Source organism: Stakelama sediminis (assembly GCF_014199335.1).
Lineage (GTDB): Bacteria > Pseudomonadota > Alphaproteobacteria > Sphingomonadales > Sphingomonadaceae > Sphingomonas > Sphingomonas sediminis.
Genome location: NZ_JACIJI010000004.1, coordinates 225,258 through 281,172, shown reverse-complemented (window position 1 = coordinate 281,172; position 55,915 = coordinate 225,258). Strand labels below are relative to the sequence as shown.

Below are 55,915 nucleotides of genomic sequence, written 5' to 3'. Positions count from 1 at the left end.
GACGCTGCCCCGGCTGATCCTCAGTTCCCGCGCCTGTCGCGCCAACGGCAAGCTATGCGAACGATCAATCATCGCTTTGCGCTCGGCAACAGACCGGCCTTCCCGAGCGCGCCGGCTAAAAAATCATTCGCCAGCGTCAATTCACCGATCTTGGCATGCAACGTCTTCACATCGACCGCAGGTTCGGCTGATTCTGAAGGGCTCTCAGAACCGAATACGCCCGCAGCGCCCTCCAGCAACTGGGTGCGCCAGGTCGTGATCTGGTTGGGATGCACGTCGAACTGCTGCGCCAGTTCGGCCAGCGTCTTCTCTCCCTTCACGGCGGCCAGTGCCACCTTCGCCTTGAATGCCGGACTGTGATTCCGGCGTGGTCGTCTGCTCATCTCTACTCCTGTCAGGCCGCCTTCATGGCCGCCGCAAGGCAGAAAATCCACTTATCCCCCTGTCCAAATTTCCCAGGCCACCTCTCAGACCATCACAACCGCGGCGCTAATGTTATTGGTCGAATCCCCGCAGGGCGGGATGGACGTCCAGCGCTTCGTCACCTTGTCAGCGCCGGATCACAGCGAGCGGCAAGTGCTCGAAGGGGTATTGCAGGTGCTCGCCGATGCACCGAGCGATGCTGAAATCGTGACCTGGATGGGTATGGCCCACGACTTGCCTATCTTGATCAGCGGCTGCGAACGCTATGGCCTGACCTTGCCGCGTGGATGGGCGTGGCTCGCGTTCGGCGGCACCGATCGGCAGCGACATCTCGACCTCGCCCGGATCAAGACCGCAAATATGAAGATGAAGCCGATCCATCTCGCCGAGGTGCTGGCTGCGATGGACATTCCGGGCAAGATCACATGCCCGCCATTCGCCGTGACGGGCTTGATCTATGCCGGCCGCTGGGAAGACGTGCAAAGCGCGTGTGAGATGGACACGGTGTCGACCTCACTCCTCTTGGCACGTTGGCGCAGGCTGACCGATGGCAGAGCGCAGGCGGACGCCGTCGAAGATCGCATACTGCGCCGTGTGATCGAGTTGCGCGCCGGGCGCGGCTACATCGCCGCGCTTGAAGCGCATCGTCAACGGCGGTTTGCGGGCAAACTAACAGAGGCCGCCAATGATGCCGCCGTGCTCGCGCCTTGGCTCGACAGCGACGTCGCTTAAGCTTCTGACGGGCACTACCATAGCTGGTGCCCGTCAACCGGATCAGATTTGCCGCCGCTTCCTCAGCTGTCGTTCGCCAATCGCCCCCCGAAAAAGTGGCAGTTTCCCGGCGGGCTTCTGCTCCCTGATAGCTGCCGCTCTTTCACGCAGTGACTCAGGGCTTCTTCTGGGCCGTGTGTGGACAGCCCTCCGTTGGCAAGGGGTAAATTGAAGTTCCGCATTCCGCTGGTCGACGCGGCCATGTGTCCAGCCTTTGATTTCCTCTGTGTCATTCGCCGCTGGTTAATCTAACACCTTCGGACGAAATGCGCCGTGGTTTCCCTACCGATTTGCCGATGGTAGGACCCGCCATCAACGCTTTCGGCCTGACCGGTGGCCGTGGTTTCCCTACCGATTTGCCGATGGTAGGACCTGTCCTGACTGCGGTGAGGTGACGGGTAGGCCGTGGTTTCCCTACCGATTTGCCGATGGTAGGACCTTCGCGATCGCGGCCACCTGCTGCTTGTAGCCGTGGTTTCCCTACCGATTTGCCGATGGTAGGACTGGGGCAATGGTGCCTTCCCGCCCTGCTCGGCCGTGGTTTCCCTACCGATTTGCCGATGGTAGGACTAGTGTGTCGAAGGCACCATATGCGGCCGAGCCGTGGTTTCCCTACCGATTTGCCGATGGTAGGACATTGAAGGCAACCCTTACGTGTTCCCCGGCGCCGTGGTTTCCCTACCGATTTGCCGATGGTAGGACGATGGCAACAGAACCCGACCGACGGTTTTCGCCGTGGTTTCCCTACCGATTTGCCGATGGTAGGACTGAACGGATATATGCCCCAAGGCTTAGTGCGCCGTGGTTTCCCTACCGATTTGCCGATGGTAGGACCTACGTCACCTGCTACCGCTGTATCTGTTGGCCGTGGTTTCCCTACCGATTTGCCGATGGTAGGACCGTTGTGGTGATTGACCCTGCTACATATCCGCCGTGGTTTCCCTACCGATTTGCCGATGGTAGGACAGGCGCTGGGCGATCCGGATGCGACCGGGAGCCGTGGTTTCCCTACCGATTTGCCGATGGTAGGACCATCAGAGGGCGAGTAAGCAGGTGCGTCATGCCGTGGTTTCCCTACCGATTTGCCGATGGTAGGACACGACCGATAATGTTATCTTCGATTTCGTTGCCGTGGTTTCCCTACCGATTTGCCGATGGTAGGACCACCGCGATGTGCAACGCATGAGAATATGGGCCGTGGTTTCCCTACCGATTTGCCGATGGTAGGACGGGGCGCGTTGGAGAGGCGACGTGCCTCTAGCCGTGGTTTCCCTACCGATTTGCCGATGGTAGGACCAGTGCATCATGCATCTGTGTGACAAGCGCGCCGTGGTTTCCCTACCGATTTGCCGATGGTAGGACAAGCACGCCCTGAATGGCCGCCGCAGTGTCGCCGTGGTTTCCCTACCGATTTGCCGATGGTAGGACTCCGGTAGTGACTGGTCCATGGCGATACCGGCCGTGGTTTCCCTACCGATTTGCCGATGGTAGGACGGCGGCGGGGAGGGCGCGCCAGTCGAACGTGCCGTGGTTTCCCTACCGATTTGCCGATGGTAGGACAACACCGGCTACCGGAGCGCGGCGACCGTTGCCGTGGTTTCCCTACCGATTTGCCGATGGTAGGACATAGTTCATGAGCGTTTCAATGTCATTAGGGCCGTGGTTTCCCTACCGATTTGCCGATGGTAGGACAGCTGCGATGTAACGGATTGGAACTGTTGTGATTTTCGCGGGCAACTCGCCGCCGAAATCACAGCAGGACCATCTGAGAGGCGCCGACCGACTCGGTTTTTGGTGCGTTTCCGAGCATCAATTCCATCCTGCCATACTGCTTGTCCGTCACCTGAAGTGTTCTGACGCTTCCCTCCTTGGGCAAGCTCGAACGCACCCTGCGAACATGCTTATCCACAGCATCTTGCCCCCTACAGACGCGCGCGTAAACTGAAAGTTGCAGCATCATGAAGCCGTCCTTTTTGAGGGATTCGCGAAAGCGATTGGCTCGACGCCGCTGCGGCTTGGTCTTTGTCGGCAAATCGAAGAACACCATCAGCCACATGAAGCGGACCTCCTCTGCTTCCATGACTAGGCCCGCCGGGCCAGCGGCAAGGCTGGCGTGCTGAGCAGGCCAGCATCACGACCTTCAATGGCCCGCACAAGACCCGCCGCTACCGCTTCTGTGGCGGCAAGAATGGTCAGTCGCTCTTCCCCAATTGAGACAGATTCGCCGAGGATGCCCGCCATGTGGCGGCGGTCATCCACATCTAGTTGTGTCCCTGCCGTTTCATTCGCACGCTTTTGCGCCAGGCGATCGACGGAAGGTCGAAAAGGCTCGATCAGATCATCGACGAGATTGAACGGGTTGGTGCGGGATTTGTGATGAATGCCGAATGCCGGAAGCAAGCCTGATGCAGCACAGGCTCGGGCGATAGCTGCCCGAACAACGGCGTAGCCATAGTTGAGGAGGCCATTCTCTCGTGTCTCGTCGTGTCGGCGAAAATCTTCGAACAGCCGAGGCCAGTAAGCACGAGCCGCCTGCGCTTCCAGATTACCGGGATCGCCCGAGCCAACACGAGACGCCATTGCTGATAGAGCCTGCGCGTGGTCATTGCCGATAGCGCGGAGGACTGCCGCCTGGTTTTCGATCTTCGCCTTTACGATCCGCTGCCAAAGTCGTTTCTGGAGCGGGGCGGTCATTCCGATCTGGGCGTGGGCGATTGCCGATTGAGCATGATGCTGATGGAATGAGATCAGCACACCGGCTGGGTGATGCTTGGCGTCGGGCACAATCATCGCGACGCCGTTTTCCGCCAATGCGCTAAGCAGAGAACCGGAAAGCGACACTTGGGGTGTGTCGAGGATGATCCAGGCTACGTCCTCGACCGGAAAGGTCAGTTCTTCGTCCCCATCATCCGGCGCGACGACGATCTGTCGCCTGCGATGTGTCAGTCGGGCGGGGTTGGAGATGTGCAGACCGCGCCACGCCATGTGCGAACCTCCGACTTCACTTCGGAACGATTGCCGAAGCGGTCCACACTGTACTTCTTTATAGTTAACAGTCTCTTTACCCCGATACTCTCTGTCTTCGATCCATTGTCAGTGAGCATTAAACGAGAATTACGGTGGTTTGTGAGGTTGATCGCGCCCGTAGAACGATTCATTCCTTGGAAATACCCTGAAAGTATCTCCCCATCTGGCTTGGTGACTTCCAGAAAGCTTCGTGGATAGATGCTGGTCCTGAACCGGAATGAACTCTCAATTTCAATCCAGTCGGCCTCATCCTTGTAAGCAACCACGGCCCTGGAAGGCGGACGGGACCACTGCTTCTTGTCCATGACCTGGTGCGGATACACAGGCACGACGTAGAACTCGTCTTTGCCGCGCGTGTTGGGTTTACTGAAGATGTCGACTCGAACAATGTCCCCTCGATCGGCAGTGCCTCCGCGAACAGGCACAGAAGGCTTGCCTTTAGTGCTGAGGCGAACCTTTCGGATTTCGGCTCCTGCGGGGGAACGCGGCAAAGCACCAACCGGGCGTCCATCGGCAATCCATTGCCGGATTGCCTCAATCACCGCCTTGTTGCGTTCGGGATCCTTTATTCGCTCAAGGTCCTTTTCTTTGAGATCAGCAACGGCCTTGCGCTCGAACACTACGGGCACGCCATCGCGCTCCTTCACCTGCCGAATGGTCGCAGCATGGCCTTCTCCCCGTGCGCGGCGACGCTCTGGGCGTGCGACGAAAATCGTATCATAGGCTTCCTGCACTTCCCGCCGGAAACTGTGGAAATCTCCCCAAGGCGGTTCGACACGCCGTAACGGTCGGGCAAGGCCGCGCTGTTCCCATTCCTGAAAGCTCTTCGTCAATCGCTGGACTTCCCATTCGCCAACGGCTGCCACGACCAGCGCATCTAGCGCATGATGGCGCGCGTCCTCGACCCTCTTGCCATCGACCTTTTTGAGCGATTCAATGCCCCAAGCGTGACGCAAGGCTGAGGTAAGTGAGCCAGGACGAGTGAACACCCGGCGCGTGCCTCCGCGATCCTGCCTTTGCCCTTCCGGGAAAAACAACTTCACGGCCTCAGCGAGAAGGCGGGCGGCATAGCGTGTGTCGTTAAGGTTGCGGCTGCGGAAGCGTTCTTCGGCCTCCTTGGCGTTCTTCAAGGTGTAATTGCGCTTCTTGAAACCACGGTACTGCTTGTTCGTCTCGATCCTGGTGGCGAATAATTCCCAGCCATCCTCGCCCTCGGTGCGCATGATCCATTCAAAAGGCGTATCCCGCCGCTTGTCTTGGTTGGCGCGTGCAACGCACAGGACCTTGTTGTTGAAACTGTCGTCGCCGAAGCGGGACCAGGGAAGGATGTGATCGACCTGAAAGCTGTTGTCGGTCGCAGCAATCGCACTGGGCGGAATGTGCTCACCTGTATAGGGACATTCGCCAGCTTGTTCTTTCCAGAGCCGATAGCGCAGCAACGTATCTCCGCCGACATCGCCGGGATCAATGCCAAGTTGCTCTGCAGCTTCCTTTCGCTCCCGCTCGCGCTGCGCTGTCGTATCATCGAGACGCTTCTTGATTTTGTTGCGTTCTTCAAGGCTGTTGCCGACATCGCGGGCCAACTCGATATGTACGGCATCGGGCAGACCCCAGCGATTGCGCATTGCCCAAAGTTGCTTCAACCCTTCGGCCAGGGATTTCCGCGCGATGGGGTTGGCGATCTCCGCCCCCATGTCTTTCACGAGCTGGTTAAAGGATTTCTTGTCAACCACCTGTTCTCGCCTCGACCAGCGCGAGGCGGCGTGATCGTAGCCCACTGCCTCACACGCCTGATCGTAACGTAGACCCGCTTCAAGACGCGGAATCAGCGCGCGGGCAGCCTTGGCGGAGATGTGGCCGGCACCTTTGAAGCGCGCGAATGATGGCAAGGCTTCCAGCAGTCGGTCGGACGCCGCTGCTGGCAGGTTGATCCTCTTCAATTCGTCACCGATTGCCTCGGCTGTTTCAAAGAAACTGAGAACATGCGCGATTTTGTCCAGCGTTTCGGGTTGTTCCAGCAAGCTGGCCCATATCTCCTCACCCAGCGCATCGCGCAGCTTCTTCGTGCCGTGCATAGCCTCGCCAGTTCGGGCAGCGATGTCATGGCCTTCATCGTCGGGCTTGATGGCCGTAAAGTGTTGGCCGTCGGGCAAACCGATGCGCTTGCGGATTGTCTTCACCGACAGCTTGGCAGTTGATCCCAGATCGCTGGTAGCAGCCACGAGTTCTTCCGGTGTCAGCGAGCGCTCGCCGTCATCGGTGGCGATACGCAGATTGACAAGGCGGGTTAGTAGCCGGAACTTTTCAAAGGACGGTGAGTGTTTCGCAGCTCGTTTCTCCGTCGGTTCGAACAGGCATAAACCGACAAGCCGTTCGCTATCCTGAAGCGGTCGCTGAAAGAAGGCGGTGTTAACAAATGCTGCTTCCAAGGCGTCGCTTGCCAGTTCATTGCCAAGCTGTCGCTGTGCTTCGAAAAGTTTGCGAACCTCATGGAGAAGGTCATCGCGGCTTTGGGTCCGGTTAAATTGGCCATCCGTATTGCGCTTGCGATCTTTAAACTCCGGATCGCGTGCGAACATCTCGCCCATGGTCCGGTATCGCCCAAGCTTTTCCTTTGTGACTTCCAACGCCTTAAGCATCTTCTGGTCGTCGCCCGAGGTGTTCGCTTCCTTCCGTTTAGCGGCGGATTTGAACCCGCGCCGTTTGGCGATGTGGCCCAGCGCAACGGCCAGCTCAGCAGGTTTCAGGGGCTGATCCAGGCCCCTTGCCCGCAGCTCCCATGGATCGGTATCGGCTCGCTTCAGCGAGTCACGATCATCGCTAGGCAGCAGACCATGTTTCTTGAACAGTCGCCGGATTGTCGCCATGCGCTGCGCCCTGCGCCTAACCACGCGGCGCAGCAGGCGATTACCACGCCTTATTTGGTTGGTCGGTGTCCGTTCCTTATCGGTTTCGGGCACATCGAACATCCAACTGCCCATGGCTTCGATTTCGCCAGTTGAATCAGCTTGGGTCGGGTGACGCAAGACGGCCCAACCACAAGACGCAATTCCGAGATCAATTCCGAAGACTAAACCATTGGATATACGGCTGTTCATTACCTTACCCCCTTCCTCCCAGACAAGCCGCTTGACCCGGAAGCGTCAATAGGCGATTGACGTATCTGGCAAATCGGTAGGGAAGCCACGGTAACAGAGCTTCACTGTGAAGAATGATCAATCGCTTCGGCGGGCCCCGGAAATTTCTTAATTGAAGCGCTGATATTGAGGTTTCTCATATCAAGAATCCCCCGCCAGCCTGCTGGCGGGGGATTTCTTTTTCGAGCACATATGTGACCGAATTTCCTCTGCCTGCGGGATCAATTGAAACGACTGCTTTCGGAATTCGGCGAGAGCGGTCGAATGGCAGAATGTGGGGCGCATTTACGTCTAACGACGCCCCACATACAGAAAGTCTGCTTCCAAAACCTCCGCGCCGAAAAGCAGACGTTCGCCGCCCCCCAATAGCCCGGCATTCGATGTCGAAAGGCCATTATTCACACGTTCATGGCCTAAACGCCCTGGCCGCGTTGATATACGGCAGCGACGTTCCGCATGACGCTCCGCGCTTCACGCGCGACCAATTCCTGTGCCGGGTTCATAATCGGATCGGCCTTCTTCAGCACGGCGTGACGTTTTTCGGCCATTTCCAATTCCCGCTCAAGCGCTACGAACGCCCAATCGGGGACTTTGGCGTCGGCGGAAGCCATAGACGCGATGGTGTCGAGAAACTCGTCGCCAAGTTGCTCTGCGATGGCTGGGACGAATGCCGCCTTCCCCTCTGCATCGACGGTAATCACGCTCGGGCGTTCGGCGATTTGCTCCAGCGCGCGGTTCCATCGAGCACTATTGGCCACATCTTCAATGACTGCCTCGCCCAAAGCTTCTGCTTGATCGAACAGCGTTCTGGCCTCGTCAGCCAGGCGCTCTGCATCGGCACGACGAGCATCAACCAACGCTTCACGTTCATCGAGCACTGCCAGCGCGGCCTCATGCTCCTTCATCTGCGTTTCGCGCTCGCTCGCTATCGCTCGAGCGGCTGCCGCCTTAGCTTCTGCCAGCTCTGCCTCTTGCCTTTCAACCGCAAGCTCGCGATCCAACAGCCTGGCTGCGGCACCGCGGGCCTTTTCAAGAAAGCGAGCGAAGCGCCGCGCAATGTTGGCGATCATCGACTGCCATGGCTGACCATACACAAGCCGTTCGCGCGAAGTCATCTTCCGCTCGTTCATCACGAAGCCCACATCGCCGGCGGGGTGTTGTGCAAGACGAAGATCAGGCCCTGAATCTTCATCGAGCGCGCGTTGAAGGAGAGCAAGCTGGTCAATATGCAACTGACGGTCGCGGTCGATCTGCAGCCGCTCTTCGCGCGCCTGTTCATTTGCGCGGTCGGCTAAGGCGCGGATGGCCCGTGCCTCTTCCATTTTCTGTGAAGCAGCCTGCTCGCGGGCTATTGCAGCCGCGATCGCCTCCTCATGTTCAGCCTCGAACCGATCGAACGTCGCCTCCATAGCCGCGCGGGCAGCAATTGCCTTCGCTCGTTCGCGTTTCGCATCAGCGCGCGCCCGCTCGGTTTCGGCCTTGAGGTGAGCCAATTCTTCTTCCCGCAGCTGCTCGGGCAGCTTCCAATCCGGCCCAGGGATCATTTTGGGCTCACCACGCTTCACGCCATTTAGGCCCATCTGGCTGCGAAGATAATCGAACAATGCGTCCTGAAGTGCCCGTCCCGTGCCGACTGGCGTCGGCGGACAATTGTATTGCCGAGCCAATTCTTTCTGATGACGGCTCATCGTAACCGCCACTTTCTCCTGGTGCTTCGTCGTCTTGACGTACTTCGGCGCGATGAAGAGATCGACGACGTGGCGGCTTTTCTCGTCGCGGTCGACCCGATCCGCGAAGATCGAGTCCGGCCCGAAAACACCTTCGACGAAGGCTCGCGCATGCCGGAGCATCAACGCAGCGTCTTCGCCATCCACCAAGTCCTTGGGGAATTGGACTATCACCTGCATCTCTCTCGCCCGGCACTTAGGTATGAAGGCACCAGCGACGTGCGCGTGGTATAGCATGTTGAGGTCCAGGCCGGTCGTGGTAACCGGTGGGTCCTTACTGATCGCGCGTGACTTGCTGGTCTTATCGAGGCGCTTGCCGTGACGTTCGGCGTGGGTCAGCTCGCCCATCGATAGCTGGTCGACTCGCGCCGCGCCAGCGACGCCGGTTACATCCTTTTTCATATGTTCCTCGAAGACCGCGCGCAAGCGCGACAGAAAAAGCAGAACACGCTCTGCTTTTTTCCCTGCGGAAAAAAAGGCGTGCCAGGGGAGTACCCCTGAACCCCCGGAACGGCACTACGCGAAAGCGCTGCGTGCCGTGGCTTCTCCGCCATGGGGAAGCCGAAGAAGGAAGGGCGCAAAGGGAAAAGAGAGCCACCGCCATAGCGGCGGCGGCTCTCGACAGTCATATCATATCCCATCGACACCGCCCGCCTCCGAAGGGTGCTCGCCCAGCGGCATCTCGTTTTGTTCGCTTTTGCCACCGCCCCCCGGTTTGGCCGGCTCGTCTATCGAGCCATTGGCTTTGGCGACTGGCGGCTTACCCACCATGGCACCTGCCGTGGCCGTCGGACTGCCCCTGCTGATTCCGGGCTCACCCCTGCAACGAGCCGCATTCATCTCGTGCGCGGCGGGCAGAACCGGGATGTCGGTCGTGCCGCCCGTGCTAGCTTCGTCGATTTCGCGCTGTTCCAGCCGACCAAGCAGTCGCTCCTCTCGACGCTCTGCTGCCGCAAGCGCCTTGCTCAGCTCGGCAACCTGCGCGCGCGCCGTATCGCGCTCGGCTTCCACTTCTCGGCATAACGTCAGCAGGTCAGCACGCGCGGATGTCGCGCGGTTGGCCCTGAGTTCCGCGTCGGCAACGCGGAGCCCGGCGGCATGATCGATCACCCCGCCTGCCAACCTAACTGCACGAGTGAAGTCGGCGATGTCTTCGTCAACAAAGCGCTCGAGGGCTGCGCGGCGCGCGGCTAAGACCTCTGCGGGAACCTCGATTTCGAAGACCGCGCCTTCGGCCTCCGCGCGACGTTGCCAGTCATAAACTTTGTCATAGATCTCGCCGCCGGCATGCACCCCAAGCTTCTTGGCGACCCAATTCGGCTTTACCTCACCGATGGTGCAATCGCGATCTTCCCTGACTTCATTTGCTGCTTTGTCCACCATCTCTTGGCGAACCCATTCACTGCTGTCCTTCATGATCAGTCTCGCATTTCGCGAACCGAATGATCCTGCGACACCCGCGATATCGCGGGTGTCGCGGCTTTCGGGGGATCATCCGCGCACGCATTGTAGCTGGCGCGCAAACCGCTGATGAGCGGACGCGCGTATTCTGGCCAACGATGCGATTGTTACGGGGCTACCCAAGCCTCAGGCGGATTAGTGATATATCTGCGCACTAGCATCAAGAGGCGCGCGCAAGACCGCTGCGCCGATTGTTGCCGGTTCCGTACTGCCGCTATCAGCGAGAATAGCAAAAAGCTGATCAGGATCGACGCAAGTCGCTGCGCCGTTCGCGGGCCAGGAGTTAGCCGCTCGAACTCCGAAGCCAGCAGCCGCTTCAGGTAAAGCGCTATCTCGCGCAGCGCCATCCACGCACGCGCTTCATCCGCCGGGCCCGCGGCAGGATCAGCGTGAGCGCTAGAGACGGCGTCTTCATTCACGCCATCATTATAGCGGCGAGCGGAAACATTCCCAAGCAGTTCGCACCGATTCCGATCCGGGATTTCGGTATCGGCTTATTTCGCGAAATTTCTGGGGCGGGTTAACGCGACACCATTGCGTTTTCGCAGCCGCCGAATCATACCTGATTGAGGTGGCCAAGCCGTAATGCCAAGGCATAGGGCCACTGATTTTGAATCGTAGAAATTTTTGTTATCGATCAGTTACTTAGAAGACCTGTTAGGTCTGGCTGGGGCGGCAGGATTCGAACCTGCGCATGGCGGCACCAAAAGCCGCTGCCTTACCACTTGGCGACGCCCCAGCATGGGCTGCGGGCCTTAGCATCGCTTGTGCGAAAATGAAAAGGCCCTTTGCAGGAAAATTACCCGATCAGAAGAGACGCTTTACCCAGCCATGCGGATCTTCCGCTTCGCCGCGCTGGATCGCGACCAGCCGCTGGCGCATCCGCTGGGTCATCTGCCCCGGCCCGCCCCCGCCGATGGTGAAATCGCCGTTGGTCGATTTAACGGTACCGACTGCCGTTACTACTGCGGCCGTACCGCACGCGAAGGTTTCGCGCAGGCGGCCGCTTTCGGCATCGCTGCGCCACTGATCGATGGCATAGGCTTCCTCTCGCACCGCAATCCCTTCGTCCTGCGCTAGTTTCAGGATCGAATCGCGAGTGATGCCGGGCAGGATCGTACCCTTGAGCGGCGGCGTCACCATGGAGCCGTCATCCATCACGAAGAACAGGTTCATGCCGCCCAGTTCCTCCACCCAGCGATGTTCGGCAGCGTCGAGGAACACGACCTGATCGCATCCCTGACGGATCGCCTCCGCCTGCGCGACCAGACTGGCCGCATAGTTGCCGCCGCACTTGGCAGCGCCCGTGCCGCCGGGCGCGGCGCGGCTGTAATCATCCGACACCCAGATGGTGATCGCGGGCGTTCCGCCCTTGAAATAGGCACCGACTGAAGAGGCGATGACCATGTAGAGATATTCCCTGGCCGGGCGCACGCCCAGAAAGGTCTCGCTGGCGAACATGAAGGGGCGCAGATAGAGCGAGCCGCCTTCCATCGTCGGAATCCAGTCCTTGTCGATCTCGACCAGCTTCGCAATCGATTCGAGGAACAGCTCTTCGGGCAGTTCGGGCATCGCCATGCGCTGCGCCGAACGTTTGAAGCGCGCGGCATTGGCATCCGGGCGGAACAGTGCGGTGGCACCGTCGGTCAGGCGATAGGCCTTCATGCCTTCAAAAATTTCCTGCGCGTAATGGAGCACCGCGGCAGCCGGATCGAGCTCGACCGGCGCGCGCGCCTGAATCCGCGCATCGTGCCAGCCCCTGTCCTCGCTATAGCGGATCACCGCCATGTGATCGGTGAACACCTTGCCGAACCCCGGATCGGCGATTCGTGCCTCCCGCTCGCTTCCTGGAACCGGGGCGGCGTTGGGCTGAATATCGAAAACCGGGGTATCCGAACTGCTCATTTCGTACCTTTTCGCATCGAAACTGCCGTGCGGAAACATAATGCGCGGCAATGGTTGCCGTGGGGTAGAGCCGATGGCAAAACCCGTCAACATGCCTGCTTCCACTCCTTCCGAACCGTCGCGCGGCGCTTCTCCGCTGTTCCTGCGTGAACCCGAAATCCGGCGCGGGATTGAACTGCTGTTTTTCGGCTACAGCCATCTCGGCCGCACGCTGGATGAACGACTGGCAGAGGAAGGTCTGGGCCGCGCCCATCACCGCGCGCTTTATTTCATCGCGCGCCAACCCGACCTGACCGTGGGCGAGCTGCTGCGTCTGCTGGCGATTACCAAACAGTCGCTGGGCCGCGTTCTGAACGACCTTGCCGATCGCGACCTTATGGAGACGCGGGCGGGAACACGCGACCGGCGGCAGAAGCTGCTGCGCCTGACCGATAGCGGTCGCGCGCTGGAGGCGCAGTTGTTCGAGGCGCTGCGCCGTAAGCTGTCGGCGGCCTATTCCAGCGCCGGGCAGGAAGCGGTCGGCGGATTCTGGGCAGTGCTAGAGGACCTGATCCCGGAAAGCGAGCGCGCGCTGCTTCCCGAAACCGATGCAAGCAACGCCCGATCCACCGGGCAACGCTAGGGCGGATCGCCATTCAGCCCTGATGGCCTGCAAATGGCGGCTTTCCGCGATTCCGGTGCTCACGTACCGAAAGTACGCTGCGCGCCGGGTCACGCAAATCCTCCATATTGTTCTACGAACGTCTACGACTCCGTCACATCGTCTTCTGAGTGGCGATCCGTCCTGAACGCGACGCCTCAGCCGCGCGCGGCGGCGGCCAGTTCGTGGTTACGGTCGCGCGCCGCGGTCAGCGTCTCGATCAGCAGGTTCTTCAGCGCTTCGTCGCGGTCGAGCACGTTCATGCCTTCGCGTGTCGAACCGCCCGGACTGGCGACGCGGTCGGCCAGCACACCCGGATTGTCATCGGCATCCGCCGCCATCGCCGAGGAGCCGTTGACGGTCGCGGTGGCAAGCCGCAGCGCCTGATCCGGCTCCAGCCCGACCGCAACGCCCGCATCGGCCAGCGCGTCGATAAAGCGGAACACGAAACCCGGCCCGCACCCCGAAAGCGCGGTGACGGAATCGAACAATTCTTCCTTGTCGATCCATTCGACCAGGCCCAGCGAGTCCATCAGCGCACTCGCGGCCTTGCCCTGCGCACTGCCCGGTGGAACGCCATGCAGCGCCACCACGCCCTTGCCCAGACCGACCGGCAGGTTGGGCATAACGCGTACCACCGCGCCCGCATCGAACCGCTTCGCCAGCGCCGCAACCTCAACCCCGGCAAGGATGGACAGCAGCAGCGGCACGCCCTGTACGCGCGGCGCCAGGCTTTCCGCCACACCATCGAGCATCTGTGGCTTCACCCCCAGCATCAGCGCATCGGGCAGACCGTCCTCCGGCGGCGACTGCAAATGACGCACACCTTCAGGAATTTTTGGCGTACCGGGGTCGATGACCGTCACCTGATCGGGCGACACATCGCCGCTTGCGACCCATTGGCGCAGCATCGCGCCCGCCATGTTGCCACAGCCGATCAGCCAGATTTTTTCGGGGATATCAGAAATTATGCTTCTCCCTGCGTGTCGATTAATGCGGATTCAATCGCTTCGGTCGGGCTTTTTCCGCCCCACAAAACGAACTGGAACACCGGGTAATAGCGTTCGCATTCATCAATGGCCGATTCGACCAGCAGTTCCGCCTCCTCCAGCGTCATGCCCGCACTGTCGCCCGCTCCCATCATCGCGGCATGGCGAAACAGCAGGATGCCGCTCGACGACCACAGCTCGAAATGGCCGATCCACAATTGTTCGTTGATCCGGCCCAGCGTCTCGTAAATCGCACTGCGCTGCCCCTGCGCCACGCGGACATCGGGGAAAGCCAGAAACTGCAGAACGCTGTCTTCCTCCCGCCAGATGGCGCGGAGTTCATATTCGGCCCAGCTACCCTTTACCTTCGCGACGATTTCTTCATCTTCGCGGCTATAGGTCCAGTCATGCGCCGCGAAATAGCTTTCCAGCATATCGATGGGCGCGGCACTCTCGTCCCGGTCAAACGCCGTTTCGTCGAGCATGAAGTCCTTTCCCTTTCGCCATCAAATACCGGGCGATGCTGCCAATTCGGGAAGGTCGGCACAAGCAAAGCCCGCCGATTCAATCCAAAAAGCTGTGGATAAGCCGGTCAGGACTTGGCAGTGTCCGGTTTCGATTTGGCTTTGACCGCCGGTTTCGCTGCCGCTTCCAGTGCTTCGATTCGTGCCTTCAGCGCATCAGCCTCGTCCCGTGCGGCAGCGGCCATGGCCTTGACGGCTTCAAATTCGTCTCGGCTGACGAAATCCATCCCGCCGATCCACTCGCGCGCACGCTCCCGCGCGGCGCTTTCGCCTTCACGCGCCATGCCGGCGATGGTGCCGGCGGCCCCGTTCATCATCTTGACGAAATCGTCGAAAAGGCGGTTTTCGGACTGCATGTACGTATCTCCGTTCACAAGGCGATTTGGGTACTCGCCGCATGCGGGACAAGGGTTGCCGCATCCGGGTTCATCGCATGCACCTGATACAGCAGAATTCCGGCAAAGACGATCCACGCCAGATAGGGCACCATCAGCCACGCCGCGACCGAGCGAATGCGCCCGAACCACAAGGTCGTGAGCAAAGCAAGCACGAACACCACCACAATCAGTATCAGCGCGGCGATAACGGCGTGATAGCCGAAAAATACCGGCGTCCAGGCGAGGTTGGCGATGAACTGCAACCCGAAGAGCAGAATCGCCGGACCGCGCCAGCGCGACCCGCGCGCATTCAGGATCATCGCGAGCGCCAGCCCCATCAGGATATAGAGCACCGTCCAGACCGCGCCGAACACCCATCCGGGCGGCGTAACCGACGGTTTGGCAAGCGCCATGTACCAGGCATTTTCACTGCCGCCGGGAAAAAGCCTTGCCGATGCGAATCCCAGCAACAGGATCAGCGGCACCGTCACCACGGCCCAGCGGAAATACGCCCCCCACAACTGCCCCTTCGACGCGATCTCGCTCAAGCCCAGCTCCCTTTCCGGCCCGATATGGCGGACGGGCATGTTGCCGATGCTGAACAAGGATGCAAGCGCCCAAACGAGGCAAAGGCAGGACGAGCGTCCCTCAACGGGGCGTATCGGGAAGGTCGGCGCAAATCAGGAATTCGACATTTCCTTCCGGCCCGGTGATCGGGCTTTGTGTGATTCCGCGCACTTGCCAGCCGATTCCGGTCAGCCAGTCGCGCACCTCTGCGCATACGCGTTCATGCACGGCCGGGTCGCGCACGACGCCGCCCTTCCCCACTTCGTCCCGCCCCGCCTCGAACTGCGGTTTGATAAGAGCGGCCAGCGTCGCGCCGGGCGCGGTAAAGCGCAGCGGCACCTCCAGCACCTTGGCCAGCCCGATAAAGCTGGCATCGCACACGATCAGGTCGGCCGGTTCGGGAATATGGTCGGGCGTCAGGATACGCGCGCTCGTCTTTTCATGCACGATCACGCGGTCGTCCTGCCGCAGCTTCCACGCAAGCTGGTTGGTGCCGCTGTCCACCGCATAGACCCGCGCCGCACCCTTGCTCAGCAGCACATCGGTAAAGCCGCCGGTCGAGGAGCCGACATCGATGGCAACCTTGCCGGTCGGGTCGATCCCGAATTCCTCCAGCGCGTGCGCCAGCTTGATGCCGCCGCGCGACACCCAGGGATGATCGCGCCCGCGCACATCGAGCAGGGTGTCCTCAGGCAGTTGCTGCCCCGCCTTTTCCACCTTGCGGTCGCCCGCGAACACCAGCCCCGCCATGATGAGCGCCTGCGCGCGCGTCCGGCTTTCCACCAGTCCGCGATCGACAAGCATCTGGTCCGCGCGCATCTTTGCCATGACAACTTCCCTGCCCGGTCATCAGCGCATCTGCAAGTCGCCACTTGGGATCGCGCGCATCCGGTGCTAGGCGCGCGCCATGCTCAACCTCAACGGCATTCAGGTGCGCCTTGGCGGACGCACGATCCTGGACGGTGCGACCGCCGCATTGCCGCCGCGTTCGCGGGTCGGCCTGATCGGGCGTAACGGCGCGGGCAAATCGACACTGGTGCGCGTCATCGCCGGGCATCTGGAGGCGGATGCCGGTTCGGTCGACATGCCGAAGGGCGCACGGCTGGGCTATATCGCGCAGGAAGCACCGGCGGGCAGCGCGACGCCGTTCGAAACCGTGCTCGCCGCCGATGCCGAGCGCGCGGCGCTGATGGAAGAAGCCGAACATTGCGTCGATCCCGACCGGCTGGGCGAGCTGCACGAACGGCTGAACACCATCGACGCCCATGCAGCACCTGCGCGCGCGGCCAAGATTCTGGTCGGACTGGGCTTTGACGAGGCAATGCAGCATCGCAGCCTCGACAGCTATTCGGGCGGCTGGCGGATGCGTGTCGCGCTTGCCTCCCTGCTCTTTTCGCAACCCGATGTGCTGCTGCTCGACGAACCGTCGAACCACCTCGACCTCGAAGCGGTGATGTGGCTGGAGGATTTCCTCAAAAGCTATCGGGCGACGATTCTGGTCGTCAGCCACGAGCGCGACTTCCTCAACAATGTCGTCGATCACATCCTGCATCTCGAACGCGGCAAGCTGACACTCTATCCCGGCGGCTATGACGCCTTCGAGCGGCAGCGCGCCGAACGCGTGGCGCAGATCGAGGCCGCGCGCGCCAATCAGGAGGCGCAGCGCAAGAAACTCGCCGACTATATCGCGCGCAATTCCGCCCGTGCCTCGACCGCCAAACAGGCGCAGTCGCGCGCCAAGGCGCTGGCACGGATGCAGCCGATCGCAGCGATGGCGGAAGATCCTTCGCTGTCGTTCGGCTTTCCCGATCCCGACGAACTGCGCCCGCCGCTGATTACGCTGGACATGGCAGCGGTCGGTTATGGCGCAACACCGGTGCTCAAACGGCTCAACCTGCGGCTCGATCCCGACGACCGGATTGCACTGCTGGGCCGCAACGGTAACGGCAAGACCACGCTTGCCCGCCTGCTCGCCGCACAGCTTGCGCCGATGGAAGGCGATATGAACGCGTCGGGCAAGATGCGGGTCGGCTATTTCACCCAGTATCAGGTCGAGGAACTGGACAGCCGCGACACGCCGCTCGACCATATGACGCGGCAGATGCGCGACGCAAAACCCGCCGCCGTGCGCGCGCAACTGGGCCGGTTCGGCTTTTCGGGCGACAAGGCGACGACGAAGGTCGAAAAGCTGTCGGGCGGCGAGCGCGCACGACTGGCGCTGGCGCTGATTACCCGCGATGCACCGCACCTCCTCATCCTCGACGAACCGACCAACCATCTTGATGTTGATGCGCGTGAGGCGCTGGTACAGGCTCTGAATGCCTATTCGGGCGCGGTTCTGCTGGTCAGCCACGACCGGCACATGCTGGAAATGACCGCCGACCGGCTGGTGCTGGTCGATGACGGCACGGCGCGCGAATTTGACGGCAGCCTGGACGACTATATCGCGCTGATCCTGTCGAGCGGCGCGCCGAAGGACGGCGACGCGGCCAACAAGATCAGCAAGAAGGAGCAGCGCAAGGCCAATGCCGAGGCGCGCGAACGCTTCCGTGAACTGTCGAAGCGGGTAAAGGTGCTGGAGACACAGACCGAAAAGCTGACAAAGGAACGTTCGGCGCTCGACCGCGCGATGTTCGATCCGGCCAGCGCGGAGCCGTCACTGGCAAAGCTGACGATGAGCGACCTGATGAAACGCCGCGCCGATGTCGAGGCAAAGCTGGAAGCGACCGAAGCCGAATGGATGGAAGCCGCCGAGGCGCTGGAAGCCGGGCAGGAAGCAGCCTGAACCGCCGGTTCGTCACATTCCCGACGGCTTCAGCGACTTCAGATATTCAATGCGATGCCGCAGCACATCGGCGCGGCAGGCATAGAAATGGATGACCTGCCCCTCGCGCCCGAAATAGCCGGTCTGCCAGGCGCTGCAGCTTTGGTCCTTGAACTTGATCCACAGCCGTTGCTCGTTCAGCAATGCAGCTTTCGTTTCCGCGTCGAGCGACGGATAAACCTGTTTCCAGACGCGGTTGAGTTCGCCGTCCAGCCGCGTCACCTCCGCCGCGCCGCAATGTTGAAAATCAAGGTTGGTCTGCGCTTTATCCATGCATGAGGCACGCGAAGCCGCCTGCGGTGCGGGTTGCACCGCATTTAGCAGCAGCGCCAGAGCGGAAATCATCATTTTCTGCCTTCTCCCATGCTTTCAGATAGCGCCCGTCGCATAGGATACAGCAGAGAGGTCAAAACGCTGATGGGTCATCCATCAGTCTGCGCAATCAGCTACAATCAGAGCATTTCCCACGCACCTCGATCACCGGGCGCTCTGGTGAAAAGCCCGCTTTTTCGGCAGCGACGCGCACTGTACGGGTAATGGTGTCATCATCGATATGCGTGGTCTGACCGCACGTATCGCACACCAGAAAAATACAATCGTGCAGACAGTCGGGGTGCGCGTTGGCGATATAGGCGTTTTCGCTTTCCACCCGCCGGGCGAGGTTCGATGTCACGAACAGGTCGAGGATGCGATACACGCTGTTGGCGGCGACGCGGCGCCCTTCCCGCTTCGACACTTCCTCGGCAATATCATAGGCCGATGCCGGGTTATCGAACGACGCCAGCGCCTCGAACACGCGTTCGCGCATGGCGGTCCATTGCTCGCCCGCCTTTTCCAGCGTCATCTGCGCCGCATGGGTCAGGGCGGCGCCGCTATGTTCATGATGATCGTGACCGTGCATCCCACCAAGGTAAGCACAGTTAGTGCGCGCAGCAAGCTCCCGACCCGGCACGCCGGTTCAGTTCATGTCCCGCGGCGAGAAAAGTGACGCCCAGCAGCGTGAAAATCGTCTCTTCCGGACCATGCGGAATGCTGAGCGCTCCGGCCATCACGCCAAGTCCGAACGCGCCGAACACGAGCGGCAGCATCTGCCCGTGCGTCAGGATGCCGCGCCCCAGGCCGATTACACCCAGCACGATCGCCAGCGCCAGCCCGGTTTCGTGAATATGCGGATCGAGCAGCGCTCCCGCCGATGCCAGCAGCGCGAGCAGGACCGCACTTGCGATGCAATGGACCAGACACAGCCCGCTGAGCGCGATCGCAATCCGGTCGATGCGCGCGTCGATACGGCTCCAGATGCCGACCGGGGATGCCAGGGTGGTCATGACGGCTTTCGGTATAGGCAGCTCCGCTTAAAGGTACAACATAACATTTCATGTTCGCGTCATCTCGATGCACTGGCATCTGCGCACAGGCTTGCGTAAAGCGGACAGCGTGCTGCAATCGACTCATATCCCCGTAACGGCGCGGCCAAAGGCCATTGCCAACTGGCTGTTCTTCGTCGCCGCGCTAATCGTCGCGATGGTGGTGGTGGGCGGCGTCACCCGGCTCACCGAATCCGGCCTGTCGATCACCCAATGGGATCCGATCAGCGGTATCATCCCGCCGTTAAGCCACGCCCAGTGGCAGGCGGAGTTCGCGCATTACCGCGAAATCGATCAATATGCCGCGATCCATGCGGGGATGACGCTCACCCAGTTCAAGGGCATTTTCTTCTGGGAATATTCGCACCGGTTGCTGGGCCGGTTCATCGGCATGGCATTCTTCATCCCGCTGGTCTGGTTCGCGATCCGGCGTCAGATCCCGCGCGGCTATGGCTGGCGTCTGGTCGCGCTGCTCGCGTTGGGCGGATTGCAGGGGGCGTTCGGCTGGCTGATGGTACGCTCAGGCTTGCAGCCGGGTATGATCGAGGTCAGCCATTACTGGCTGGCGATCCACCTGATCACCGCATTGTTCACCATGGCAGGTATTTTGTGGACCGCATTCGACCTGCGGCAACTGTCGACCAATCCGCTGGCGCGCCCTGCGGTGCTGCGTCCGGTCGCCATCACGGTCGGCCTGATCCTGCTGATCCAGCTCATCTATGGCGCGTTCATGGCGGGATTGCGCGCCGGGCTCGTCACAGATCAATGGCCGCTGATGAACGGGCATTTCTTTCCTTATGCGGAGTTTTCCAGCCATCCGCTGGCCGACGCACTGTTCAACGATCCGTATACGGTGCACTTCATTCATCGCTGGTGGGCCTGGGTAACGCTGGGCGCACTGGTCGTGCTGGCGCGCAAGGTACGCGGTATTCGTCGCTCGGCATCGGTCGCCGTGCATAGTCTGATCGGCATTCAGATCCTGCTCGGCATCGCGGTGGTGATGGCGGGCGTACCGATCTGGCTGGCGGCATCGCATCAACTGGTCGGCGCACTGCTGGTGGTGGCGACAACATGGTGCGCCCACCTGCTGGGCGAACGGGGACGCAGAACCGTATGAGCGACACGATGATGCTGGTGCATACGACCTTTCCCGACGCCGCCACCGCCAAGGCGGTCGCCCGCGAACTGGTCGAGGCACGCTTTGCCGCCTGCGCCAATGTCATGGCGCCGTGCCAGTCCATCTATCATTGGCAGGACGGTATCGCCGAAGACCCGGAAGTGCCGGTGCTGTTCAAAACCGCCATTCCGCTGACCGACAGGCTATGTGCGCGCCTTACCGCGCTGCACCCCTATGACGTGCCGGTCATCGAACACTGGATCGCCCACGCCGCTCCTCCCGCCATCGCCTGGGTCCATGCTTCTACCGGCGCCTGATCCGGTCCCTGCCCTGTCCCGCCCGGCCCCTGCGCCTGCCAGCGCAGAGGCAGGCGTTTTCGCGCCGCCGCTGGACCGCACCCTGATCTACCGCACCGAAACCCGCTTTCGGTTCGGCACAGAACATAACAGCGTTCATCTGGTCCGCCGGATCGTCTTTCATCGCGCACAAAACGGCTATGTCGCCGAAATGACACTGACCGATGCAGGCGGCACCGCGCATGACAAGCGCAGCGCACTGTTCGCAGCGGGCGTCAGGCCGCTGACCGGCAGCGTTATCCGCTATCACCTCGACGCCGGTGGAAAAATTCTCTCCGTAGAAGACCGCGCCGAACTGTGGCGCCGCTTTTGCGACGGTATCGTATCCCGCTTCGACGGTGTGGAATCCCCTCGCAAGGCAGACGCACCCGCGATCCGCGCGCGGATGCTGGCGCTGTCCCCGGCCCAGCAGCGCATGATGCTGGGGTCATTGCTCAGTTCCGCCTATGATGTCGCCGCCACTGCGCGCGGCGTCCACCCGACAGAGGATGTTTCCCGTCCCACCCTCTCTTATGAACGCCAGAAGGCGGCGCTGACGGGAACGCGACGAAGCTGGATGGACGGCAAGCTGCTGACCGTCGAAACCAGCGTGTCGGGAGACCTGCGCACACCCGACAAAACGGGGCATCCAGTCGACGCGCATCTGATCATTACCACCCAGCAGGAAATCGATCCCGCCACCGCGCTGATCGTACGGCGCACGAACACGAAAACCACTGCAATCGACGGGCTGGAACAGGTTGAAACAACGGTGGCGACGGTCTCCGAACAACCATAAGGTACTATAATACCCGTTCGCTATTGCCCGGTTTCGCTTGACTTAACAGCAATGTTCCGCCAAACGGCCGCCATCGACGCCGTCCCGTTGGGCGGCGTTTACTCGTTCAACCCTGATAGCAAGGTCGAAAAGCCCATGAAGGCGCTGATGAAGACCACCAAGTCGGCCAAGCCGCATGAGGTGGAAAAGAAATGGCATATCGTCGATGCCGAAGGCCTGGTGGTCGGTCGCGCAGCGACGATCATCGCCAATGTTCTGCGCGGCAAGCACAAGCCGAGCTTCACCCCGCATGTCGATTGCGGTGACAATGTCATCGTCATCAATGCCGACAAGGTGAAGTTCACCGGCAAGAAGCTGACGCAGAAGATGTATTACAAGCACACCGGTTATGCCGGCGGGCTGAAGGAAGTGCGCGCCGACAAGGTGCTCGAAGGTCGCTTCCCGGAGCGCGTGCTGGAAAAGGCCATCGAACGGATGATCCCGCGCGGCCCGCTTGGTCGTCAGCAGATGCGCAACCTGCGCATTTACGCCGGTTCGGAGCATCCGCATGAAGCTCAGAACCCCGAAGTCCTCGATATCGCGAGCATGAATCGCAAGAACAAGGTGGGCGCCTGATGTCCGATAATCGCCAGTCTCTTTCCGATCTGGGCAAGCTGACCGAGGGTCAGCCCGCTGCCCAGCCCGCCCCCGACGCGCAGGTCGCGCCGGATGCCGACACGCCCGTGCGCGAAACCGCGCCGCTGCGTGAACAGGAAGTCGATCAATATGGTCGCGCCTATGCCACCGGTCGCCGCAAGGATGCGGTCGCCCGCGTATGGCTGAAGCCCGGTTCGGGCAAGATCACGATCAACGGCCGCGATCAGGCCGTGTATTTCGCACGCCCGACGCTGCGTCTCGTCATCAACCAGCCGTTCGACATTACCGAGCGCCGCGGTCAGTATGACGTGGTCTGCACGGTCAAGGGCGGCGGCCTGTCCGGTCAGGCCGGTGCCGTCAAGCACGGCATCAGCCAGGCCCTGACGCGCTACGAACCCGCGCTGCGTACCCCGGTCAAGCAGGCAGGCTTCCTGACCCGCGACAGCCGCGCGGTCGAGCGTAAGAAATACGGCAAGGCAAAGGCCCGCCGCAGCTTCCAGTTCTCGAAGCGCTAAGTCGTTTCTTCATCGAAACGAAATTCAGGGCGGTCCGGCAACGGGCCGCCCTTTTTCGTACGGATTTCCGTGATAGTTCAGGGTATTGATGTCCTTAGCGTCACAAATTCGCAACAGGGCGACGCGACATTAACTCCAGATGAATTTTGGCGTTGCAAGCGAGTGGGGTGGTTATAAGGTTGCGGCCATCTGAAAGTTGGGGGAATTAAAATATGTCATCGTCGCTACGTGCTTATTCGCGCCGCTCGCTCTGGCTTGCTTCGGCGGCGGGTATTTGTTTTGCCGTCACCGGCACGGCCAATGCGCAATCCACCGACATTGCAGGTCCGTCGATCAACGATTCGATCACGAACAGCTATCTGGAAGCGCAGAGCGATACGTCCGGAACCGCCCCTACCAACATCTATCGGGTCGCCCAAAGTGCTCCGATTACACAGGTTGCACCCGATCCGCAGATCGTGATTGCGGACCCCGGCACGCCCTCCACGGACCTGGATCCGAACGACATCACCGGCGTCGGGCAGATGGTGATTGATCAGCAGAATGGCTATCTGGGTCTCTGCACCGCCACGTTGATTAATCCGCGCACCGTGATTTTTGCCGCGCACTGCGTCAATGAGAATGCGGCCACCGATTACGGTGCCGCCAATGGCGGTAAACCGATCGGATTCGGTTTTTCGAACAACAATAATCAGGCCGGTAACAGCGCTTTCGGCAACTGGCTGTTTGGCGGTTACCAGACCAATGTCGCCCAGGCGATGTATAACTCCAACTACGTTACCTATAATCCCGGCTCGCTCGAACCGGATGCAAACGGCTTTTACTACAGCGACGTTGCAATGGCGGCGCTTGATACGCCGGCTTCCGATGTACCTACCTGGTCGCTGCTGTTCTCACGCCTTCCCGCACCGGCAACGATCGACGCCAACGGCACCGGCTATCATGTAACGATCGAAGGATACGGAAATAACGGATCGGCTTCCACCGGTTCGACCGGCGGGATCGACTATCGCCGCCGCGTTGCGGAAAACATGCTGGGCGCGCTTGCGTCGCTCAACGACTTCGAAACCTTCCTGTTCGGATCGCCCAACGGGCTGTATCAAAACCTCTACTGGATCGACTTTGACGATCCGAAGCGTGGCACGGCGGAAGCCAGCCCATATGATTTCAACGCCTGGCGCGACAATGCCGTGCCGAACGAGGGCACGACTGCCAGCGGCGACTCCGGCGGCCCCCTGATCCTTGATGACACCTTTGATCAGCCGGTCGTGATCGGCGTGCTTTCGGGCGGCTATACCCGCTTCTTCAACGGCGCCCCGCCGAACGGCTATGGTACGGCCAGCTTCTATCAGCCGCTGTACCTCTATTGGGACTGGATCGCCGCCAACAATCCGTATCACTACGTCTCCGCCAAGGCGGGTGACGGTGCATGGAGCGACCCCACGCACTGGCAGACCGATCTCGATCCGGCCTATATGGTGATCGATGCGAACGGCAATCTGGTCAACGGTATCCCGACCGCTCCCGGCGAGGGCAAGACCGGCAGCGATGGCGCCTTCGGGCAGGCCTGTTATCAGACCACCGCCTTCAGCGACTGCTATGACGTGGGCTCAGGCACCGAGACGGTCACCGGCGATCCGATCGGCACCACGGCCAATGACAAGGGGTCTGCCTCGACCGCATCGCTGAGCAGCGGCACCGCCAGCGCGTCTGCCGGTACGACAGCCGATGCTTCCAGCCCGACGCTTCCCGATCCCACGCTGACCAACGGCCTGCCGGGAGCGACAGATTTCGTTCCCAATAACAGCGACGGTGATCCTGCTAACGGTATCGCACCGCGATATTTCGACGTGACACTGGCCAACAGCGGCATAACGACCCTTTCGACGGATGTTACGATCGACCGGTTGACGATTGCCAATATCGATGCAGGCCTCGATATCAACGCAGGCGCTTCGCTCACCAGCCTGATCGACATCACGCAATATTCGGGCATGATGCGCGTCAACGGCACGCTGTCGACCATGGGCGATTTCTTCCTCATGAGCGGCGGCCTGCAGGGTAGCGGCACGATCAATGCGCCCTATTTCACCAGCATGGCCGGCGTCATTGCGCCCGGCGGCGTCGGTACGATCGGCACGCTGACCTTTAACGGTAATGTGGGCCTTGCATCCGGCACAGTTTATTTGGTCGATCTGGGCAGCAACGGCGTTTCCGACCTGATCGCGGTCAATGCCACGACTGCGGATGCCGATGGCAATCCGCTGGATGGTATGGCGAATGTCGGCGGCACGCTGGTCTTATCGCAGACTGCCGACGGCATGGTCCGCTATGGCAATGAATACACCGTCGTAACCGCAGAGGGCGGGGTCACGGGAACGTTCGATGCGGTGTCACCGGCGATTAGTGCGATCCTGCGTCCCGATGTGCACTATACTGCCAACGCCGTGGTGGTGGACGTAACGGCGGGCAAATATATCGATGTCGTCAATCGCGCGTCACCGATCCAGACATCCTATGCACGCCTGCTCGATCAGAACCGTGCGGTATATGACAAGTTCGCCGACCTGTACGGTCCGCTCGACCTGATGAGCGTATCCGGCATTCGTGCGACGCTGGAAAGCTATGCGCCGCGCTTTTCCGCATCGGTGCGGTCGATGGGCGTCACCGCGCTGGACTCTTCGAACCAGATTTTCCGTAACCGTCTGACGACGACGTCGGAAAATGGCGATATGGGCGGAACGCTGGCCTATTATGGTCAGCCGATGCAGATCGCTTCGGTCGCGGCCACCAGCCCTCTGATGGCAACATCCGTGGCAGGCAATGGCGGCGGGCAGATGGATGTTCAGCATAACGTCCTGCCGGAAGACATGTCGGCATTCGTTTCCGGCGGCTATCTGAACGGTCATGCTGACGGGATGCCGACCGCCAGCCCCTATGCCCGCGACGATTTCGACGGATATTTCCTGGCAGGCGGTCTGGAAAAGGCGTTCCCGGACAGCGGCTTCTTCGGCATCGGCTTCTCCTACACCCATGTCGATGCGCAGCCGAATACCGCCGGACGGTCCGAAGGCGACAATCTCTATCAGCTTACCTTCTACGGCAAGACGGGCTTTGGCTACGGGATCACGCTGGACTCGCAGCTTAGCCTCGGCGCGCTGAACTATGACACCAGCCGCGCAGTGGCAGCGGGTACGACCATGTTCAACCTGAAGTCGAACGATACCGCCTATGCGCTGAGCGGCGAGACAGGGCTGAGCAAGGCATTCGGTTCCGCCGGTGTCACGATCACCCCGCGGATTGCCGTTCGCGCCGCGCATGTCGAATTCGGCCCCGCGGTCGAAACCGGTAACGGCCCGGCGCTGATGTATAATCTGGGCAATTACGACACTATTCAGGGTCGTGGTGGACTGAATCTGTCGAGCCGCCTGGGCAGCGTACAGCCCTTTGTCAGCGGCACCTATGTCCATGATTTCGCCAAGCACCCCAGCTATTTCGCTGCCAATTTCGTCGGCGGCATCGGCCCGGATGCGCTGTTTGCGCTGCCCGCGACCGATCGTGACTGGGGAGAAATCAGCGGCGGTTTCCGCATCGGCAGCGAGCGGCTGAATCTGGCGGTATCCACCGACTTCACGGTCGGTCGTGAGGATATCACCAATCAGACTTTCCGCGGAACTGCCACCATCCGCTTCTGATCGGAATCGTCATATTGAATAAAAAAGGCGGTTCGGAAGCGAGCCGCCTTTTTCCTTTATGGCGGTCAGGACAGGCGTTGGACCGTCACATCGATCCCGTTTTCATCGATCAGGATATCGTTGAACGAAGGCCGCGTCGCACGGGTCCGTTCCGAAAGCGTGCCCGCCCCGATCAATCGGACGCGCCGGTTCCCGACCGGATAGTCGATATCGAACGGATCATGCACATGCCCCGACAGCACCGCATCCACCCCGCTTGCCGCCAGTATCTTCAGGGCGCCTGGACCATGATGGGTACGTGCGGTACCGCTCGTCCCCGCCTCGACCAGCGGATGATGACACGTCACCAGCGTCACCTGTCCGGCTCGCGATGACGCACGCACCCGCTCTCTTGCCTTAATCAGGCTTTCCTCCCCCACTTTACCCTTCGACCAGTTGAGCCGCCATTGAAACCGCGCCGTGGTCTTCAGCGGGATCACCGCCACGTTCGGCAGGGTCAGCGGACGCTCAATCCGCTTCTCGACTGCGCGATACCGGGCATAGGGACGAAGGAATCGTGCCACCGGATTGAAATAAGGCAGGTCGTGATTGCCCACCTCCACCGTAACCGGGCGACCCAGTGCTTCCAGCCAGCGCGCCGCGGCGGCGAATTCCCGCCGCCGCGCCCGCATGGTCAGATCCCCGGTGACAAGAATCGCCGCAGGCTCATTTTGCGCAACCATGTCGGCAAACCAGGCAAGCGCCAGCGGGTCTTCCGCACCGAAATGGATGTCACTGACATGGAACAGGCGCGGCATGATGTTTCCCGATGTTGAATGACAACGCCCCTGACGAACCGAACAGGCCGCGTCGGGTTCCGACACTCCACCGGAAGAGGATATATATCGGGAAGTGAACGCTTATTCCCGGCCGGTTTCCGTCACATTGGGATTGGCAATGCGAAGCTGGGCGAACTCGAACACCTGACGCCCGACCAGATTGAGCTGATTGCACGCGACGTCATCACGACATTCGCCATCGACGAAGGTGCCGCTCTCTGCCTTGATCGCCACGCCCAGCGGCGTTGGCCACCCGCGCAGGGCGTGGACGATCGCACGCATGGTCGCTAGCGTGCTTCCCGTCGCCTGCCACCCATAAGCGGTAACGATCAGACCGACCGGCACCCCGTCCAGATACACGCGCTCGTCACGTGCGGTTTCTTCCAGATAGTCGATGGCGTTCTTCAACAGGCCGGAAATCGACCCGTGATAACCGGGGCTGGACAGGATCACGCCATCGGCACGGCGGATCGCCTCCACCAGCGCGCGGCCCTGTTCGCTGGTTTCCGATTCGGGGGTCAGATAATGCGGCAGGGCAAGCAGCGCCTCACTGCCGAACATCGCCACTTCGGCACCTGCCCGTTCGGCAGAGGAGAGCGCAATAGATAGCGCCTGCTCGGTGGACGACCCCTGCCGGGCGGTTCCGCCGATACCCACGACGAACGGCTTTTTAGGCATGTGATCCTCCTTGATGGCGCGCACGCTACCCAGCAATTCCGTCGCCGCATTGCAACCCCCGAAACGGGACAGACGCACTATGCCGTCAGGCTGGACAGGATAATCTGGCGTTCCCCATCCGGAATGCCATCGCTTATGCCTGTATCAGCATAATCGCTTTATCGATACGCAGGCCTCCATGTCGGGCCATGTCGGCATCGTCTTGACGCCCATACCGCGCCTGAGCGGGTCAATGGCATACGTTCGACGACGTATAGGGCGAAAGGAGCACTTCCCGCATTCTGCAACGCATCTGAAAAACTGCATCATTAGCCCTCACCGATCCGGCGAGAGCCAATGATAGCGGGGATATACGTCCAGCCTGAAATCAGGTCTAAAAATGACCCTCTTCCGGGCGTAAAACCGCGCCGCCTTTTGCAATGAAGCATTGACGAAGGCCAGTGCGAAAGGCAAATGGAACTCCGCTCAGGGGCGTTTTGCAAAACACTCTGCAAAACGATGGTGCAGCGTGCATCCAGACCCTTGAAATGCGGGCGTAGCTCAATGGCAGAGCAGAAGCTTCCCAAGCTTACGACGAGGGTTCGATTCCCTTCGCCCGCTCCAGAATCTCAAATACCGCCGTCAGCCGGATCGTAGCCAGCCTTGCGAAGCGCCTGAACGAGTTGTTCGGTGCACGCATCCACGTTGGACTGACGGGTCGCGCGGATGACGAAATTGGCGCCGACCCGGCCTTCGCGAAAGAAGGGATAGCTCCCGATCGCAACACCGTCCTGATCGCGTTCAATCTCTCGCAAAATGTCTGCCACTTCGCTTTCGGCGACCCAGCAACCGATGGTGCGGGCCACCATCGGGGCTCCGCCCTCCAGCGTCCCGGTCAGCGCATCCAGCATACCGGCGGTGATCGCCGGAACGCCGGCCAGAATGAAGATATTGCCGATGCGGATACCCGGCGCGCCCGACATGCGATTGGCGATCAGTTCGGCACCATCGGGCACGCGCGCCATGCGCAGCCGCGCCTCGGTCAGGCCGCCGCGCGTTGCATAATGCAACTCCAGCATCGCTCGCGCTTCGGGATGGACAATCACGCCGACACCCAGCGCTGCGGCAATCGCATCGACGGTGATGTCATCGTGCGTCGGCCCGATGCCACCGGTGGTGAACAGATAATCGTTTCGGCCGCGCAAAATGTTTACCGCCTCGACAATCGCATCGGTGCGGTCGGGCACGATACGCACCTCGGCAAGCCGTATCCCCTGAGCATTCAGCCAGACCGCAATCTGCTGAACATTTTTGTCCTGCGTCCTGCCCGACAGGATTTCATCGCCGATCACGGCAAGGGCGGCTGTCCAGATGCGTTCTGCCATGAAGGCGCCATAGCCCAGCCAGACGCCCTCGCAAAGCGCTGTCGAAAGCGCTATATGCCGCAACATGACCGATTATGTTGAAACCAATGCCGATACACCGCTTGCGCGGACGGGTTCGATCAAACTACATGGCCCGGAAGGGTTTGAGGGGATGCGCAAGGCGGGACGACTGGCCGCCGAAATCCTCGATGCGCTGGTGCCCCATGTCGTGCCGGGTGTCACCACCGGCGAACTGGACGATATCGTCCGGAAAATGACGCTGGACGGCGGCGGCGTGCCTGCGACGCTGGGCTATCGCGGCTATACGCATAGCTGCTGCATCTCGATCAACCACGTCGTGTGCCACGGCATTCCGTCAGACAAGAAGCTGAAAAACGGCGATATCGTCAATATCGACGTAACGCCGCTGCTCGACGGCTGGCACGGCGATACCAGCCGCATGTATCTGGTCGGTGACGTGCCGTTAAAGGCCCGGCGACTGGTCGAAGTCACCTATGAATGCCTGATGCTGGGCATCGAACAGGCGAAGCCCGGCAACCGGATGGGCGATGTCGCCAACGCCATTCAGCGGCACGCGGAACAGCACCGCTATGGCGTGGTTCGCGATTTCTGCGGGCATGGCGTCGGGCGGCTGTTTCATGATGCGCCGGAGGTGGTGCATGTCGGTCGCCCCGGAACCGGACCGGAGCTGAAGCCCGGCATGTTTTTCACCATCGAACCGATGATCAATATCGGTCGCGCCGATGTGAAGCTGCTCGACGACGGCTGGACCGCGGTGACGCGCGATCGTTCGCTGTCGGCACAGTTCGAACATTCGATCGGCATCACCGAAGACGGGTGTGAAATTTTCACTCTGAGTCCAAAGGGGCTGCATCATCCGCCCTATGACGCAGCCTGACCGCCTTTCGGGTGCCCCGCAATCGGGCAGTCGGGATAGCATTGCCTAATCATTAGGCATATTCGCATCCGGTACGGTCGCCCAACCCCGCAGCCCTTCGGGGTCCGAGCGACTGGCACGGAGTTTGTATTGTCCCAAGCGCGGCCCAAAAGTCGCGCCTGAACACAAGGGCCTGAGTACAAGGGGGAGCACGCGTGAAAAAGATCGAAGCCATCATCAAGCCGTTCAAGCTGGATGAGGTGAAGGAAGCGCTGCACGAAGTTGGTGTGTCCGGCATTACCGTGACCGAGGCCAAGGGCTTCGGGCGCCAGAAAGGCCATACCGAACTCTATCGCGGTGCCGAATATGTCGTTGATTTCCTGCCCAAGGTGAAGCTGGAGGTCGTGGTGGAGGATGCGCTGGCTGAGCGCGTCGTCGAAGCCATCGCCGCCGCCGCCCAGACCGGCCGGATCGGCGACGGCAAGATTTTCGTCGTGCCCATCGAAACCGCGTTGCGCATCCGTACCGGCGAAAGAAACGACGACGCCATTTGACGCGGCGCAACATTTATAGTGAAAACCCCGCGACGAATTGCAATATGATTGCGTGATTCGCGCAGCATCCGTTTCAAGAGAAAGGGTATCAATCATGGCTAACGCCAGCAGCATCCTGAAAATGATCAAGGAAAATGAAGCTGAATGGGTCGACCTTCGCTTCACCGATCCGAAGGGCAAATGGCAGCATCTGACGATGGTATCCGGCGTCATCGGCGAGGATGAACTGAACGAAGGCCTGATGTTCGACGGATCGTCGATTGCCGGCTGGAAGGCGATCAACGAATCGGACATGATCCTGAAGCCCGACCTCGACGCTGCTTACATGGACCCGTTTTCCGCCACGCCGATGCTGGTGCTGTTCTGCGACGTGGTCGAACCATCGACCGGTGATCTCTATGCCCGTGATCCGCGCTCGACCGCCAAGCGCGCCGAGGCTTATCTGAAGAACACCGGGCTGGGCGACACCGTCTATGTCGGCCCCGAAGCCGAGTTCTTCATGTTCGACGATGTCCGCTTCGAAACCGGTTATGCGACCAGCTATTTCGCGATCGACGATATCGAACTGCCGACCAATTCGGGCAAGGAATATGAGTCCGGCAATCTGGGCCATCGCCCGCGTGCAAAGGGCGGCTATTTCCCTGTCGCACCGGTTGACTCCGCTGTCGATATTCGTGCCGAAATGGTTTCGACCATGATGGAAATGGGGCTGCCCTGCGATAAACATCACCACGAAGTGGCCGCTGCACAGCACGAACTCGGCCTGACCTTCGGCACGCTGACGCAAACCGCCGACCGGATGCAGATCTATAAATATGTCGTGCATCAGGTGGCGCAGGCCTATGGCAAGACCGCGACCTTCATGCCCAAGCCGATCAAGGACGATAACGGGTCGGGTATGCACACGCATATGTCGATCTGGAACGGGAAGACGCCGCTATTCGCCGGCGACGGCTATGCCGGTCTGTCGGAAATGTGCCTTTATTATATCGGCGGCGTCATCAAGCATGCACGCGCGCTGAACGCCTTCACCAACCCGACGACCAACAGCTACAAGCGGCTGGTGCCGGGCTTTGAAGCACCGGTGCTGCTGGCATATTCCAGCCGCAACCGTTCGGCTTCGTGCCGCATTCCCTATGGCGCGGGATCGAAGGCGAAGCGCGTTGAATTCCGTTTCCCCGACGCGATGGCCAACCCCTATCTCGCTTATGCGGCGCTGCTGATGGCGGGTCTGGACGGCATTCAGAACAAGATCCATCCCGGCGAGGCGATGGACAAGAACCTCTATGACCTGCCGCCTGCCGAGCTGGTCAACGTACCGACCGTGTGCGGCTCGCTGCGTGAGGCTCTTGTTGCGTTGCAGGACGATCACGAATTCCTGCTGAAAGGCGATGTCTTCACCAAGGATCAGATCGACGCCTATGCCGACCTGAAATGGGAAGAAGTGATCGCATTCGAAACGACGCCCAGCCCGGTCGAATATGACATGTATTATTCGTCCTGACGGCAGGCGATTGTAACGCTTTCGTTTTTCGCACGAAACGTTACAGAATTGGTAACCGTCCTGCCGCTATCCGGCGGAACGGACAGCAGGCACCCGGAGAGGCGACTCTCCGGGTGTTTTCTTTTCAGACATAACCCGGTTCGCGCTGATTGGCTCTTGCGAATAGGCACGGCTGCCGAAAGGATGCGGCATGGCTGGACCTGAGACCGAACAAACCGCCGCTACGACCGCGCTGTCCGAATGGAACAGCACGCAACTGGCCGAAGACAGAACCATTCTGGCGCTGGAGCGTACTTTTGCCGGATGGCTGCGCACCGGAATGGCGTCGCTGGGGATCGGTATCGGCTTTCTCGCGCTATTTCAGGAATTGCATCCCAACTGGCTGCCCAGGGCGCTGGCCACGCTTTTCATCCTGCTCGGCATCTTCATTTTCTGGAGTGCTGAGCGTCGCGCCTCGGAAGCGATCGAGCGGCTGCATACCCATTCGATCCAGCGCGTCAGCCGCCGCTATTTACGGGCAATCGCGCTATCAGTCAGTATCGGCGCCGTGATCCTGATCGCCGGGTTGTGGAGTCTGACCGCGCAGCCCTGATCGAAGTGTCAGGGGATCAGGATGGTCGATCCGCTGGTCTTGCCCGCCTCGATCGCACGATGGGCCTCGACTGCCTTTTTCAGCGGAAAACGCTGACCGATCTCGGCCGTGATCGCACCTTTTTTCAGCATGGCAAACACGCGATCGACAGACCGCTGCCGTGCTTCGGCGCTCAGCACGTAATCGAACAGCGTCGGACGCGTGACGAACAGCGAACCGTGTTTCGCCAGCGTAGCAAGACTGACATCCGTCACAGCCCCACCGGCATTACCGAAACTGACGATCAGGCCGCGCCGAGCCGCGCTGTCGAGCGAAGCCTGCCAGGTCGCCTGCCCTACGCCATCGAAAATCACCGGCACGCCGTCCCCATTGGTCAGGTCGCGAACACGCGCGGCGATATCCTCCTCGTCGTGCCGGATGACATGATCCGCCCCATTGGCAAGCGTCTGCTCCGCCTTTGCAGCGCTACCCACTACGCCGATGACATGCGCTCCGATGGCCTTCAGCCAGCCGACGAGAATATGGCCGACACCCCCCGCCGCGGCATAGACAAGCACCGTCTGTCCCGGCACCACCCCGGCGCAATCCTCGATCAGAAATTGTGCGGTACAGCCCTTCAGCATCAACGCCGCCGCCTGCTCATCCGTAACGCCGTCCGGCAATTTCACCAGTTGATCGACAGGCACATTGCGTTCGGTGGCATAGGCTCCCGTCGCAGGACCGAATGTGCCGACCCGGTCGCCCGGTGCGAAACGGGTTACGCCTTCGCCCACCGCTTCGACGATTCCGGTGGCTTCACTGCCCGGAACGGCAGGCAGATCAAGCGGATACAGGCCGCTGCGGTGATAGGTATCGATATAGTTCAGACCGACCGCGGTCGTACGTATCCGGACTTCCCCTGCCGCAGGTTCAGGCACATTGGTCGCAACCCATTCCAGCGCCTCTGGTCCGCCAGTGCGTTTAATTTGTACGACATGGGCCATGGCCGTTTCCTTTCTTGCTGCGACAGGACGGCGAGATGGCGTCTGCCGGGCCGCGCTTCAACCCATCGAAATTTCGCGTCTCTTCCGACTGCTTTGCAAGGCAAGGTCGAAAATCTGCATGACGTTCAGCGCCTCTTCGGAAGTGACCGGTAAAGGAGCATCATCAGTCAATGCACCATGCAGCGCGCGGTAAAAGGCGCGATAGTCGCCCGGTTCCGCTTCTACCGTCCGACGGATATTGAGCGCATCGGCAGGCGTAAAAACGCCCGGACGCGAGTCGATACCCCAACCGGGCTGCCCCGGACGAAAGCCCATCCCCGACTGCTCCTCCTGCGGGTCCATGCCGTATTTAACGAACGTGCCGCCGCTGCCATGCACCGCCATTCGCAAATCGGATACCGGCGTCAGTTCGCTGATATGCAGCAGCACCCGCAATTTCTCATACCGCAGCAGGACGTGCGCGTAATCGGGGGCGGCACCGCCCTTTTGCGCTGCGATATCGGCAAACACCGCCTGTGGCATGCCAAAGAGCACCAGCGCCTGATCGATCAGATGCGGCCCCAAGCCCGGCCAGATGCCTGCCCCCGGCCCTTCTTTCCAGCGATGGCGCAATTCCGGCCGAAACCGATCGAAATGCGATTCGAAATGCGTGATCGTACCTAAATCGCCCTGCCCGATCAGCTTGCGAAGCGTGAGGAAATCGCTGTCCCAGCGGCGGTTCTGAAACACGCTCAGCTTCACCCCCGCCCGCTCTGCCCGTTCCACGACGTCGCGGGCATCGTCCATGGTTAGCGCAAAGGGCTTGTCGACCACGACATGCTTGCCCGCCGCAATTGCCAGTCGCGCATGATCGGCGTGCAAATGGTCGGGTGTCGCGACCACCGCCAGATCGATTGTGGGATCGTCCAGCGCCTCCTCGACCGTGGCCGCGACCCGGACGCTCGGCCAGTCCTGTGCGACTTCGTCCGCCCGGCTGGTTACCACACAGGCAAGGTCAAACCCCGGCACCGCACCGATCAGCGGTGCATGGAATACCTTGCCCGCCGTACCATAGCCGAACAATGCGACCCGTATCGTCCGATCCGTCACCAGCACCCCTTCGTCAATAATCCTTCGATATCCGTATGTTCGCGCTCTGCCGCCCGATGGTCGAAACCGTGGAGAGCAGCGACAGCCAGCGGGTAAGCTGAAACTCCAGCCGCGTCGCCGAATAACCCTGCCCGTCGGAGATGATCTCCACATAGGTTCGCCGGGTCACATATTTACCCGCGGCAATCGCCGTCTGCTGCCCGGTTTGCGGGTCCGGCGGCAGGATACGCAGCCGGTCCAGCCCCGCCGCGCGGCGTACCGCGTTGATCGGGTCCAGCCCCGTACCGCCATTTTGAAGCGCCGCCACGGCCGAGGCAAGTTGCAGCGCCTCGGGTGCCGACAAATTGGTGATCGAAGTGCCGAACAACAGACGGGAGAGCAGTTCGTCCTCCGGCAGGGCGGGCACGCTGCTGAAGCCGATTTCGGGTTTGGCGGAAGTGCCGCTGACCCGGATCGTCGCGTTCAGTCCCTGCGTATCGGCATTGGCGACGATGTCGAGCGCGGGATTAGCGGGTACAGACCCTTCGAAACGGATGACCCCGCGTTCCAGGTTGAACGAACGGCCGGCAAATTCATAATCGCCGCGGATCAGGGTAGCCTGCCCCGTGATCGACGGATTGCCGGGTTCCCCCGCGATCTTCAGCTTTGCAGACCATTCGCTGTTCAGCCCCAACCCCTTGACGATCATCCCGCCGGGCGCGCGCGCCGCGATATTCAGTTTCCAGGGTTTTGTCGGCACGTCATCCTCTTCGGCACCAAAGGGCAGATTGACCTCCTTCGTATCGATCTGCGGAATTTCGGTGGCGGCGGTTGCCTTGCCAAGCTGATAGCGGCTGCTGTCGAGGCGGACATCACCGGAAATCACCCCGCCGGATCCCGACGAATGAATGCGCAGCGGCCCGGTAACGACCGCGCCGATTTCATCGCGATTAATGAGTTGCGCATGATCCGCCTGAAGATTGAGATCGATGCCGACGCCACGGACACGCGAAAATTCGAAATCACCGCTGCCGGTGACCTTACCCTTGCGACCGTCGTCTGCGGCAAAGCGATCAATCACCAGTTGCGATCCGTTGAACCGCCCGTCCGCCTGTACCTGCGTCAGGTTGGTTCCGGTGGTGGCGCTTTGAATGCGTGCATCGCGGGTACGCAGCGACCCTTTGATCCGGGGGTCGAACGGGGTACCGCCGATATCCGCGCCGATTGCCACTGGTCCCGAAAGATCGAACAGTTCAATCCCGCTCATCCGCCACAAGGTATCGGCCGGGCCGTCATAGCGAAGTTGCGCGAACATCGGGGCATTGCCCAGCCGATCCGCCAGCGAGCCTTGATTAGCGGGCGTCAGACGCATCTGCGCCCGCCCGATCGTCTTCCCGCCGCTCGCCGCGATCATCCGCACCGCCGCCTTGCCGGGTTGCAGGATGGCCGCAACACCCAGATCGACGGGTGTGGAAGACAGCACCAGCCCCGACCGGGTAAGTCCGCGAATGGTGAGGTTCGCCTTGCCCGTCGGCGCACCGCCCGGACGGGCAGCATAGCTGAATGTGCCGGTCGCGCTGCCGCCCAGCCCAAGCCCCGGATAGCCGATATTGAGCACCGACAGCGGCATTTGCGTCAGGCTGGCCTCTATCGCATAGCCCGGTTCGGCAAACCGCCCCGAAAGCTTTGCCGTACCGCCCGCGAAACTCAGGCTGACGGGCGCAAGCTGCCATCCCTCGCCCGCCCGCGTGAACACCGCGGCATGATCGAGTTTCAACGGCTGACGGTCGAGCGTCCCCTGCCCTTCCACGGCGATACGATTCGGGGTCAGGTGCGTGATGGTATCGATGGTAAAGCTACGTCCACGAACCCCGGCAATCGAGGTTTTGATCGTGCCGCTTCCACCCGTCAGCTTCGCATCCGCGATCAGACGGCCGATGGATAAGGAACCGCGCCGGATGCTGCCCGCCTGCACCGACGCATCGACCTTCGTTCCCGCCGGGTCGAGCAGCAGCGTGAACGCGCCGTTGCCGCGCCCGACAGTCACGTCGCCGGGGAGCTGTGCCTGACGCGCGGACAGACTGCCGTCGATCCGCTGCACATTCCCCTGCGGCCGGAAGTCGAGCGCGCCGGAAAGGCCGCCGCCGTTGATGCCAATCTTCCCCTGAAATCCGCCGGATACGATGTCGAGCGTGCCTTTGCCCTCGATCTTCCCGACATTCAGGGCGGCGATGGCGATCTGCGCGGTGCCGCCGGACGGCAACAGGATTGCGCCCGCCCCCGTAAACGGCCCCATCCGCGAACCGCCCTGCGCGGTGAAGGAAAAGCCCTGCGGCGTGGGGTCGAGATGCGCGGTCACGTCCTTCAGGCCAAGCGCGGCATTGGGATGCGCGAATTTCAGGTCGAGCGTCGGATGGTCGATCTTGCCGTCCAGCACCAGCGTCAGCGGGCCATAGGTCGCCTGGGTGCCGCTGCCTTCGAAATGGAAGGTGCCGTCACGGCGGCGATAGCCATTGCCGCGCAGCGTCAGCGCGGGAGAGGTCAGCACCAGATTGTTGAAATGCAGCACCAGATCGGGACCGCGCTCCAGCCCGGTGGTGATGTGCGGCAATCCTTGCATCAGCGACTGGAAGAAGGCGTTGTCCAGCCGCACCATCTGCGCGGTACCGGTGCCCACCACGCGCGATCCGTGTCCGCCTGCCCCCGGCACCACGGTCAGCTTCGAACTGACATCGACAATGCCGAGGCCGGGGATCAGATAGCGCAGCATCCCGCCGGTCAGGCCGACCTGATAGCGGCCTGTGCGCAGATCGACGGACAGGCTGATCGTCGCATTCAGCTTGTCCGAATGCACTTTCAGCGCATTGCCGGTCAGCATCCTGCTGGTGACTTTCAGCGGCCCTTCAACGCGCAGATTGCGCAGGATACCTCCCGCGACATCGCCCACCCCGGTCACGCGCGCCGCGGTCAGGGTCAGCGGCACCGTCACCGGCGCTTTCGACAGATGGCCCTTGCCGCCGGCATAGACCTGTTCGAACCCGGTATCGTCAAAGGCAACGCGCGCGGCATTCAGACGATAGTCGAACGAGGCGGTCGCGAACGCCCCGTCGAGGATTGCCCGCAACTCGATATTCCGGCCAGTCATGTTGGGAAACAGTGCCGATGGTCGGAGCAGATCGGCGCGGATGCGGACGTTGCGATAGGCGCTGGCGGCAAGGTCAAGCGTACCGGTCGCGTTCAGTTTCAGTGCCGCCGAGCGGAGATCGACCTTTCCAGTCAATCGTCGGTTCTTCAACCGGGCAGAGGCGAGCACGCGCACCATCGGCGCGGTCAGCCGGTGCGCCTTACCCTCGCTAATCGTCGCAGGCGTGACCGTGCCGCCCAGCGCATACCCGCCAGCGCGATTGACGAGTTTGAGGTTGATGATGCGTTTCCCCCCTGCGGCGGCGATCGCGGTGCCGTCCCAGCGTTGCCAATGGCCGTCGCCCGCAATTCGAAGCTCCAGCGGTTTGGCGATGCCGGTAAGCTTTGCCAGTACGCCATCGGCACTGCCCCGCGCCAGCACGTCGAGATCGAAGCGATCACGGTCCGGCTCTGCATCCAGTGCCAGGTGCAGCTTGTCGCTGCCATCCACCTCTGCCGCGAGATTGACGAGCGCGCGTCCCGACCGGATATCGGCGCGCGCGGCCAGCCGCCCCGCCCGCTCCTTGCCGGTAACCGCTCTGGCAACCGTCAGCCGGTCGATCCGCAAAGCGCCGACATGGATATCGAATCCCGGCAGAATCGGTCCCTGCTTTCCGGTCGGGGTCAGTTGCGGCAGCTTTTCCAGTGTCGCGCGGGGTACGGTCAGACTGTGAATCTCCAGCCGGTTGGACAACCAGCCCAGCGGGTTCCAGTCGAGATCGGCCACCGGCGCGCGGAGGATAACGCCGTGAGAATCGGCGATCGTCAGGTCGCTGATCCGTGCCTTGCCGTAAATCGAGCCGTCAATCCGGCCGACCTGAAAGCGCAGACCATTGGCCGGTTGCAGCGCTGCAATCCGGTCTGCGATGAAGCGATGACCGATATCCGTATCGAGCGCCGCCAGTCCCGCCGCCAGCAATGCCGCAATCAGCAGCAGCGTGCCGACGATCCGGCGCACCCAACGCGCCCGGCCGCCCGTCGCTTCAACGGCTTCGGGCGTGCCCTCGGTCTCACCGTCAGGAATTTCGTTGGTCAAAACGCCTGTCCCAGCGACACATAGACGGCAATGCGCGGATCGCCCGGTTGCGGATTGATCGGCGTGCCGACATCGACACGGATCGGGCCGAAGCTACTGTAATAGCGCACGCCCAGCCCTGTACCGAAGCGGAATCCGGTGAATTTCGGCAGCGTGCTGGTGTAGATATTACCCGCGTCGAGAAAGGGCACGACACCGAAATTGCCGAACGCCTTCACCCGCGCTTCGATTGAAAATTCAGCGAGGCTGCGTCCGCCGATGGGATCGTTGTTCGGATCGCGCGGTCCGATATCCTGATAGCCATAGCCGCGCACCGAGGCACCGCCGCCTGCATAGAAACGCCGCGACGGCGCAATCGCATCGCGCGGTGCCCCCAATATGCTGCCGAGCCGGACGCGCTGTGCCAGCACCACCGTTTTCGACACCGGCTGATAGGCGCTGGCGTCGAACTGAACGCGGGCATAGCCGAATGCCTTGCCGATCAGTGACAATTCCGGCGACACGCGCGCGCCCAGCCGGAAGCCGCGGGTCGGATTCAGCAGATCGTCCGACCCGTCATAGTCCAGGCTGGTTGGCAGTGCGCCGATGAAATAGGTCCGCCTGCGCGGCTGCCCGGTCGAGGCGATCACGTCGCGTTCATCGGATGCCAGCAATTCGGCGCCCAGCGACCAGGTCCATTTCTTCTGAAAGAAAATGTTGGTCTGCCGTTCCAGCGTGGTCGAAAGCTGGAAGGTATTGGCGTCATAAGCGGTGCGCTGCGTATGCGCGGCCGAAATCTGCGAGGTCAGCACACGGTCGCGCCCATGGAAATTGTTGCGACGGAAAATCACGCTGCCGAGCTGTTCGCGGGTACCCAGTACGCCGCGTAGTGTCAGCGCCCCCTCCGGCTTCAACAGGTTACGGTGCGTCCAGCTAATCTCTGCGCGGGCGCCCTCCCCGGTGCCATAGCCCAGTTCGCCGGCAATCGTGCGCGGCGGCGCGGGCGTCATCGCCACACGCAGGTCGACGGTGTCCGGGGTACTGCCCTCGACCGGCGTGATCTTCACCGAGGAAACGAGGCCTGTCTGAATCAGCGCGCGGCGCAGGTCGTCGACTTCGTTCGCATCATAGGGCTGCCCCGATTTGAACCGGGCGATTTCCTGCACATGATGCGCGCCGAACACGCGCGTATCGGGCGTGACGATCTTGCCAAAGACCCGATCTCCACCGGGAACGACGGCCAGGTCGAGCCGTGCCTGATCCATTGCATGATCGACGACCAGTTGGGGTTTACCCACCTTAGCGAAGGGAAAACCCTCATTGGAAATGGCGGTGCTCAGGCGTTTCACGGCGTCGGCAATCGCGTCGGCATCGACCGGATCCCCCGCCTTCAGCCCGAAGGTCTTACGCAAATCCGCTTCGTGCGCGCCGGTCTTGTCCAGTCCCGAAACCGTCACCAGACTGAACCGGTAGCGCGTGCCCGGATCAGCCTGCAACACCGCAACCGGTTTCTGGCCGTTGCGTTCAACATCGCTCGTCACCTGCGCATCGTAATATCCCGCCGCGCGCAGCAGTTCCGTCAGCAACTCGGAATCCTGACGCGCACGCCGGTCGATCTGCGCCAGATTGGCAGGACTATGCTGGTTTTCCCGCAAGGCAGACAGATCGTCGAAGCGCGATTTCAGCAGCGGTGCATCAACCCCGTCCAGCCCGTCGATCCGATAGTCATAACGCGCCTCCGCCATGGGATTGCGGGCTTCATCCGCCGGTTTTGCAGTGGTTTCCGGCTGCGAAAGATCGGGCCATGCCACGCCCAGATCGGGCAGCGGCGCCAGCGGCGAATTGGGGTCGAGCATCGACTGGCCCTGCGCGCCCGATGGTGCAGGCGCGGGTGTCGCCGACTGCGCCCATGCAGCCGACGGTACGGATAAAATCAGCGTGGCGGCGATACGAAAGGCGCCTCGCCCGGCGGCAGCACGAACCATAGCCGGTTCCTAGCGCGGGAAGTGCCTGTCCGACAATCGTTTAGCGCCGGTTCGACAGGGATGGATGTTCAGTGGCGCGTGCCCATGGCGCGGTCGTCGCCCAGCATCTCGATCAGGCGTTCAATCTGCCGCCAGCGGCAGAAATTGATGTGGTTACCCAGATTCCGGCAGCGCCGCGCGCGCGCAGCGGCTTCGATGACGGCTTCGGCACCGTAACATTCGATCAGTTTGCTGGCTTCGTGATAGTCCTGAGGACCGGAAATATACGGATGCTGCGGTACGGATACGTCGAACATGCGACGCGGATACACAAAGGATGTGCCAGATCTGTTAATATCGGGAGGTACGCCGGAGACGAAGGTTAATCGCCCTCCGCGTGCCGATTACGACCTGTCCCGACCGTCCCGCGCAGGGACGCTGGCGTCCTGTTGCGGGACATGGCAAGACATGCGCCATGGCTGAACCCGACCCTTCGCATACCCCGCTTGCCGGTGGTGCTCCGCTGGTACTGTGCATCCTTGCCGGCGGAATTATCGGCGCATTTATGGGGCAGGCCTTTCTCGGTGCGGTCATCGGACTGGCGGTGGGAACGGCGATCGCGGTGCTGATCTGGATGCGGGATCGCGGGAACGACAGGGATTGAGACCGGTCAGCGCGGTACGCGTTCCAGCCAGGCGACGCGCCCGATAATAGAGAACGGACGATCGCGGACCGGCGGATAGGCCGGATTATCGCTCAGAACGGCCGGTTCCCCGCGTTCCAGCCGTAAACGCTTCACCATCACCGCGTCGTCCATGCGGATTACGAACAGGCCGCCACGCCTCGTGATCCGCCTCGATGCGCCGTCGATCAGGATCATGTCACCCGCGAACAGCGTCGGCTCCATCGAATCGCCCTGTACCTCGATGATCGACGCGGTTTGCGCCTCCATCCCCAGCGCGCGGAGCCGTTCGGGATCGAAATAGCGCGCTACCGAGCGAGCCTCATCGGCAAGCAGCCCGCCCGCCCCCGCTGTCGCGACCACGGCCAGTGCCGGGACCGCGACCATCACGCTGTTTTCAGCCGCCGCGCCGAGCCGTGACTGCGCAACACCGAAATAGCGTGCCAGCATTGCGCGTTCACGCTCGGGCAGGATGCGGGGCGACCCGCGCTTCACATATTGCTGCAAATAGGCCGGGTTGCGCCCCAGCATACGCGACAGTGCGGCATAGCTGTCACCGCTTTCGGCAATCAGCGCATCGAGCGCGGCACGGGGATCGGTATTTTCCACCGTTTTGAAATAGACGTAGGAAATTTCCTAGACAAGTAGGATTTGAAAGAACAGATCAGGAACATCGTCACCAACTCAACGGGGAGAATAATTTTGGCGGTGCTCTGGAAGATCGAACGGTATTTGCGCGAAACCGACATGCCGGTGACTAAATTCGGGCGGTTGGTAGCGCACGATCCCAGGCTAGTGCTCGATATGCGTAATGGCCGGGAACCGCGTGCGAAGATGGTAGCGCGTATCGAACGGTTTCTTGCCGACGGCCATGCAGGAGAGGCACAATGAGCCGCGGACCCGATGCCGCGACGCTGCTCGAACGCGCCCTGTGCAGAGCCGCAAAGGCAGATGGATGCCCGATGCAGACACTGGACAGTGGCTGGAGGCGATGGGCCAGTGCAACCTTTACCGGCGCACGGCACTGGTTTGAAATCACGCTGGCTGACACGAAACAAACGCGCGACTGGCTGGCGGCGCTGCCCGAAACGAACCTGCCGCTGTCCGGCCATCTGGTCGCCGACCTGACGGTGAAATCAGCGGCAGAGCAGGCCGACGGCCTGGTCGTCCGTCTGGAAGCCCTGACGGTCGAGGAGCGCTAGCTGTTGACGGCCAGCTTGCGCAGACTCTCCAGTGTCTCGTTCAGCCCCTTGGGTGCGGATACATCCATAGGCTGTGACGGAGCCGTGACGGAACGCGGGCGAAGGCCGCGACGCGCTACGCCGCGTTCCAGCCGTTCGAGCAGCGCATGGATCGTCGCCTCGGTTTCCGGGGCCGTCATCCGGTCGCGCCGGGACCGGATGTCCGGTTCCGGTTGCGGCGGGCGCACCGTCGGGGTCAGTTCGAAGGTTTCGATGCGCTCATGCGCTTCGAAACGCGGGCGGTCCGTGTGTCTGGCCAGCGGTCGCACCGGTTCGGCAGACGGAACCGGCATTTCGGGGATCGCCTGAGGATCATATGCCGATAGCGGCTGATCGAGATCGTGGGGTAGCGACCGTTCCTCTATAGCTTCCATAACCGACTCCTCCACCGCTTCCGCCTCGGATGCGGGCTCTGCGACGAATTTCGGCTCCTCCACCGCGTCCTCAGCACTCGCCGCTAGGTCAGTGGCGGCACGCAGCGGCGCACGTGGCGGCGCGTCGGGATGAGCATCCGCCCGGCGAATCGTCGGCATCGAGTCATCTTTTTCCGCTTTGCCGCGCCGCATGCCCGAAAGGAGCGCGGTCGCACCGAGAAAAGCCCCTGCAACGACCAGCCCCGCAATCACGGCCAGCGCGATACGCGCGGTCATGCCCAGGGGCGGTGCCGCGGCAGGAAGCACGGCGGGAAGCCCGCTTGCCATGATCGCGCGCTCAACCATCGCGCGGGGAATCGCCAGCAGCGCAGCAGCGGCGACGATGCCGCTCACCACGGCAAGAGCCGGCCCGGAAACGGCCTTCAGGCGGAAACTGGATTGGTACGCGTCCATAATGGGTCCATTTCGGTGGCATGAATCAATCGTTCGTACACAGGTTGGTAGCACGAAATATTTGACGACCAGTTACGCTCCGCCTCGACAAAAGCACGAGCACGCTGACGCCGCGCTTCCCAACCGGCACGATCCGCGAACAGGGTGCTCACGGCATCGGCAAGCGCCTGCGGGTCGTCGGGCGCGAACAGGGTGCCGGTATCGCCGTCGCGAATCAGTTCGCGATGACCGCCGACATTCGACGCTGCAACCAGCCGGTTCTGCGCCATCGCCTCCAGCGGCTTGAGCGGCGTGACCAGATCGGTCAGCCGCATCGACTTGCGCGGATACACCAGCACATCGATCAGGCTGTAATAGCGCTCGACCTCCGCATGGGGGACGCGACCGATGAAATGGATATGTGCAGCCACTGGCGATTCGGCAGCCTGCTGGCGCAGTTGCGCATCCATCGGCCCGCCGCCGACGAGCAGCAGGTGGAGTTTCGGGCGCTGCGCCACCAGCAGCGGCATCGCCGCGATCAGGTCGTCCAGCCCCTCATAATCGTAAAAACTGCCGATAAAGCCGATAATATCGGCATTTTCGATCCCCAGGGATGCTGCCAGCGCGTGATCATAGGCAGGCGGTTCCCCGAACAGCGTCAGATCGACTCCGTTGGGCGATATCATGATCTTGTCGCCATCGACGCCGCGCGCGACCAGATCCTGCTTCAGCCCTTCGCAGATTACCGCGACGGCATCCGCCTGTTTCACCGCGCGGGTTTCCAGCGCGCGAATCAGGCGATAGCGTGCCGATCCTTCCGTACCCGTGCCGTTTCCGACCGCGGCATCCTCCCAGAAGGCACGAATTTCATAGAGCAGCGGCAGTTTGCGTCGTCGCGCCACGCGTCGCGCCGCCATCGCGTCCAGCACCGGCGAATGGGCGTGCAGAATGTGCGGGCGAAACTGCTCCACCACCTGATCGATGCGTTTCGCAAACGCGCCGACCTCCGCCCATTCAGCCAGTGGCGTGGGCAGGCCGCGCGGCGGCGTGGTGCGATAGAAATCGATACCGTCGAACGTTTCGCGGGAGGCATTGAAGATACCCTGCCGCGCGCCGGTGACGGCGGCGACCTGCCACCCCTTTGCCTGCTGCGATTTCAGGATCGCGCGGGTGCGGAAGGTATAACCGCTGTGCAGCGGCAGACCATGGTCGAGAATGTGAAGAATGCGCATCACATTTGCGTCCCTGCCACACAAGTGTTTAACGCCGCGTCAACCTGATGCCGATAACAGGTATGCCGGTGGCGGGGTCGCTCCCCGCATGATGGCAGAGGTTCAACAAAGGCCGATGATCGACAATTTCGCGCTTGGCCTGACGCATGCCCTGCTGCTGCTGATCATATGGCGGCTGCTTTTCCGTCGCGATCTGGATCAGGAAACCCCCGAAACCCGCATACGCGACAACAAATCGGCGAAATCGGACGACGAACCCGCGGCGCCGCGCGGATGGAGGCGTCCGCGTGCGTGATTATGCCTTTATCCTGTTTCTGCTCTTGTTGTTTGCCAGCGGCTTTCGCAGGCCGTTCCTGTTCGTGCTGGCCTATGTCTATATCGACATCGTCTCGCCGCAGCGCCTGACCTATCTGCTGCTCAATTCGGTGCCGATCTCGCTGATCGCGGCGGCCTTGACGGTCGGCGGCTGGATGATGTTCGACGACAAGCGCGACACGCGCATCGCCCCGCGCCAGTTTCTGATGGCATTGCTGCTCGTCTATTGCTGGTGGACGACTAAAAACGCCGATTTTCCGATTGCCGCGCTGGATAAATGGGACTGGGTGTGGAAGGCGCTGGCCTTTGCAATCTTCCTGCCGCTGACCCTGCGCACCCGGTTGCGGATGGAGGGGCTGCTTGCCTTCATGATCGTGTCGGCGGGGTCGATCATCATTACCGGCGGTATCAAGACAATCCTGTCGGGCGGCGGCTATGGCGAACTCAACCTGATGGTGACGAACAATAGCGGCCTGTACGAAGGCAGCACGATTTCCACCGTCGCCATCGCGATCATCCCGCTGATCCTGTGGTTTACGAAGCACGGCACGATCTTTCGCCCCGACTGGAAGATGAAGAGCTATTGCTATGCGCTGATCTTTGCCTGCCTGCTGATCCCGGTAGGGACGTCGACGCGTACGGGCCTGTTGTGCATCGTGCTGCTGGCGGTGCTGATGCTGCGCAGTACGAAACGCAAGTTCCTCTATCTCGGCGGCCTGGCGGCGATGGCGGCGGTGGCCGTGCCACTGCTGCCCGGCACCTTCACCAAGCGGATGGAGACGATCAAGACCTATCAGTCCGACCAGAGCGCCTCGACCCGGCTGGCGGTATGGGCATGGACCATCGGTTATGTCGAAAAGCATCCGATGGGCGGCGGATTCAACGCCTATCTGCAAAATCGCCTGCACATCGACCTGACCAAGGTGCAGGGGCATGGCGACGATGTTGCCGTCGATCAGACGGACACGTCCGACCATGGCCGCGCCTATCACAGTGCCTATTTCGAAATGCTGGGCGAACAGGGCTATCCGGGACTGGCGATGTGGCTGCTCATCAGTTTCGCCGGACTGTTCCGCATGGAGGTGCTGCGACGACGCTACAAGCACCCTGAACCGGGCGATGAATGGATCAGCCCGCTCGCGACCGCGCTTCAGCACGCGCATCTGATCTATCTGCTCGGCGCGGCGTTTATCGCCATCGCGTTCCAGCCCTTCATCTTCATGCTGATGGGCACCCAGATCGGGCTGGACACCTATATCGCGCGCAAACGCAAGGAGCTGGAGTGGCGGCCGGTGCGGCGGAACAAGCCGGACGCAGCCGAGGCACTTCCGGCATGAGCCGGCGTCCCGAGCTGAGGGCGCTCACCAGCGTGCGCGGGATCGCCGCCTGGTTCGTCGTACTCTACCATATCCGCCGTTCGATCGCGGGATTGCCGGAACCCGCGCTGCATATCTTTGCCAAGGGCTATCTGGCGGTCGATTTCTTTTTCCTGCTGTCCGGGTTCGTAATCTGGATGACCTATGCCGACCGCATTCGCGACGGTGGCCTGATGGCGGTGCCGGAGTTTCTCAAGCGCCGGATCGCACGTATCTGGCCATTGCATCTGTTCGTGCTGACCGGCGGGGTGCTGCTGGTGCTCGCGCTCGCGGCAACCGGGCGGCACGATCCGGTGATGTTCCCGTTCGCGGAGCTGCCGCTGCATTATCTGCTGCTGCAAAACTGGGGATTTACCGACCGGCTGACCTGGAACGACCCTGCCTGGTCGATTTCCGCCGAAATGGCGGCCTATCTGTTGTTTCCATTGCTGGCGCTTGCCATCGACTGGCGCAGGCTGCCGAGTGCGGTCGTGGTCGCCGCGATTGCCGCACTGCTGCTGTTGCTGGCAACGATCCTGTCGCTGAACGGCGCGACCACGCTGGGCAGCGACATCGCGCATTTCGGGCTGATCCGGTGCCTGTTCGAATTTACCGGCGGCACGGCAGTGTGCGCCCTGTGGCTGCGCTGGCGCGACACGCCATGGCCAGCCAGCATCGGCGCGGCGGCGGTCGTTCTGCTGGCGGGGGCAGGCTTTGCCACCGGGATGCTGTCTGAACTGATCGCCGTCCCGGTGGCCTTCGCGGCGCTGCTACTGGTGCTGGCGCTGACCTGCGGAATGCGCGGCAATATATTAGAAGTCGCACCGCTGCACTATCTGGGTGAGATCAGCTATGCGACCTATCTCGGTCACTTCCTGCTGTGGTTTGCGTTCAAGCTGGTGTTCGTCAGCGATGCGATGGCGGTTTCCTGGTCGCTGATCGCACTATTCCTGGCGATGGTGCTGGTCGCCTCGGCAGCACTATATCACGGCGTCGAGCGTCCGGCACAGCGCTGGATCAACCGCAGACCCCTGCCCTTTGTACCAGAGGCGAAGCGCGCCACCGCGCTCCGCCCCTGACACCAAAGATCAGGCAGCTTCCGGCACCTTGTCGAGTGCCTTCAGCAGAGCATCGTTGAATGCGGGCAGATCGTCGGGGTTGCGGCTGGTGATCAGGTTGCCGTCGACCACCACTTCCTCGTCCACCACCTCTGCCCCGGCATTACGCAGGTCGGTACGGACCGAGGGCCAGCTCGTCATCCGCTTGCCCTTTACGACATCGGCTTCGACCAGCAGCCACGGGCCATGGCAGATTGAGGCAACGGTTTTTCCCTCTTCCATGAATTCGCGCACGATGGCGATGGCACGTTTTTGCAGGCGCATCGTATCGGGATTGGCGACACCGCCGGGAATGACGAGTGCGTGATAGCGATGGGTATCGACCTCATCGAGCGTCATATCGGGCGTAATCTGCTCGCCATCCTCTTCGTCATGCACGACGCCCTGAATCGGATCGGTGTCGATCGAGGCAAGCTCGACCTCTGCGCCTGCATCGAGCAATGCCTGACGCGGCTTGAAAAGCTCGCTTTCCTCAAACTGGTTGGTGGCGAGGATCAGAACGCGACGGGTGGATAAATCGGCCATAAGGCTCCTCCTGTTTTTCGGGGTTCGTCCGTAAAACCGGCGATTGCGGGCAGTTGTTCCGGAACGAAGCGGCGAACTGCGCATTCATCGCGTCGAAAGAAAATTCATGACGACCGCCATCCGCTATTGCGATGACAGCCAACCGGGGATCACCCGCAGGAAATCCGGCAAGGGCTGGAGCTACCGCGACGCGCAGGGCAAACGGATCACCGACCGGCAGGAAATCGACCGCCTGAACGCCATTGCCCTGCCGCCCGCCTATCGCGACGCATGGTTTTGCCCCGACCCGCGCGGTCATATTCAGGCAACGGGCTATGACGAGGCGGGGCGCAAGCAATATCGCTATCACCCCGATTTCCGCGAGGCGCGCGAGTCGGAAAAATATGAGCGGATGATCGATTTCGGCGAGCGTCTGCCTGCACTACGCAAACAGGTTGCCGCCGATTTGCGCAGACACGACCTCTGCCGCGAACGCGCGGTTGCCGCCGTTATCCGCCTGCTCGATCTCGGCCATGTTCGCGTCGGTAATGAAGGCTATGCGCGAGCGAACAAGAGCTTCGGCGCAACCACGCTGCGCAAACGGCATGGTAAGGTCACCGGCAATACACTGCGGCTGAAATATCGCGCGAAGTCAGGTAAGGAGCGCGTCATGCGTGTCACCGACGGATCGCTGAGCCGCTTTATCAAACGCTGTCAGGATTTGCCGGGACAGCATCTGTTTCACTATCTGGATGCAAACGGAAAAAGCCACCCCGTGACTTCCACCGACGTTAATGACTATATCCACGCCGCAATGGGTGAAGCATTTTCCGCAAAGCATTTCCGCACCTGGGGTGCCAGCGTGCTGGCGTTCGAGGCACTGTCGGGTTGCAATGACGATCTGACGCTGAAGGCGATGCTGGAACCGGTCGTCGATGCACTGGGCAATACGCCCGCCGTGGCGCGCAAATCCTATGTCCACCCCGCGCTGATCGACCTTTGCAAACAGGGACAGGAGCGGTTTCGCGAAAATCTGCGCCTGCCCCGTTCCACCCGACATCTCAGTGCGTGCGAACGCGCGCTCATCGAATTTCTGATGGCCGAAGATGCCGCTCTGACCGGCGGCCCGGCCAAGGCAGCCTGACAGGGAGCCCCATGCAAGTCACAAACAATGCGGCGAAAGCCGCGACACCCAAACATCACCTCAACACGGCCGACCTGAATCGTCAGTTTCATGACGGGCTGACTCAGGCCAGTGGATGGCTTCAGGAGCACTGGCTGCAGATCCTGATCGCCGTGGTCATCGCGGCCATCATTGTCGGCATTCTGCACGCCATCCGCGGCTGGGCCATCCGGCTGTGCCGCAAATCGACCGATATTACCGGCTGGAGCAAGATCCTCGGAAAAACGGTTGGTAAGACCGGCAATTTCTTCATCATCATGGTCGCGGCCAAACTGGTCTCCGGCTATGCCGACCCACCGGAGGTCGTGGCGCACACCATCACCTTCCTGTTCACCATCGCCGCTGTGTTCCAGGCCGCCATGTGGGCCCGCGAAGTCATTCTGGGCTTTGTCGAATATCGCACGCAGGTCGATGATTTCCATGGCGAGACGCTGACCAGCGCAATGGGCATTATCCGCCTGCTGGTGACGCTTGCCCTGTTCTCCATCGCACTGATCGTGGTGCTCGACAATCTGGGCGTCAACGTTACCGGCGTGGTCGCCGGTCTGGGCGTGGGCGGCATCGCCATCGGCCTTGCCGCGCAGGGCATTTTCGCCGACCTGTTCGCTGCCCTGTCGATCATCTTCGACAAGCCGTTCCGCAAGGGCGACAGCATCGCCTATGACGGGACCTCCGGGTCGATTGAACAGATCGGATTGAAATCGACGCGCGTGCGTTCTTTTGACGGCGATGAGCGGATCATTTCGAACCGAAACCTGCTCGACAAGGAGATCAGCAACAACACGCTGCGCAATCACCGGCGCGGCAATTTCGCCATCGGCGTCACCTATCAGACCGATCCCGATATGTGTGAACGCATTCCGGACATGCTGAAGGAAATCGTCGAAGCGCATGGTGCGATCTTCATTCGCTCCGGCTTTACCGGCTTCGGCGATTCAAGCCTGGATTTCGAAGTTATCTTCGATACCGATGGCCCCGACTATGCGACGTTCTATGCCGCGCGCACGGCGATCGGGATAGCCATTTTGAAGAAGTTCAACGGCGACGGTATCGATATCGCCTATCCGACGCAGACGACCTTCACCGCCGCGCCGGACGGACGGATGATCTATCCCTATCCCAAGGTGCAACCGGTAGTCGGCGTCGATCCCGACCATCTGCCCGAACAGGGCAACTGATCTATCGGCGCGGGGGCCGTAGGACACATGCCCCCGCGCCGATAGCCTCAACCCCTATCGAGGTTGAGCAGGCTGGCATTGCCGCCGGCACTCGTGGTGTCGATCGACACTGCGCGTTCCGCACAGAAGCGTGCCAGATAATGCGGGCCACCGGCTTTCGGGCCGGTACCCGACAGTCCTTCGCCGCCGAACGGCTGCGACCCGACGACGGCACCGATCATCGACCGGTTGACGTAGAGATTGCCGACCCGGCCCAGATGCCGCATCACATCGGCCGACCGCTGCATACGACTGTGCAGCCCCATGGTCAGGCCGAACCCTTTGGCATTGATCTGTTCGATGGTTTCCTTGAACTTTCCGGCTTTCCACGTCGTGACGTGAAGCAGCGGACCGAACCATTCGCGGGTCAGGTCGTCGATGGAATCGAGACCGATCATTGTCGGCGGGACGAACAGCCCTTCTTCGGGCGGCTCTATCGTCTTGATCCAGCGCGGACGCATGGTCTCACGATAGGACATCAGCTTGTCATAGGCATCGCGGTCGATCACCGGGCCGACATCGGTGGACGGATCGCCCGGATCGCCCATCGACAGCACGTCCATCGCACCCGACAGCATTTCGATCATGCTGTCGGCCACATCCTCCTGAATGATCAGCAGGCGCAGCGCCGAACAGCGCTGTCCCGCCGAACGAAACGAACTGGTCAGCACATCGGCAGCCACCTGTTCCGGCAAGGCGGTGGAATCGACGATCATCGCATTGATGCCGCCGGTTTCGGCAATGAAAGGAATAATCGGACGCTCTTCATCGATCAGCAGGGTTGAAGCGATACGCCGCGCCGTATTGGTCGATCCGGTAAATGCGACACCGCCGATACGATTGTCGCCGGTCAGTTCGGCACCGACATCTGCACCGCCGATCACCAGTTTGAACGCATCTTCTGGAATACCGGCTTGGTGCCCGATCTCGACCACCCGCCGGGCGATGGCTGGCGTCTGCGGCGCAGGCTTGGCGACAACGGTATTGCCGGTCACCAGTGCCGCAGCATTCTGACCGACGAAAATCGCCAGCGGGAAATTCCACGGCGCGATCGTCGCCCAGGTACCGCGCCCTTCCAGCTTCATGGCGTTATATTCGCCCGTTGGTCCGGGCAGTTCCTTCAATGCCATGTCGCACCGGGCGCGATGGGCATAATAGCGGCAGAAATCGGCGGCTTCGCGGATTTCGCCCAGCGCGTCGGGAATGGACCGGAATGCTTCCTTGACGATCAGCCCCATCAGTTCGATGCGGTTTTCCTCGATCAGGTCGGCATAGCGTTCCATGATCGCCGCACGTTCCTCCACGGGACGCGAATCCCATGCGGGATAGGCTGCCTGCGCGCTGGTAATCGCACTGTGCACATCGTCGTCGGAGGTCCGGGCCGCATCGAGCGATGCCATGCTGCGGCCGCTGGGATGATGCGGATCGGCATGAACCGAATCCGTACCCTCCGGTGTGAAGGGAACGGCATTGACCGCCTCCGCCGTCGCCATGAGTGTTTCGCGATCCGTCAGATCGATCCCCGAACTGTTGCGCCAGTCCTTCATGATATCCTTGGGCAACGGGATTTCGGGCAGGCGGGTACCGCCAACCGACGCTACCTTTTCGACCGGATCGGCCAGCAGATCGGAATCATTCAGATCGTTATCGGCAAGCTGATGCACGAAGCTTGAATTGGCGCCGTTTTCCAGCAAGCGGCGGACCAGATAGGCGAGCAGTTCGCGATGCCCGCCGACCGGCGCGTAAATGCGGCAATGATACCCGTCCTCGCGTACCAGTTTTTCGTACAGGCCCTCACCCATGCCGTGCAGACGCTGAAATTCGAATTCGCGCCAGTCATCGCCATGCGCATCGCGTGCCCATTCCAGAATGGTGGCGGTGGTCAGCGCATTATGGGTGGCGAAGGCCGGCCGGATATTGTCCGCGCTCAGCATGTCCTTGGCACAGGCCAGATAACAGACATCGGTCGACGCCTTGCGCGTGAACACCGGATAGTTGCTCAGCCCGTCGACCTGAGTCCGCTTGATCTCGGTATCCCAATAGGCGCCCTTGACCAGACGGACATTCATCAGCCGGTCAAGCGCATTGGCCCAGGCGATCACGGCACGCGCGCGCTTACCATAGGCCTGTACGGCAAGACCGTAGCGATCCCAGCCCCTCAATTCGGGGCGTTTCGCGACCGCGCCGATAATGTCGAGGCTCATGTCGAGTCGGTCGGCCTCCTCAGCGTCGATCGTCACCGCGATATTATGCGATGCCGCTTCCGAACAGAGTTGCGACAGAAGATCAATCATCTCCGGTACGCACTTGTCATATTGGGAAACTTCATAGCGTGGATGCAGCGCAGAGAGCTTGATCGAGATGGTGTGGTTGGCGCTGGGTTCGCGGGCAACGGCCTTGATCGCGCGCCAATAAGCCTCGAAAAATTCCTCGGCGTCCTTCTTCGTGCGCGCCGCCTCACCCAGCATATCAAAACTTGCAGTAAAGCCTTTGTTTTCTGGCTTTTTCATCCGCTTCATAGCTTCGTCGATGGTGCGCCCCATGACGAACACCTCGCCCATCAGCCGCATGGCGGCACCGACGCCCTGACGCACAAACGGCTCCCCCATGCGGGAAACCAGCCGCTTGAGCGGACCGGTTTCGCCTTCCCCGACCAGGGCACGGCTGAAGGTCAGCCCCCAAGTCGCGGAGTTCACCAGCTTTGAGTTCGACTTGCCCGAATGCCTGCGCCAGTCCGCCTCGCCCAGCTTGTCGGAGATCAGCATGTCCGCCGTCGCCGCATCGGGCACGCGCAGATACGCCTCCGCCAGCGTCATTAGCGCCAGCCCCTCGGAAGAACTGAGCTGATATTCCTGCAGGAACTGGTTGACCCAGCCCTTGTGCTGGGCAGCACGAATTTGGGCGATCAGATCACGGGCTTCTGATTCGACCCGCTTGCGCGAATCGGTATCGAGTCGAGCATGCTCGATCATCGGTTTTAGAAGCTGCGGTTCGGGGGCCCTGTACAGTTTTTGCATGGTATTGCGGGCCGCGGACGCTACGTCTGTGGTCATATTCCTATCTTCGGTCGGGGCTGGGGCTTGCAGGATTGCGATCGCCGCGCCTATGGAATCCCAGCGCTAGGACAAAAGTTGCGCAAGGGAAATGGTAGTGACGTCAATCACCATGAGCGAACTGGCCCAACGCACGGAAACCACGCAGGTTTCACAATGGGTTACGGTCACGCAGGAAATGATCGACCGGTTCGCCGACGCCACCGGCGATCGCCAGTTCATCCATATCGACCCGCAAGCGGCCAGTGCCACACCCTTTGGCGGCACGATCGCGCACGGATTTCTGACGCTGTCGCTAATGCCGGTTCTGGCATCGAAGACCCAAGCACCGTCGATCGAGGGACTCAGGATGGCGGTCAATTATGGCTGTAACAGCCTGCGCTTTATCGCGCCGGTGCGGTCGGGAAAGCGCGTGCGCGGCCATTTCACGATGAAGGAACTGACCGAAAAACGTCCCGGCCAGTGGCAACGAACCGACGATTTCACGGTTGAGATCGAAGGTGAAGAAAAACCCGCGCTGATCGCCGAATGGATCAGCCAGTATTTCGTCTGAATCAGGAGAGAATATTCATGCGTTCCGCCGTTATCGTATCCACCGCCCGCACCGCCATAGGCCGTGCCTATCGCGGCGCATTCAATGCCATGCCCGCGCCCACGCTGGCGTCGAAATCCATCGTCGAAGCAGTCAAACGCGCGAAGATCGAAGGATCGGAAGTCGATGACGTGGTGTTCGGCGCAGCCCTGCAACAGGGGCAGCAGGCACCGAACGTCGCGCGCCTTGCCTTGCTTCGTGCCGGTCTGCCCACCTCGGTCGCCGGCATGTCGGTGGACCGGCAATGCGCATCCGGCCTGATGGCGATCGCCACGGCGGCAAAGGAGATCATGGTCGACAATATGGACATCGCCATCGGCGGCGGCGTCGAATCGATCAGTCAGGTGCAGACGCCCGAAATGCGCGTGACGCCCGATAAGGAACTGATCGCGATCCACAACGACACCTATATGCCGATGCTGCAGACCGCTGAGGTGGTAGCCGCCCGCTATGGCATCAGCCGCGAGCGGATGGACGAATATGCGCTTCAGTCGCAGCAGCGTACCGCAGCCGCACAGGAAGCCGGGAAGTTCGACGACGAAATCATCCCCGTCACCGCCACGATGAACGTGATGGACAAGGAAACCAAGGAAGTCAGCCAGAAGGAAGTCACGCTGGCAAAGGATGAGGGCAATCGCCCCTCGACCACGCTGGAAGGGCTTCAGGGGCTGCCGCCGGTCATGGGGCCGGACAAGACGATCACGGCGGGCAATGCCAGCCAGTTGTCCGACGGCTCTTCGGCCAGCGTACTGATGGAAGAAAAGGTCGCTGAAAAGCGCGGGCTGCATCCGCTGGGTCGCTATGTCGGCATGGCGGTAGCGGGTACCAAGCCCGACGAGATGGGCATCGGCCCGGTATTTGCCATTCCGAAGCTGCTCGACCGGTTCAACCTGAAAATGGAAGATATCGGCCTGTGGGAACTCAATGAAGCATTCGCGGTGCAGGTGCTTTATTGTCAGGACAAGCTGGGCATTCCGAACGAACTGATGAACGTCAATGGCGGCGCGATCTCGATCGGTCACCCCTATGGCATGTCGGGCGCACGCATGACCGGCCACGCGCTGATCGAGGGCAAGCGGCGCGGCGCAAAATATGTCGTCGTAACGATGTGTATCGGCGGCGGCATGGGCGCTGCGGGTCTGTTCGAAGTGCTGTAAGCGCTGCCGAAAATCGGACGCAAAGCG

General features: G+C 61.3%; 50 protein-coding genes, 2 tRNA genes, 1 pseudogene and 1 CRISPR repeat array. Of the genes and pseudogenes, 24 read left to right on the top strand and 29 right to left on the bottom strand.

From position 1 onward, the window contains the following. Positions 1 to 383 (bottom strand): annotated as a pseudogene (locus tag FHR23_RS12360) (transposase); the annotation flags it as partial. A 109-nt stretch (positions 384 to 492) separates the two neighbouring features. Here FHR23_RS12360 and FHR23_RS12355 point away from each other — a divergent pair. Continuing rightward, on the top strand, positions 493 to 1,155 hold the full coding sequence (locus FHR23_RS12355) for a hypothetical protein (RefSeq protein ID WP_184004385.1): 663 nt from the start codon (positions 493 to 495) through the stop codon (positions 1,153 to 1,155). Positions 1,156 to 1,464: 309 nt separating this feature from the next. Next, positions 1,465 to 2,886: direct repeats of the CRISPR family, unit length 36 nt; unit sequence GCCGTGGTTTCCCTACCGATTTGCCGATGGTAGGAC. 58 nt (positions 2,887 to 2,944) lie between these two features. Here FHR23_RS12355 and cas2 read toward each other — a convergent pair. From cas2 to FHR23_RS12320, 7 genes are all read right to left on the bottom strand, one after another. Beyond that, positions 2,945 to 3,274 (bottom strand): CRISPR-associated endonuclease Cas2, encoded by a 330-nt coding sequence (cas2, locus tag FHR23_RS12350; protein ID WP_184004383.1) that lies wholly within the window; start codon positions 3,272 to 3,274, stop codon positions 2,945 to 2,947. Positions 3,275 to 3,276: 2 nt separating this feature from the next. Beyond that, positions 3,277 to 4,179, bottom strand: a complete 903-nt coding sequence (cas1, locus tag FHR23_RS12345) for a type II CRISPR-associated endonuclease Cas1 (RefSeq protein ID WP_184004381.1) — start codon at positions 4,177 to 4,179, stop codon at positions 3,277 to 3,279. After that, the gene (cas9, locus tag FHR23_RS12340; protein WP_184004378.1) at positions 4,137 to 7,319 is read right to left on the bottom strand and encodes a type II CRISPR RNA-guided endonuclease Cas9; all 3,183 of its coding nucleotides are present in this window, start codon (positions 7,317 to 7,319) and stop codon (positions 4,137 to 4,139) included. Before cas9 ends, cas1 begins: the two co-directional genes overlap by 43 nt. 452 nt (positions 7,320 to 7,771) lie before the next feature. Next, complete coding sequence (locus FHR23_RS12335) at positions 7,772 to 9,487, bottom strand: hypothetical protein (protein ID WP_184004376.1); 1,716 nt, start codon at positions 9,485 to 9,487, stop codon at positions 7,772 to 7,774. A gap of 228 nt (positions 9,488 to 9,715) precedes the next feature. Next, positions 9,716 to 10,501 (bottom strand): hypothetical protein, encoded by a 786-nt coding sequence (locus FHR23_RS12330; RefSeq protein ID WP_184004374.1) that lies wholly within the window; start codon positions 10,499 to 10,501, stop codon positions 9,716 to 9,718. A 709-nt stretch (positions 10,502 to 11,210) separates the two neighbouring features. After that, positions 11,211 to 11,285 (bottom strand) — tRNA-Gln (locus tag FHR23_RS12325). A gap of 68 nt (positions 11,286 to 11,353) precedes the next feature. Beyond that, complete coding sequence (locus FHR23_RS12320) at positions 11,354 to 12,451, bottom strand: branched-chain amino acid aminotransferase (RefSeq protein WP_184004372.1); 1,098 nt, start codon at positions 12,449 to 12,451, stop codon at positions 11,354 to 11,356. A gap of 73 nt (positions 12,452 to 12,524) precedes the next feature. On the opposite strand from FHR23_RS12320, the gene FHR23_RS12315 reads away from it, so the two are divergent. Next, positions 12,525 to 13,073, top strand: a complete 549-nt coding sequence (locus FHR23_RS12315; RefSeq protein ID WP_246359859.1) for a MarR family winged helix-turn-helix transcriptional regulator — start codon at positions 12,525 to 12,527, stop codon at positions 13,071 to 13,073. Between the two features lie 176 nt (positions 13,074 to 13,249). Here FHR23_RS12315 and proC read toward each other — a convergent pair whose 3' ends face one another. The 5 genes from proC to FHR23_RS12290 form a co-directional block, all read right to left on the bottom strand. Next, the gene (proC, locus tag FHR23_RS12310) at positions 13,250 to 14,059 is read right to left on the bottom strand and encodes a pyrroline-5-carboxylate reductase (protein ID WP_184004444.1); all 810 of its coding nucleotides are present in this window, start codon (positions 14,057 to 14,059) and stop codon (positions 13,250 to 13,252) included. Beyond that, the gene (locus FHR23_RS12305) at positions 14,059 to 14,565 is read right to left on the bottom strand and encodes a type III secretion system chaperone family protein (protein ID WP_184004370.1); all 507 of its coding nucleotides are present in this window, start codon (positions 14,563 to 14,565) and stop codon (positions 14,059 to 14,061) included. The genes proC and FHR23_RS12305 overlap by 1 nt, the downstream gene beginning before the upstream one ends. A 107-nt stretch (positions 14,566 to 14,672) precedes the next feature. Then, entirely contained in the window at positions 14,673 to 14,960 is a 288-nt protein-coding gene (locus FHR23_RS12300; protein ID WP_184004368.1) for an accessory factor UbiK family protein, read from the bottom strand. A gap of 14 nt (positions 14,961 to 14,974) precedes the next feature. Then, positions 14,975 to 15,529 (bottom strand): TspO/MBR family protein, encoded by a 555-nt coding sequence (locus FHR23_RS12295; protein ID WP_184004365.1) that lies wholly within the window; start codon positions 15,527 to 15,529, stop codon positions 14,975 to 14,977. A 100-nt stretch (positions 15,530 to 15,629) separates the two neighbouring features. Further along, complete coding sequence (locus FHR23_RS12290) at positions 15,630 to 16,376, bottom strand: TlyA family RNA methyltransferase (protein WP_184004363.1); 747 nt, start codon at positions 16,374 to 16,376, stop codon at positions 15,630 to 15,632. Between the two features lie 79 nt (positions 16,377 to 16,455). Here FHR23_RS12290 and FHR23_RS12285 point away from each other — a divergent pair, with 79 nt between their 5' ends. Further along, positions 16,456 to 18,333 (top strand): ABC-F family ATP-binding cassette domain-containing protein, encoded by a 1,878-nt coding sequence (locus FHR23_RS12285; RefSeq protein ID WP_184004361.1) that lies wholly within the window; start codon positions 16,456 to 16,458, stop codon positions 18,331 to 18,333. Between the two features lie 12 nt (positions 18,334 to 18,345). On the opposite strand, the gene FHR23_RS12280 is transcribed toward FHR23_RS12285, so the two are convergent. The 3 genes from FHR23_RS12280 to FHR23_RS12270 form a co-directional block, all read right to left on the bottom strand. After that, positions 18,346 to 18,720 (bottom strand): lysozyme inhibitor LprI family protein, encoded by a 375-nt coding sequence (locus FHR23_RS12280; protein ID WP_184004359.1) that lies wholly within the window; start codon positions 18,718 to 18,720, stop codon positions 18,346 to 18,348. 94 nt (positions 18,721 to 18,814) lie between these two features. Continuing rightward, the gene (locus tag FHR23_RS12275; protein WP_184004357.1) at positions 18,815 to 19,273 is read right to left on the bottom strand and encodes a Fur family transcriptional regulator; all 459 of its coding nucleotides are present in this window, start codon (positions 19,271 to 19,273) and stop codon (positions 18,815 to 18,817) included. A gap of 19 nt (positions 19,274 to 19,292) precedes the next feature. Continuing rightward, on the bottom strand, positions 19,293 to 19,697 hold the full coding sequence (locus tag FHR23_RS12270; RefSeq protein WP_184004355.1) for a MerC domain-containing protein: 405 nt from the start codon (positions 19,695 to 19,697) through the stop codon (positions 19,293 to 19,295). 91 nt (positions 19,698 to 19,788) lie between these two features. Here FHR23_RS12270 and FHR23_RS12265 point away from each other — a divergent pair, with 91 nt between their 5' ends. From FHR23_RS12265 to FHR23_RS12240, 6 genes are all read left to right on the top strand, one after another. Continuing rightward, a complete protein-coding gene (locus FHR23_RS12265) occupies positions 19,789 to 20,853 on the top strand; it encodes a COX15/CtaA family protein (protein ID WP_246359858.1) in 1,065 nt (354 codons plus the stop codon). Next, positions 20,850 to 21,170, top strand: coding sequence for a divalent-cation tolerance protein CutA (gene cutA / locus FHR23_RS12260; RefSeq protein ID WP_184004351.1), 321 nt, complete (start codon positions 20,850 to 20,852; stop codon positions 21,168 to 21,170). Before FHR23_RS12265 ends, cutA begins: the two co-directional genes overlap by 4 nt. Further along, positions 21,151 to 21,987, top strand: a complete 837-nt coding sequence (locus FHR23_RS12255) for a hypothetical protein (protein WP_184004349.1) — start codon at positions 21,151 to 21,153, stop codon at positions 21,985 to 21,987. The genes cutA and FHR23_RS12255 overlap by 20 nt, the downstream gene beginning before the upstream one ends. A 135-nt stretch (positions 21,988 to 22,122) precedes the next feature. Continuing rightward, positions 22,123 to 22,602 (top strand): 50S ribosomal protein L13, encoded by a 480-nt coding sequence (gene rplM / locus FHR23_RS12250; RefSeq protein WP_184004441.1) that lies wholly within the window; start codon positions 22,123 to 22,125, stop codon positions 22,600 to 22,602. Then, positions 22,602 to 23,138 (top strand): 30S ribosomal protein S9, encoded by a 537-nt coding sequence (rpsI, locus tag FHR23_RS12245; RefSeq protein WP_184004347.1) that lies wholly within the window; start codon positions 22,602 to 22,604, stop codon positions 23,136 to 23,138. Before rplM ends, rpsI begins: the two co-directional genes overlap by 1 nt. A gap of 212 nt (positions 23,139 to 23,350) precedes the next feature. Beyond that, positions 23,351 to 26,833: an autotransporter domain-containing protein gene (locus tag FHR23_RS12240; RefSeq protein WP_246359857.1), complete on the top strand. Its 3,483-nt coding sequence runs from the start codon at positions 23,351 to 23,353 to the stop codon at positions 26,831 to 26,833. Positions 26,834 to 26,898: 65 nt separating this feature from the next. Here FHR23_RS12240 and FHR23_RS12235 read toward each other — a convergent pair whose 3' ends face one another. Together FHR23_RS12235 and FHR23_RS12230 are read right to left on the bottom strand one after the other, a co-directional pair. Beyond that, positions 26,899 to 27,630, bottom strand: a complete 732-nt coding sequence (locus FHR23_RS12235) for a metallophosphoesterase family protein (RefSeq protein WP_184004345.1) — start codon at positions 27,628 to 27,630, stop codon at positions 26,899 to 26,901. Between the two features lie 102 nt (positions 27,631 to 27,732). After that, positions 27,733 to 28,329, bottom strand: coding sequence for an NADPH-dependent FMN reductase (locus FHR23_RS12230; RefSeq protein WP_184004343.1), 597 nt, complete (start codon positions 28,327 to 28,329; stop codon positions 27,733 to 27,735). Positions 28,330 to 28,858: 529 nt separating this feature from the next. Between FHR23_RS12230 and FHR23_RS12225 the strand changes: the two genes are divergently transcribed. Then, positions 28,859 to 28,932 (top strand) — tRNA-Gly (locus FHR23_RS12225). A 5-nt stretch (positions 28,933 to 28,937) separates the two neighbouring features. Here the strand turns inward: FHR23_RS12225 and FHR23_RS12220 are convergent. Beyond that, positions 28,938 to 29,693 carry a competence/damage-inducible protein A gene (locus FHR23_RS12220; protein WP_184004437.1) on the bottom strand — a complete coding sequence of 252 codons (756 nt, stop codon included), beginning with the start codon at positions 29,691 to 29,693 and terminating at the stop codon, positions 28,938 to 28,940. A 64-nt stretch (positions 29,694 to 29,757) separates the two neighbouring features. Between FHR23_RS12220 and map the strand changes: the two genes are divergently transcribed. The 4 genes from map to FHR23_RS12200 all read left to right on the top strand — a co-directional run bounded on the left by map (position 29,758) and on the right by FHR23_RS12200 (position 33,220). Next, the gene (gene map, locus FHR23_RS12215) at positions 29,758 to 30,591 is read left to right on the top strand and encodes a type I methionyl aminopeptidase (protein WP_184004341.1); all 834 of its coding nucleotides are present in this window, start codon (positions 29,758 to 29,760) and stop codon (positions 30,589 to 30,591) included. Between the two features lie 194 nt (positions 30,592 to 30,785). After that, on the top strand, positions 30,786 to 31,124 hold the full coding sequence (locus FHR23_RS12210; RefSeq protein WP_184004339.1) for a P-II family nitrogen regulator: 339 nt from the start codon (positions 30,786 to 30,788) through the stop codon (positions 31,122 to 31,124). Between the two features lie 94 nt (positions 31,125 to 31,218). Then, the gene (gene glnA / locus FHR23_RS12205; RefSeq protein ID WP_184004337.1) at positions 31,219 to 32,628 is read left to right on the top strand and encodes a type I glutamate--ammonia ligase; all 1,410 of its coding nucleotides are present in this window, start codon (positions 31,219 to 31,221) and stop codon (positions 32,626 to 32,628) included. 190 nt (positions 32,629 to 32,818) lie between these two features. Beyond that, a complete protein-coding gene (locus FHR23_RS12200; RefSeq protein ID WP_184004335.1) occupies positions 32,819 to 33,220 on the top strand; it encodes a YidH family protein in 402 nt (133 codons plus the stop codon). 8 nt (positions 33,221 to 33,228) lie between these two features. On the opposite strand, the gene FHR23_RS12195 is transcribed toward FHR23_RS12200, so the two are convergent. From FHR23_RS12195 to FHR23_RS12175, 5 genes are all read right to left on the bottom strand, one after another. Then, complete coding sequence (locus FHR23_RS12195) at positions 33,229 to 34,203, bottom strand: quinone oxidoreductase family protein (protein ID WP_184004333.1); 975 nt, start codon at positions 34,201 to 34,203, stop codon at positions 33,229 to 33,231. A 57-nt stretch (positions 34,204 to 34,260) separates the two neighbouring features. Further along, entirely contained in the window at positions 34,261 to 35,292 is a 1,032-nt protein-coding gene (locus FHR23_RS12190; protein WP_184004331.1) for an oxidoreductase, read from the bottom strand. 13 nt (positions 35,293 to 35,305) lie between these two features. After that, entirely contained in the window at positions 35,306 to 39,490 is a 4,185-nt protein-coding gene (locus FHR23_RS12185) for a translocation/assembly module TamB domain-containing protein (RefSeq protein ID WP_221227514.1), read from the bottom strand. Next, positions 39,487 to 41,454 (bottom strand): autotransporter assembly complex protein TamA, encoded by a 1,968-nt coding sequence (locus FHR23_RS12180; protein ID WP_184004329.1) that lies wholly within the window; start codon positions 41,452 to 41,454, stop codon positions 39,487 to 39,489. Before FHR23_RS12180 ends, FHR23_RS12185 begins: the two co-directional genes overlap by 4 nt. 68 nt (positions 41,455 to 41,522) lie before the next feature. Further along, complete coding sequence (locus tag FHR23_RS12175) at positions 41,523 to 41,750, bottom strand: hypothetical protein (protein WP_184004327.1); 228 nt, start codon at positions 41,748 to 41,750, stop codon at positions 41,523 to 41,525. A gap of 158 nt (positions 41,751 to 41,908) precedes the next feature. Here FHR23_RS12175 and FHR23_RS12170 point away from each other — a divergent pair, with 158 nt between their 5' ends. Further along, positions 41,909 to 42,097 (top strand): hypothetical protein, encoded by a 189-nt coding sequence (locus FHR23_RS12170; protein ID WP_184004325.1) that lies wholly within the window; start codon positions 41,909 to 41,911, stop codon positions 42,095 to 42,097. Positions 42,098 to 42,103: 6 nt separating this feature from the next. On the opposite strand, the gene FHR23_RS12165 is transcribed toward FHR23_RS12170, so the two are convergent. After that, positions 42,104 to 42,724: a S24 family peptidase gene (locus tag FHR23_RS12165; protein WP_343043134.1), complete on the bottom strand. Its 621-nt coding sequence runs from the start codon at positions 42,722 to 42,724 to the stop codon at positions 42,104 to 42,106. A gap of 99 nt (positions 42,725 to 42,823) precedes the next feature. Here FHR23_RS12165 and FHR23_RS12160 point away from each other — a divergent pair, with 99 nt between their 5' ends. Together FHR23_RS12160 and FHR23_RS12155 are read left to right on the top strand one after the other, a co-directional pair. Continuing rightward, complete coding sequence (locus FHR23_RS12160) at positions 42,824 to 43,006, top strand: hypothetical protein (protein ID WP_425506366.1); 183 nt, start codon at positions 42,824 to 42,826, stop codon at positions 43,004 to 43,006. After that, on the top strand, positions 43,003 to 43,317 hold the full coding sequence (locus FHR23_RS12155) for a hypothetical protein (protein WP_184004323.1): 315 nt from the start codon (positions 43,003 to 43,005) through the stop codon (positions 43,315 to 43,317). The genes FHR23_RS12160 and FHR23_RS12155 overlap by 4 nt, the downstream gene beginning before the upstream one ends. Here the strand turns inward: FHR23_RS12155 and FHR23_RS12150 are convergent. Then, positions 43,314 to 44,183: a hypothetical protein gene (locus FHR23_RS12150; protein ID WP_184004321.1), complete on the bottom strand. Its 870-nt coding sequence runs from the start codon at positions 44,181 to 44,183 to the stop codon at positions 43,314 to 43,316. The two genes, FHR23_RS12155 and FHR23_RS12150, sit on opposite strands and share 4 nt — an antisense overlap. Continuing rightward, positions 44,153 to 45,394: a TIGR04063 family PEP-CTERM/XrtA system glycosyltransferase gene (locus tag FHR23_RS12145; protein WP_184004430.1), complete on the bottom strand. Its 1,242-nt coding sequence runs from the start codon at positions 45,392 to 45,394 to the stop codon at positions 44,153 to 44,155. Before FHR23_RS12145 ends, FHR23_RS12150 begins: the two co-directional genes overlap by 31 nt. On the opposite strand from FHR23_RS12145, the gene FHR23_RS16780 reads away from it, so the two are divergent. From FHR23_RS16780 to FHR23_RS12130, 3 genes are read left to right on the top strand one after another with little or no spacing between them, the layout of a single operon-like run. After that, complete coding sequence (locus FHR23_RS16780) at positions 45,387 to 45,689, top strand: hypothetical protein (protein ID WP_184004450.1); 303 nt, start codon at positions 45,387 to 45,389, stop codon at positions 45,687 to 45,689. The two genes, FHR23_RS12145 and FHR23_RS16780, sit on opposite strands and share 8 nt — an antisense overlap. Then, positions 45,682 to 47,046 (top strand): putative O-glycosylation ligase, exosortase A system-associated, encoded by a 1,365-nt coding sequence (locus FHR23_RS12135; RefSeq protein WP_184004319.1) that lies wholly within the window; start codon positions 45,682 to 45,684, stop codon positions 47,044 to 47,046. The genes FHR23_RS16780 and FHR23_RS12135 overlap by 8 nt, the downstream gene beginning before the upstream one ends. Further along, a complete protein-coding gene (locus FHR23_RS12130; RefSeq protein ID WP_184004317.1) occupies positions 47,043 to 48,143 on the top strand; it encodes an acyltransferase family protein in 1,101 nt (366 codons plus the stop codon). Before FHR23_RS12135 ends, FHR23_RS12130 begins: the two co-directional genes overlap by 4 nt. Before the next feature lie 9 nt (positions 48,144 to 48,152). Here FHR23_RS12130 and FHR23_RS12125 read toward each other — a convergent pair whose 3' ends face one another. Further along, positions 48,153 to 48,707: a type 1 glutamine amidotransferase domain-containing protein gene (locus FHR23_RS12125; RefSeq protein ID WP_184004315.1), complete on the bottom strand. Its 555-nt coding sequence runs from the start codon at positions 48,705 to 48,707 to the stop codon at positions 48,153 to 48,155. Positions 48,708 to 48,813: 106 nt separating this feature from the next. Here FHR23_RS12125 and FHR23_RS12120 point away from each other — a divergent pair, with 106 nt between their 5' ends. Then, on the top strand, positions 48,814 to 49,830 hold the full coding sequence (locus FHR23_RS12120) for a DNA topoisomerase IB (RefSeq protein ID WP_184004313.1): 1,017 nt from the start codon (positions 48,814 to 48,816) through the stop codon (positions 49,828 to 49,830). Positions 49,831 to 49,841: 11 nt separating this feature from the next. Beyond that, positions 49,842 to 51,047: a mechanosensitive ion channel family protein gene (locus tag FHR23_RS12115; protein WP_184004311.1), complete on the top strand. Its 1,206-nt coding sequence runs from the start codon at positions 49,842 to 49,844 to the stop codon at positions 51,045 to 51,047. A 47-nt stretch (positions 51,048 to 51,094) separates the two neighbouring features. Here FHR23_RS12115 and putA read toward each other — a convergent pair whose 3' ends face one another. Next, positions 51,095 to 54,139 (bottom strand): bifunctional proline dehydrogenase/L-glutamate gamma-semialdehyde dehydrogenase PutA, encoded by a 3,045-nt coding sequence (gene putA, locus FHR23_RS12110; RefSeq protein ID WP_184004309.1) that lies wholly within the window; start codon positions 54,137 to 54,139, stop codon positions 51,095 to 51,097. 91 nt (positions 54,140 to 54,230) lie between these two features. Here putA and FHR23_RS12105 point away from each other — a divergent pair, with 91 nt between their 5' ends. Then, a complete protein-coding gene (locus FHR23_RS12105) occupies positions 54,231 to 54,692 on the top strand; it encodes a MaoC family dehydratase (RefSeq protein WP_246359856.1) in 462 nt (153 codons plus the stop codon). A gap of 17 nt (positions 54,693 to 54,709) precedes the next feature. Next, on the top strand, positions 54,710 to 55,888 hold the full coding sequence (locus tag FHR23_RS12100) for an acetyl-CoA C-acyltransferase (RefSeq protein WP_184004307.1): 1,179 nt from the start codon (positions 54,710 to 54,712) through the stop codon (positions 55,886 to 55,888). Positions 55,889 to 55,915 lie beyond the last annotated feature (27 nt).

Excerpts from the sequence above, each read along its gene's own strand:
- FHR23_RS12355 (WP_184004385.1), top strand. The coding sequence starts at position 493 with ATGTTATTGGTCGAATCCCCGCAGGGCGGGATGGACGTCCAGCGCTTC.
- cas2 (WP_184004383.1), bottom strand. The coding sequence starts at position 3,274 with ATGGAAGCAGAGGAGGTCCGCTTCATGTGGCTGATGGTGTTCTTCGAT.
- cas1 (WP_184004381.1), bottom strand. The coding sequence starts at position 4,179 with ATGGCGTGGCGCGGTCTGCACATCTCCAACCCCGCCCGACTGACACAT.
- cas9 (WP_184004378.1), bottom strand. The coding sequence starts at position 7,319 with ATGAACAGCCGTATATCCAATGGTTTAGTCTTCGGAATTGATCTCGGA.
- FHR23_RS12335 (WP_184004376.1), bottom strand. The coding sequence starts at position 9,487 with ATGAAAAAGGATGTAACCGGCGTCGCTGGCGCGGCGCGAGTCGACCAG.
- FHR23_RS12330 (WP_184004374.1), bottom strand. The coding sequence starts at position 10,501 with ATGAAGGACAGCAGTGAATGGGTTCGCCAAGAGATGGTGGACAAAGCA.
- FHR23_RS12320 (WP_184004372.1), bottom strand. The coding sequence starts at position 12,451 with ATGAGCAGTTCGGATACCCCGGTTTTCGATATTCAGCCCAACGCCGCC.
- FHR23_RS12315 (WP_246359859.1), top strand. The coding sequence starts at position 12,525 with ATGGCAAAACCCGTCAACATGCCTGCTTCCACTCCTTCCGAACCGTCG.
- FHR23_RS12305 (WP_184004370.1), bottom strand. The coding sequence starts at position 14,565 with ATGCTCGACGAAACGGCGTTTGACCGGGACGAGAGTGCCGCGCCCATC.
- FHR23_RS12300 (WP_184004368.1), bottom strand. The coding sequence starts at position 14,960 with ATGCAGTCCGAAAACCGCCTTTTCGACGATTTCGTCAAGATGATGAAC.
- FHR23_RS12290 (WP_184004363.1), bottom strand. The coding sequence starts at position 16,376 with ATGGCAAAGATGCGCGCGGACCAGATGCTTGTCGATCGCGGACTGGTG.
- FHR23_RS12285 (WP_184004361.1), top strand. The coding sequence starts at position 16,456 with ATGCTCAACCTCAACGGCATTCAGGTGCGCCTTGGCGGACGCACGATC.
- FHR23_RS12280 (WP_184004359.1), bottom strand. The coding sequence starts at position 18,720 with ATGATGATTTCCGCTCTGGCGCTGCTGCTAAATGCGGTGCAACCCGCA.
- FHR23_RS12275 (WP_184004357.1), bottom strand. The coding sequence starts at position 19,273 with ATGCACGGTCACGATCATCATGAACATAGCGGCGCCGCCCTGACCCAT.
- FHR23_RS12270 (WP_184004355.1), bottom strand. The coding sequence starts at position 19,697 with ATGACCACCCTGGCATCCCCGGTCGGCATCTGGAGCCGTATCGACGCG.
- cutA (WP_184004351.1), top strand. The coding sequence starts at position 20,850 with ATGAGCGACACGATGATGCTGGTGCATACGACCTTTCCCGACGCCGCC.
- FHR23_RS12255 (WP_184004349.1), top strand. The coding sequence starts at position 21,151 with ATGCTTCTACCGGCGCCTGATCCGGTCCCTGCCCTGTCCCGCCCGGCC.
- rplM (WP_184004441.1), top strand. The coding sequence starts at position 22,123 with ATGAAGGCGCTGATGAAGACCACCAAGTCGGCCAAGCCGCATGAGGTG.
- rpsI (WP_184004347.1), top strand. The coding sequence starts at position 22,602 with ATGTCCGATAATCGCCAGTCTCTTTCCGATCTGGGCAAGCTGACCGAG.
- FHR23_RS12240 (WP_246359857.1), top strand. The coding sequence starts at position 23,351 with ATGTCATCGTCGCTACGTGCTTATTCGCGCCGCTCGCTCTGGCTTGCT.
- FHR23_RS12235 (WP_184004345.1), bottom strand. The coding sequence starts at position 27,630 with ATGCCGCGCCTGTTCCATGTCAGTGACATCCATTTCGGTGCGGAAGAC.
- FHR23_RS12230 (WP_184004343.1), bottom strand. The coding sequence starts at position 28,329 with ATGCCTAAAAAGCCGTTCGTCGTGGGTATCGGCGGAACCGCCCGGCAG.
- FHR23_RS12220 (WP_184004437.1), bottom strand. The coding sequence starts at position 29,693 with ATGGCAGAACGCATCTGGACAGCCGCCCTTGCCGTGATCGGCGATGAA.
- map (WP_184004341.1), top strand. The coding sequence starts at position 29,758 with ATGACCGATTATGTTGAAACCAATGCCGATACACCGCTTGCGCGGACG.
- glnA (WP_184004337.1), top strand. The coding sequence starts at position 31,219 with ATGGCTAACGCCAGCAGCATCCTGAAAATGATCAAGGAAAATGAAGCT.
- FHR23_RS12200 (WP_184004335.1), top strand. The coding sequence starts at position 32,819 with ATGGCTGGACCTGAGACCGAACAAACCGCCGCTACGACCGCGCTGTCC.
- FHR23_RS12195 (WP_184004333.1), bottom strand. The coding sequence starts at position 34,203 with ATGGCCCATGTCGTACAAATTAAACGCACTGGCGGACCAGAGGCGCTG.
- FHR23_RS12180 (WP_184004329.1), bottom strand. The coding sequence starts at position 41,454 with ATGGTTCGTGCTGCCGCCGGGCGAGGCGCCTTTCGTATCGCCGCCACG.
- FHR23_RS12175 (WP_184004327.1), bottom strand. The coding sequence starts at position 41,750 with ATGTTCGACGTATCCGTACCGCAGCATCCGTATATTTCCGGTCCTCAG.
- FHR23_RS12170 (WP_184004325.1), top strand. The coding sequence starts at position 41,909 with ATGGCTGAACCCGACCCTTCGCATACCCCGCTTGCCGGTGGTGCTCCG.
- FHR23_RS12155 (WP_184004323.1), top strand. The coding sequence starts at position 43,003 with ATGAGCCGCGGACCCGATGCCGCGACGCTGCTCGAACGCGCCCTGTGC.
- FHR23_RS12150 (WP_184004321.1), bottom strand. The coding sequence starts at position 44,183 with ATGGACGCGTACCAATCCAGTTTCCGCCTGAAGGCCGTTTCCGGGCCG.
- FHR23_RS16780 (WP_184004450.1), top strand. The coding sequence starts at position 45,387 with ATGCGCATCACATTTGCGTCCCTGCCACACAAGTGTTTAACGCCGCGT.
- FHR23_RS12145 (WP_184004430.1), bottom strand. The coding sequence starts at position 45,394 with ATGCGCATTCTTCACATTCTCGACCATGGTCTGCCGCTGCACAGCGGT.
- FHR23_RS12130 (WP_184004317.1), top strand. The coding sequence starts at position 47,043 with ATGAGCCGGCGTCCCGAGCTGAGGGCGCTCACCAGCGTGCGCGGGATC.
- FHR23_RS12125 (WP_184004315.1), bottom strand. The coding sequence starts at position 48,707 with ATGGCCGATTTATCCACCCGTCGCGTTCTGATCCTCGCCACCAACCAG.
- FHR23_RS12120 (WP_184004313.1), top strand. The coding sequence starts at position 48,814 with ATGACGACCGCCATCCGCTATTGCGATGACAGCCAACCGGGGATCACC.
- FHR23_RS12115 (WP_184004311.1), top strand. The coding sequence starts at position 49,842 with ATGCAAGTCACAAACAATGCGGCGAAAGCCGCGACACCCAAACATCAC.
- putA (WP_184004309.1), bottom strand. The coding sequence starts at position 54,139 with ATGACCACAGACGTAGCGTCCGCGGCCCGCAATACCATGCAAAAACTG.
- FHR23_RS12105 (WP_246359856.1), top strand. The coding sequence starts at position 54,231 with ATGGTAGTGACGTCAATCACCATGAGCGAACTGGCCCAACGCACGGAA.
- FHR23_RS12100 (WP_184004307.1), top strand. The coding sequence starts at position 54,710 with ATGCGTTCCGCCGTTATCGTATCCACCGCCCGCACCGCCATAGGCCGT.